This is a genomic window from Paraburkholderia sp. SEWSISQ10-3 4, from assembly GCF_030464785.1.
GTDB lineage: Bacteria > Pseudomonadota > Gammaproteobacteria > Burkholderiales > Burkholderiaceae > Paraburkholderia > Paraburkholderia aspalathi.
The window spans coordinates 114,451-172,121 of sequence record NZ_JALPRI010000010.1 but is presented as its reverse complement, the minus strand read 5'-3'; the positions used below and the strand labels follow the sequence as shown (position 1 = coordinate 172,121).

Genomic DNA, 57,671 nt, shown 5'->3' with positions numbered 1-57,671 from the left:
GCGAAGCGCGCGGCATCCTGCCGTCGACGGACTGGAAGCGCAAGGCGTACCGCAAGCCCGAGCAGCAGCGCTGGTATGAAGGCGAAACGATCAGTCTGGGCATCGGCCAAGGCTATAACTCGTTCACCATTCTCCAGCTCGCCCACGCCACGGCCACGCTCGCGAATAACGGCGTCGTGATGAAGCCGCACCTCGTGCGCGACATCGAAAATCCGATCACCAAAGATACGCGCCCGGTCGTTCGCGATCCGAGCGACAAGATCGCGGTGAAGCAATCGGACATCGACATCATCAAGCGCGCGATGGAAGGCGTCGTGACCAACGGTACGGCGTCGAAGCTGTTCATCGGCGCGCCCTATCTGGCCGCCGGCAAGACCGGTACGGCGCAGGTCTACTCGCTGCAAGGCGCGAACTATAAGGGCCATGCGATCGCCGAGCATCTGCGCGACCACGCGCTCTTCATCGCGTTCGCGCCGGCCGAGCAACCGAAGATCGCGCTCGCGCTGATCGTCGAAAACGGCGGCTGGGGCGCGGAAGCGGCCGGTCCGATCGCGCGGCGCGTGCTCGATTACTACCTGGTCGGCAAGAACAAGCCCGGCGCTGAAGCGGCGGCTGTCGCGGCAGCGGCCTCGGCGACGGAGGATGCGTCCGCGCCCGAAGTGGGTAGCGCACCGGCTCCGCAGGACGCGGCGCAGCCGGTGAAGGTTGCAGCGGGCTTCACGGCATTGCCGATGCCGGGTGCTGCTTCGGCTGCGGCGGCAGCTTCCGCGGCGGCGGCTGCATCGGCTTCGGCTGCTGCATCGGCGGCCACGGCTGCGACATCGCCGGCTGCTGCGGCTGCTTCGGCATCCGGCGCGTCGGCGGCCGTCGCGGCCTCCGCGTCCGCCTCCGCCAAGATTCCAACGCCGCGTAAATCCGGCGTCCCGCGCAAACCCCGCCCGAGCAGCAAGTCGGTACCGACTGCCGCCGCTCCGTCGCGGGATGACAGCATTCAGCCTACGTCGCCACGCCAGCCGGTTTCCGGCGGCATCGACGAGTAAGGAGAAAGGCATGCAATTCGACAAGCGCGCCTGGCTCGACCGCATCAAGCGGATGTTCGTGGGCTTCGACCGGCCGCTCGCCCTGATCGTGTTTCTGCTGCTGTGCGTCGGCATCATCACGCTTTACAGCGCGACGCTGGACATGCCGGGCCGAGTGGAAGACCAACTGCGCAACATCATGCTGACGTTCGTGCTGATGTGGGCGCTGGCCAATGTGCCACCCACCACGCTGATGCGCTTCGCGGTCCCGCTCTATACGTTCGGGATCGCGTTACTGGTGGCCGTAGCGCTGTTCGGCCTCACACGCAAGGGCGCGAAGCGCTGGATCAACGTCGGCGTGGTGATCCAGCCATCGGAAATCCTGAAGATCGCCACCCCGCTGATGCTCGCCTGGTACTACCAGCGCCGCGAAGGCGTGATGCGCTGGTACGACTTTCTGGTCGGCTTCCTGATCCTGATCGTGCCGGTCGGTTTGATCGCCAAGCAGCCTGACCTCGGCACCGCCGTACTGGTGTTCGCGGCCGGCCTCTTCGTGATTTACTTCGCGGGGCTGAGTTTCAAGCTGATCGTGCCGGTGCTGATTGCCGGCGTGATCGCGGTCGGCTCGATCGCGGCGTTCCAGGACAAGATCTGTCAGCCAGAAGTGCAGTGGCCGCTGATGCACGATTATCAGAAGCACCGTATCTGTACGCTGCTGGATCCGACTTCCGATCCGCTCGGCAAGGGTTTCCACACGATTCAGGCGGTGATTGCAATCGGCTCGGGTGGCCCGCTCGGCAAGGGCTGGCTGAAGGGTACCCAGGCGCACCTGGAGTTCATCCCCGAGAAGCACACTGACTTCATCTTCGCCGTGTTCTCCGAGGAGTTCGGGCTGGCGGGCGGGATCGTGCTGCTCACGCTTTATATGCTGCTGATCGCGCGCGGTTTGTATATCGCCGCCAATGGGGCGACGCTGTTTGGACGGCTACTGGCCGGATCGCTGACGATGGCGTTCTTCACCTATGCGTTCGTCAACATCGGTATGGTGAGCGGGATCTTGCCGGTGGTGGGCGTGCCCTTGCCGTTCATGAGCTACGGGGGCACTGCGCTGACTACGCTGGGGGTCGCGATCGGCCTCATCATGAGCGTCGCGCGGCAGAAGCGGCTGATGCAGAGTTAGAGTGGGGCTGGGCGTAGGTCTCAGACTGCGGAGCCGATTGCAGCAAAGTCGCAGCAGACCGTAGCAGGCCCGATAAAGAAAAGGGGCGCACCGTCAGGAGCGCCCCTTTTCATTTAATACGGTCTCGTCTACTGCGGCTTCACTTCCTTCTGATCCCGCAACTGCGCGCTGAGTTGCTGATACTTGAGCTTCGCCGCCGGATCGCCCTGTGCCGCCGCAGCAGCGTAGTACGCGCGCGCCACGTTCAGATTCTTGTCCACGCCGTCACCGCCACGTTCGTAGAACGAGCCGGTCACATACTGCGCAGTCATGTCGCCGCCTTGCGCGGCCTTCTTGTACCAGACGAACGCCTGCTGGTTGTCGCGAGTCGTGCCACGGCCATCGAGAAACTGGTTGGCCAACGCGAGCTCTGCCTGCACGTGCCCCTGCTGCGCGGCCTTCAGGAACCACCGGTGCGCTTCGACCGGATCACGCCCGACGAACTCGCCATCGTCGTACATCTTGCCGTACACATACTGCGCGTGCGACATGTTGGCGTCGGCGGCTTTGCGCAGCCACTTCTTGCCTTCATCGACATTGGCTGTGGTGCCTTCACCGTTGAGCAACATCATTGCGTAGTTGAACTCGGCCAGCCGGCTGCCGCGCTGCGCGGCTTTGCGGAACTCGGCGAGCGCCGCGCCCAGATTGCCGGCGTTGTAGTCGGCGACCGCGGTTTGAGTCTCCGGATCGTTCGACTTCGCGACGCGGTTGTCCTGCGCATACGCCGTCACATTCGCCATCAACGCCGCTGTAACCGCCAGACGCACCACGACGCACTGCACCATCCCCTTCATGTCCTCACCTCCTGCAACGCCTGGCGGGTTGCGCGCAACATCCACATGACGTCGGCGGCCAGGGCGATAAAACGAAAACCCGCATCGCGATGCTGCTTGGCGCTCGCGACATCCATAGCAAAAATTCCTGCGGCGATACCAGCCTTGTCGGCAGCGCTGACTATGCGCGCCATCGCCGCCTGCACGTCGGCATGCTTCGAATCGCCGAGGTGGCCGAGACTCGCGGCCAGATCGGCCGGTCCGACGAACAGGCAATCGACGCCTGGCGTCGCCGCAATCTTCTCCACCTCCTGCAAACCGCGCGCCGACTCAATCTGCACAATGGTCGCGATCTGCGCGTTGGCGGATTGCACGTAGTCGCGCCGCATGCCGTACGCGGCCGCACGCACCGCGCCGGCCACACCGCGCTGACCGTCGAGTGCATCGGCGGTCGGGTACTGCGTCAAACGCACGGCCTGTGCCGCCTCGTCCGCGGTTTCGATATTCGGGAACATCAGCGTACGGGCGCCGGCGTCGAGCACGCGCTTGACGAGCCACGCCTCGCTGGCAGGCACGCGTACGACCGGTTCGCTCGGCAAATGCGCAGCGGCGATCGCGCGCAATTGCGACGTGACGTCGCCGCTATCGTTCGGCGCATGCTCCATGTCGATCAGCAGCCAGTCGAAACCGGCGTGCGCGAGCGCCTCGGCTGCGGAATCGCTGCCGAGCGAAAGCCACAGGCCGAACAATGTATCGGCTTCTTTCAGACGTTGCTTGAGGGGATTTGTGAAGGTGCTCATTGCCGCGCTCCCTGGCGATGGAATACATCGCTTGAAACGCGGGTGAGGATGGCGCAGCCGAACAGGCCAACGCCCGGGCCGTGACGGCCTGAATGCCTGCTGCGACGCAATGCGGTGACCGGCATGTCTCGCTCCATGTGGTTATCGGAGCGATCATACCGTGACAATAACGCGGGGGTTGGGCCGCGGGCTCGAGTCGCGCGGCCCTGAACTTAATCGCGGACTACGTCGGCCCAGCAGTTCGGTGTCTCGAACAGACGCACCTTATGCAAACGCAGATTCACGCCGTAATGCGCGTCGTAGACGTTCGCGAGGATATCGAACGCGACGGCAGCGAGATTTTCAACGGTCGGGATGCGATCGAGCACGACCGTCTTGTGCCCCGCCATGGTTTCCAGAAAACCCCGCACCTGCGTGTCGCCTTCGTAGACGAGGAACGCATGGTCCCACTTGTCGACCAGATGCTCGACCGCGAGCGACTTCACGTCGGCGAAGTCCATCACCATGCCGCGATCCGGCGCGCCTTCGGTATCGACCAGGTCGCCTTGCAGCGTGATTTCGAGCACATAGCGATGGCCGTGCAGATTACGGCACTGGCTGCGGTGATCGGGGATGCGGTGGCCCGCGTCGAATTCGAGTTTTCGTGTAATCGTCAGCACGGCAAATCAGGGAATGTTCAGATACTTGTGGGTCTGCATCGACAGGCGCCATTGCGGATGGCGTTTGCACCAGTCGATCGCGAGCTTGGTGTTGAGATCGCGCGACGGGCCGTCCATCGGCTGGACGAGGAAATACTCGAAGTCGAGCTTCGCATACTCGGACAAACGCTGGTTGTCCTGCGGAATCACGACCTTCAGTTCGTTGCCCTTGGTGACGACGAGCGGCGCGTCGGCCTTCGGGCTCACGCAGATCCAGTCGATCGTCTCGAGCACCGGCAACGAGCCGTTGGTTTCAATGGCGATTTCGAAGCCGGCGGCATGCAGCGCGTCGACGAACGGCTGATCGATCTGCAACATCGGTTCACCGCCCGTGCAGACCACAAAGCGTTCGCCCTCGCCTTCCGGCCATTGCGACGCGATCATCTGCACCAACTCTTCGGCAGTACGGTACTTGCCGCCGTTCTCACCATCGGTCCCGACGAAGTCCGTATCGCAGAAACGGCAGACCGCATCCGCACGATCTTCTTCGCGGCCCGACCACAGATTGCAGCCGGCGAACCGGCAGAACACGGCCGGACGCCCGGCATTCGCGCCCTCGCCCTGCAATGTGTAGAAGATTTCCTTGACCGCGTAAGTCATGCTGCTTTCTGCCTTGTGTTCCTGAAAATAATTGCCTGCGCGGCGCCCGTTCGCACGGTGCGCCAGCGTAAAACTTCGGTGAGCGTCAGACCGGCTCGGTCACCTTCTCACCGGCCAGATACGCTTCGTAACCGCGCTTGCGCAAGCGGCACGCGGGGCATTCGCCGCAACCGAAACCCCATGCATGCAACTCGGCGCGCTCGCCGACATAGCAGGTATGCGTCTCGACGCGCACCAGTTCGACCAGTTCGTCGCCGCCCAACTCGTGAGCGAGACGCCACGTATCGGCCTTATCGAGCCACATCAGCGGCGTTTCGAGCAGGAAGCGCGTATCCATGCCGAGGTTCAGCGCGACCTGCAATGCCTTCATCGTGTCGTCGCGGCAATCGGGGTAGCCCGAGAAGTCCGTCTCGCACATGCCGCCGACCAGCACCTGCAAACCGCGCCGATACGCGATGGCCGCGGCGATCGTCATGAACATCAGATTGCGGCCCGGCACGAACGTATTCGGCAAACCGTTCGCCGTGGCGTGAATCTCGATCTCGCGCGTCATCGCGGTATCGCTGATCGAGCCGAGCACCGACAGATCGATCATGTGATCTTCGCCGAGGCGGTCGGCCCAAGCCGGAAATGCCCGCGTCACCGCGTTGCGAAAGCCTTCGCGGCATTCGAGTTCGACTCGGTGCCGCTGGCCATAATCGAAGCCCAGCGTCTCGACCGTTTCATAACGTTCGAGGGCCCAGGCGAGGCACGTGGCGGAATCCTGGCCGCCGGAAAACAGCACCAGAGCGCTACGTTTAGCGTCTTTGCGGATCACCGTGAAACTCCGTGAATGATGAGTGCCACGTCGCGCTGCGCGAGGTGCGCCATGCAAGCAACGCGGCGCGACGCGTGCCGGCACTGCTGCCGGCCCAAAGCAGTATAGGCCGCGCCTTCCGCATGCAGAGTCGCTGGGCGCTTATACCGTTAATCGTCGGGCGAAGGGTTCGGCACCTGTTGCGGCCTTGCCGTGTTGCGGCAGAGTGCGCAAAAAGCGCTGCTTCAGGATACGAAAAGACGCGTTTGGTGCGGTGGCGCGCAAGTGGAACGCCGACAGCACCCTCGCATGCAAGTCCTTGAACTGGCGCGATTTTATCACGCGGCGCCCAATGCCGCCGAGCACACCCGCTTGCGGGGCAAGCTGCCTATGCCGCCACACATGCCCATCAGAAAAGGAAAAGCCCCAGGAATCTTGCGATTTCCTGGGGCTGAATCCTGGTGGCCTGGGACGGAATCGAACCATCGACACGCGGATTTTCAATCCGCTGCTCTACCAACTGAGCTACCGGGCCAACGAAGAACGAAATGATATCAAAGGGTCAGCTGCTCGGCAAGCCCCCTCTCGAAAAAATCTACCGCGCCCGAGCCTGCACGCATTGCGCCGGCCGTTCACTCGCCTTTGTTCTTACCGAGATCGACACCGAGTTGCTTGAGCTTGCGATACAAGTGCGTGCGCTCGAGACCCGTCTTTTCCGCGACACGCGTCATGCTGCCATTCTCACGCGCGAGGTGATATTCGAAGTAAGCACGCTCGAACGCATCGCGCGCATCGCGCAACGGGATGTCGAACGAGATCGACGCCGTTTGCGCAGCCAACGCGCCGCTACCCATGCCATCCGACGACAGCATCGGCAACGCAGCCGCCGAAGCCACAGCCGAAGCGCTGACCGGCAACACCGGCTTGGCGACCGCGCCGCCCGGTGCTCCGACCGCATTGCCGCGGGCGAGGCCCTGCTCGACGGCCTTCAGCAGCTTCTGCAACGCAATCGGCTTCTCGAGGAAATTGAGTGCGCCGATCTTGGTCGCCTCAACCGCTGTATCGATCGTTGCGTGACCGGACATCATGATCACCGGCATGGTCAGTTGCCCCTGCGCGGCCCATTCTTTGAGCAAGGTCACGCCGTCCGTATCGGGCATCCAGATGTCGAGCAGCACCAGGTCCGGCGCCTGGCGCAAGCGGAATTCGCGCGCTTCCTGCGCGTTTTCCGCGGCCTCCACGACATGCCCCTCGTCGCTCAGGATCTCCGAGAGCAATTCCCGGATGCCCATTTCATCATCTACCACCAGGATGGTTGCCATTTACGCTGCCCTTGTCTGCACTGTTGCTTTAGTCGTTCCCTGCGGCGCATTGCCATGCGCCGGCCGCGACCCTGCTCCAGGTGCCGCGGCATCGTCTGCCAGTTGAAGGAAGAGGATCGATATCTGCGCGCCTTCGATCACATCGCCCGCTTTCATGCGGTTGCGAATGTCGATGCGCGCGCCGTGTTCGTCGACGATCTTCTTGACCATCGCAAGACCGAGGCCCGTACCTTTGGCCTTGGTCGTCACGTAAGGTTCGAATGCACGTGTCAGGATACGCGCGGGGAAGCCCGGTCCGTTATCCGACACTGTCAGACGCACCGCGACGTGTACTTTGCCTTCCGCGTCGGGGTCTCCGTATTCTACTGTCCTCGTCTCGAGCAACACACGCGGTTGTTCGACGTCGGCCACGGCATCCTGTGCATTCTGCAGCAGGTTGTGAATCACCTGTCGCAATTGTGTCGCGTCGCCGCGAATCGCCGGCAAATCCGCGAGCTCTACCTGAATCGCGCCTTTACCTTCTTCGATACCGTACAGCGTGAGCACTTCGCTGACCAGTTCGTTCAGTTGCAGATGCGCGAGCACCGCCGGCGGCGTACGCGCATAGTCGCGGAAATTGTCGACCATCTGCTTCATCGCCGCGACCTGATTCACGATGGTGGTCGCGCCGCGCTTCAGCACATCGGCATCCGATGGCGACAGCTTGTCCGCGAGTTTCATCTGCAAACGCTCGGCGGACAACTGGATCGGCGTGAGCGGGTTCTTGATCTCGTGCGCGAGACGCCGCGCGACTTCGCCCCACGCGATCGAACGCTGCGCGGAGATCACATCCGAAATATCGTCGAACACTACGACGTAGCCGGAAGTCTGCATGTCTTCTGCATCGCGGTCGGTGGCCGACACAAGGCGCGCGCCGCGCACGAGCAAGGTGAGCGGCTCGGTTTCGCCGGGCACCTGCACCGAGAACTGCTGCTGCCAGTGGCCACGGTCGTCGTGACCGTCGCCGCTTGCGGCCTCGCGATCGGCGAAGGCCTTGCGCACCATGCCGCCGAATTCGCTCAACACGCCAATCTGCTCGAGCGCCGAACCCAGCACCTCCTGGAACTGCTGACGGAAAATCCGTTCGGCGCCGCGGTTTGCGGTGGTGAGACGGAACTGGCGGTCGAACACGAACACGCCCGCGGTCAGGTTCGCGAGAATGCTTTCCAGATAGGCCTTCGAATGTTCGAGCGCGATCCGGTTGTTCTCGACCGCGGCACGCGCTTCGGAGAGCTGCCGCGTCATGGCATTGAACGACTGCGTGAGGAAGCCCAGTTCGTCGCGCGATTTGATTTCGCGCTTCGGCGTGTAGTCGCCCTCAGTCACTTCCTTGGTACCCTGCGCGAGCAGGAACAACGGCCTCGCAAGCTGATTGCCGAGCGCGAGCGCCAGCATCATCGCGATGAAGGTGGCGAGGAACAGCGCAAGCGTCAGCGTGCCGATGTACATCTTGCGCAAGCCGGTACGGCCCAGCGCCTTTTCCTGATATTCGCGATAGGCCCGCTGCACTGCATCGGCGTTTCGCGCGAGCGACGGCGACACCGGCTGCGTGAGCTGCAGGAAGCGTTCGGTCGGCTGCAACAGCGCCGCGTTCGAATCGGGAATGCGCTGCACGACGCGCAGCCGCAACGCGCCCTTGCTGCCATGCGCGCGCGGATCGCCGTCGACTTCCCCTTCGATCGCCGCATAGCCGCGGCCACGCGCCTGATCGATCATCAACGGCGTGGGCAAGTCGTTCGACACGAGCGTCGCGTAATTGCCGGATGCCTGCGCGACCACGTGCATATCCGGTGTCGCGCCCGACATGCTGCGCGTGGGTTCGACGATCGTCGCGTCCTGCACGCCGAACTGATCGCGCAAGCGCAGCAGCGTGAGCGTGGTGCCGGCGGCATCAGCGCTCGCCAGCTGTTCAGACATCAGGCGCCCCTTGGTCTGCAGATCGGATAGCGACGCGTCGAGCATGCCGCGGCCGAGATTCAGGCCCGAGGTCAACGCGGTTTCGACGTTCACGTCGAACCACGATTCGATACTGCGCGAGACGAACTGATACGAGACCACGTAAATGATGCCGCCCGGCACCACGCCGACCAGCGCCATGAAGAACGCGAGCTTCGCTAACAGCCGGGTGCCGAACTTACCTTTTCTAAGCCGCGCAATGATGATGATGACGAGCGTCGCCACCACCAGCAAAAAGATCATCGCGACCACGAGGTTGGCCGCGTACAGCCACTGGTAATAGCGGTCGAAAAATTCGGTATTCGCGCTCGCCGCTGCAAGCAGGACGAGCAGCAGCACGGCCGTCACGGCGACCGTGGACACCAGCACGCGCACGACGATGCTGCTGACGCTGGTGGCTCGGCGCACTCTATTTAGCACGTTCGGTCACCGTGAAGGTAAAGCGTTTCCACTCCGACGAAAGGCTCCAGTCGCGGTTGTTCACCGCGTCGATCTGGAACGGCTTGGGCATCAGCGCGATGTCGAGTTGCATGCGCACCGACGCGTTGTACGTCTCCCCGACATGCACCTGATTGCGGTCGATCACGTGCCACGACGTGATGTGCTTGATCACCGCGAGCGCATCTTTCAGCGTCGTGAAGCCGAGCTGCAAGCCACCCGACGACACGCTCGACACACGATACTCACGCGTGAGCGGCTGGAACGACAGGCGGATGCTCTGCGACACGCTCACCGGCTGCTCGTCGAACCAGTACCAGCGCGGCCGGCTCAGTTCGAAGTCCGTCGTGAAGTACAGCGGAATGCCTTTGTTGACGGCGTCTTCGAGATTGCTGTTCAGGTCGAAGTCGAAACGCGCGTCGATGCTCCAGCCGGTGTTGTCCGATTGCAGCGACGCGCGCTGCACCGCGATCGAATCGGCATACGCCGCGCCCGGTACGGCGAGCCACACGGCCAGCACGATCCAGAGCACGGCAGCGAGCCGAAGCGGGAAGAAGCGTTTGATGGTCACCGTTTCTGAAAGCGCGCGTAGAAAAATCCGTCGTGGTCTGAGTTCGAGCCGGCGCTATCCTCAGCGACATGTCCGGCATGGGACCCGGCCGATGTGCCGGCGGGCGCGCGGGCAACTGCGGGTAAAAGTTGCCCCGGCGCGTCCAATCGTACCGCATCCTGGTACTTGTTTCCAAACCACCGCGCCTGCAACTCGCCTTCTTCGGGAAAGATCGAACACGTAACGTAGAGCAACTCGCCGCCTGGCTTCACGAGTGGCCATAGCGCCTCGAGAATGCGGCGCTGCTCGGCAACCAGTACGGGAATATCCGACGCGCGACGCAGCCAGCGAATATCCGGATGACGCCGCACGATGCCGGACGCCGAACACGGCACGTCGGCCAGAATGCGGTCGAACGGCTGGTCGATGTCGTCGTGCCATTTTGCGGGCGCACCCGCGTCGCCGATACGCACTTCCGCTTCGAGCTTGAGCCGCTGCAAGTTTTCGCCGATGCGACGCGCGCGCGATGCGTCGCTTTCGAGCGCCACGAGTTGCAGGTTGGCGAGTTCGAGCAGATGGCCGGTTTTGCCGCCAGGCGCCGCGCACGCGTCGAGCACACGCATGCCGTCACGCACGCCGAGCAGTTGCGCAGCGAGTTGCGCGCCGGCGTCTTGCACCGACACCACGCCGTCGTTGAAGCCGGGGATCCGGTCGACGGACATCGCCGTGGCGAGCTTGACGGCGTATTCGCCGGACCTGCTCGCGGGAATGTGATGGGCCTGCAGTACCTGCAGATAGGCGTCGACTGTCGAGCGGCGCGCGTTGACGCGCAATGTCAGCGGACCTTGCGTGTTGCCGGAGGCGAGCACGGCCTGCCATGCGTCGGGCCATGCGCGCTTCACCGCATCGATCCACCACGCTGGGTAGTTCCAGCGCGCGACTTCGTCGGCTTGCGCTGCGCTCAGCAGCGCCTCACGCTCGCGCAGGAAATTGCGCAGCACGGCGTTGACGAGACCCTTTGCGAACGCGAATTCACGACGCGCGGCGATGGCGCTCACCGCCTGATCGACAACCGTGAACGGCGTGTAGGCGGCGTTCGCTTCATCGTCGACGAGCAAAGCGAGCGCGCAGGCGAGCACATGACCGACGTGCGGCGGCGGCGCCTTCTTCACCAACTTCGCGATCAGCCACTCGGCGGTCGCCAGACGCCGCATGGTGCGGTACGCGATGTCCTGCACCGCGCCTCGCGCAGCAGCGGCGCTGCCTTCAGGCGCGGAGACGAATACGGCTTGCAGCGCGGCCGGCAAGGCCGCGCCGAGGCGCACGGCGCCGACGGCCTGGCCCGCGCAGTCGAGCGCGAAACCGAGCGATTCGGGCGCGAGATGCAGCATCGTCAAACGGGATTCGCGCGGACGCGTCGATGGCGAAGCAGAACGCGAAGAAGGCTTTGGAGTCATGAAAAAGGCAAAGGCAGGCCGCGCGGTACGCGCGGCGCAATCAGCACACATTGTAGCGTGGCGAGGGGTGGAGACCGCCGAAGGCGGACTGGCGGTCGCGCTTGAACAAAAAAGGCGAGCCCGCAGACTCGCCTTTCGTCACGCCAGATCGACGGATCGGTGCGCCCGTTACTCGAAGCGCCCCGTGCGCGCCATTTCCATCAAACGCGCAATGCGTTCCTCGGTGGCGGGGTGCGTCGAGAACAGATTCGCGATGCCGCCGCCCGCCAGCGGATTCATGATCATCATCTGCGCGGTGGCCGGATGCTGCTCGGCGGTGGGGAACGGAATGCCGCTCGCGTAGCGATGGATCTTGTCGAGCGCCGAGGCGAGCGCCTGCGGATCGCCGGAAATCTGCGCGCCGCCACGGTCCGCTTCGAATTCACGCGCACGCGAAATCGCCATCTGAATCAGCGCACCGGCGATCGGCGCGAGCAACGCCACAGCGATGCCCGCAATCGGGTTCGTGGGACGGCCGTTTTCGTCACGGCTGCCGAAGAACATCGCGAAGTTCGCCAGTGCGGAAATGGCGCCGGCCATGGTCGCCGACACCGTGGAGATCAGGATGTCACGGTGCTTCACGTGCGCCAGTTCGTGCGCCATCACGCCACGCATTTCGCGCTCGGACAGCACACGCAAGATGCCAGTGGTGGCGGCAACCGCCGCGTGCTCCGGATTGCGGCCGGTGGCGAACGCGTTCGGTGCGTCTTCGTTGATCAGGTAGACGCGCGGCATGGGCAGGCCGGCACGCGTGGAAAGCTCGCGCACCATGCGATAGAACTGCGGCGCACTGTTTTCGTCGACTTCCTGCGCGTTGTACATGCGCAGAACCATCTTGTCCGAGAACCAGTACGAAAAGAAATTCATCCCAAGGGCGATCACGAGCGCGATTGTCATACCGCGCGATCCGCCGATCATCCCGCCGATCACGATGAAAAGGGCCGTGATCGCGGCCATCAACATCGCGGTTTTGACCCAATTGAACATGTCTGCTACTCCTTGCCCTAACGCGGGTTCATATCTGCGCCGCGTGATCGCGGCGGCTGATTGTAAGCGAAATGTTAGATATGGGCGCGCGAGGAAAATTCAATCATCTTGATGCAGTGGCGAGCTTGATACCCAAGCCGACGAATGCGCCGCCGACGCCGCGATCCAGCCACCGCTTCACCAGCGGCTGGCCGGAGAAGCGCTGGGTCACGCTGCCGGCAACCCACGCGACAAAACTGTTCCAGATCATGCTCATCACGACGAACACCCCGCCGAGCGTGAGGAACGCCAATGCCTTATGGTCGCTGCCGGTTGTGACGAATTGCGGAAAGAACGACACGAAGAACAGCACGACCTTGGGATTCAGCACATTGGTCCAGAAGCCTTGCAGGAACAACTGACGCAACGATTTCGGCGCGCCGGCCGCGCGCGCTTCGCCCGCCGCCTGATCCGCCGCCGGTTTGACGAAAATCAGGCGCACGCCGAGATACATCAGATAAATAGCACCGACGAACTTGATGACCGTGAATGCCGTGGCTGAAGCGGCCAGAAGCGCCGTCAAGCCGAACGCGCAGGCAAGCGAATGAACGCAGCAACCGGCGGAAATGCCGAGCGCGGACATCAGCCCTGCGCCACGCCCCTGAGCGACGCTACGCCCGACGATGTATGCCGTATCGGGACCGGGCGTCACATTCAGCAGAAAGACGGCGACGACGAAAAACTCGAAATGGGTGATGCCAAACATGAAGATCCTCTAAACGCGGGCTGTTGCATAGAGGATTCTAACGCGCTGGTGGCTTGCAGCGTGGCTGTTGAACATCGGCCGAACGGACGATGTTCAAGCTATGCGCAAGGCGGTTATTTTGCTTCGGGCAGCTGGAAACGCTGACCCGCGGCCAGCGTGGCGCCGGCCAGGAATTCGCGCACCGGCAAGCGCTTGCCGCCGGGTTTTTGCAATTGCGTGAGACGCAGGGCGCCTTCGCCGCAGGCAACCACGACACCTTCCGGAGAAACGTCGGCGATCGTGCCGGGCGCTGTGTTGCCTTGTGCCTCGACCGGGACGGCTGCCCAGATCTTGATCGACGTACCGTCTTCCAGCGTGCCCACGCCACCGGGGAACGGGTCGAACGCACGTACCTGACGCGCGAGGACCGCAGCCGGCTTACGCCAGTCGAGCGCAGCCTCGTGCTTGCCGATCTTTTCCGCGTAAGTCACGCCGTCCGCGGGTTGCGGCGTTGCCGCCAGCTTGCCGCTGCGCTCGAGTTCGATCAGCGCTTCGACGATCAGCTTCGCGCCGTCCTGTGCGAGACGATCGTGGAGGGTGGCCGTGGTGTCGTCGGCGGAGATCGGCGTGCGCGCTTCGGAAATCATCGCGCCGGTATCGAGACCAACGTCCATCTGCATCAGCGTGATGCCGGTTTCCGTGTCGCCCGCCTCGATCGCGCGGTGGATCGGCGCGGCGCCGCGCCAGCGCGGCAGCAACGACCCGTGAATGTTGATACAGCCCAGTGGTGGAATATCGAGCACTTCCTGCGGCAGGATCAGACCGTAAGCGGCCACCACCATTACGTCGTGTGGCGTGGCACGCAGTTGGTCGATCGCGGCGGCGGCTTCGGCCGGATATTTGCCGACGCGGCGCAGCGAAGGCGGCTGCGCCACGGCAAGCCCGTGTTCCTGCGCGTAGCGCTTGACCGGACTCGCCTGCAATTTCATCCCGCGCCCCGCGGGCCGGTCGGGCTGCGTCAGCACGAGCGGCACCGGAAAACCGGCGCTGTGAATCGCGGCCAGCGCGGCCGCGGCGAACTCCGGCGTACCGGCAAAGATGACGCGCAACGAATGACTCATGAAGGGGCAGTAGGCGAGGTGGACGCGCGTTACATCGCGTGGGCGAGCTTCTTCATCTTGCTCTTGATGCGCGTCTGCTTGAGCGACGACAGGTACTCGACGAACACGCGGCCCATCAGGTGATCCATTTCGTGTTGAATGCACACGGCCAGCAAGCCTTCGCAATCCAGCTCGAAGGTTTCGCCCTTCTCGTTCAGCGCCCGCACGCGCACTTTCTCGGCACGCTCGACGTTGTCGTAAATGCCCGGTACCGAGAGGCAGCCCTCTTCCGATAACTTCTTCTCGTCGCTCGACCAGATGATTTCCGGATTGATGAAGGCGAGCAGTTCGTCGTGCGTTTCCGACACGTCGATCACGATCACGCGTTCATGCACGTCCACCTGGGTCGCAGCGAGGCCGACGCCGGGCGCGGCGTACATCGTTTCGGACATGTCGGCGACGAGCCGGCGGATGCGGTCGTTGACGACTTCGACCGGCTTCGCAATCTTGTGCAGCCGCTTGTCCGGGTAATTGAGAATGTTCAGTAAAGCCATGATCTTGAGTGTGTTTTTTCGGCGCCGCTGCCGGTGGAAGGCTAGCGTTGGCCATTCGGCCAGGTTGTGGGCACATCGCGTTACGCAGAGGATAGAGGCTGTCGAACCGGTTCGATTCAACGCGCCACGTGCGCCAAACGACGAGCCCGCGCGGGTGGGCGCGGCGCTGCAGTTATTTCGGATGATGAAAATTTTAGCATGGCGCCCGCCTGCCCGCTGGCCCAGTAAGAGGATCGACCGTCAATGGATACCTTACCCGCAACCCATATTGAACTCGCCGCCTGGCTGCGGCTTTCGCTCGCGCCGGGGCTGAAGCCCGCTGCCCTGCGCCTACTGCTGGGTGCTTTCGGACTGCCGGAAGCGATCTTCAATCAATCGCCCGAGGCGCTTGCCGAGTTCGCAGGCGAGGCCGCGGCGCGCGCCGTGCTGGCGCCGTCCGGCCCGGATTTCGACGCGCAACTCGACGCGGTGATCGCATGGAGCGAGCTGCCCGGCAACCACGTGGTGACACTCGACGACCCCGCCTACCCGCCCGCGCTGCTGACCATGCCCGATCCGCCGCCACTACTATATATAAAGGGCCGGCTCGAGCTGTTGCATACGAAGGCGGTCGCGCTGGTGGGCAGCCGCAGCGCGACGCCGCAAGGCGCGGAGGACGCGGAGCGCTTTGCGCGTGAGCTTTCGCAGGCCGGTGTCACGATCGTTTCCGGGCTCGCGCTGGGCATCGACGGTGCCGCGCATCGAGGCGGCCTGGAAGGCGCCGGTAGTACGGTGGCCGTGATCGGCACCGGAGCTGACCTCGTGTATCCGGCCGCGCATCATGCACTGGCGCGGCAGATTGCAACACAAGGCGCGATCCTTTCGGAATGGCCGCTCGGCACGCCGGCGCGCGCCGCCAATTTTCCGCAACGCAACCGTTTGATCGCCGGCCTCGTCAGCGGGGTTGTGATCGTCGAGGCCGCCATGCGCTCGGGCTCGCTGATCACAGCTCGGCTTGCCAATGAAATGGGGCGCGATATCTTCGCCCTGCCCGGCTCGATCCATGCGCCCTTGTCGCGCGGTTGTCATCGAATCATCAAGCAGGGCGCCAAGCTGGTGGAAACGCCCGATGAGGTGCTGGAAGAATTGGGCATCGCGAAGCCCGTAGCAACTGCGCCGGCATCACCCACAGCCCCGCCGGCCATGAGCGCAGAGGCGTTGCAACTCCTCGACGCACTCGGCCACGCCCCCGCCACGCTTGAAATTCTTGCCACCCGTACCGAGATGGGGGACGCGGCATTGCAAAACACGCTGCTGCAGCTCGAACTCGCCGGCCAGGTGACCGCGCTGCCCGGCGGCCGCTTCACGCGAGCCACCCACGGCTGACCCCGCATGGACCATGGGTTGACCACCATTCGGGATCGGCCATGCTACATTCGCGCCAAAGCACCTGACAAAAGTACGCAAGGAACGACCATGCCCGCGCTGAATCTCGACACCGACCAAGACCGGATCGCCGAGCGCGTCAACGAACCCGACACGCTGTTCGTTGCCTGCCTGTGCGCGGAGTGGTGCGGGACGTGCCGTGAGTATCGGGATGCCTTCGACCGGCTGGCCGATAAGCATCCGGAGATCTGTTTCGCATGGATCGACATCGAAACGCATGCGGACCGCTTCGACGATCTGGATGTCGAGAATTTCCCGACCATCCTGATCGAAGACTCAGTAACGACACGTTTTTTTGGCACGGTTTTGCCGCAGGCGGCGATTGTGGAGCGGATGTTGTCCGATCTGACGGCCGTGCCCGGCGTCAGCGGCGCACCCAAACTGCGGCCCGCGCTCGCCGTCGCGTGACTGTGGCCGCCGGCCGCTGAACCTTGCGGCACGGGCGTTGCGAGCGACACACAGCGCGTTTTCCGCAGCTTGCCCAGTTACTGAGCGCGCAATTATCATGGCGCGCTTTTTATGGCACTTGACACGCCGCGTTGGCGCCGTGTGCTATAAAGCGGTCGTTATTGGGTCGCAAAGGTCGCAAACGAGGGTCGCGCTAATAAATGCGCACTCAAGGCCATCAACCCGGATCTACCAACCTCACATCGAGTCATGTCCAAAGCACTGATCATCGCCGAAAAGCCTTCCGTCGCGAACGACATCGCGCGGGCTTTGGGCGGCTTTACCAAGCATGACGAATACTACGAAAGCGACGACTACGTCCTTTCCTCGGCAGTCGGCCACTTGCTGGAAATTGCCGCGCCCGAAGACTATGAAGTCAAGCGCGGCAAGTGGAGTTTCGCCAACCTGCCCGTCATTCCGCCGCATTTCGATCTGAATCCGATCGCCAAGAGCGAGTCGCGCCTGAAGGTGCTGACCAAGCTGCTCAAGCGTAAAGACGTCGATCGCCTTATTAACGCATGTGACGCGGGGCGCGAGGGCGAGCTGATTTTCCGCCTGATCGCGCAACACGCGAAAGCCAAGCAACCGGTACAGCGCCTGTGGCTTCAGTCGATGACAGCCGGCTCGATTCGCGACGGCTTTGCCCGTCTGCGCAGCGACGAAGAAATGCAGCCACTCGCCGATGCGGCGCGCTGCCGCTCGGAAGCGGACTGGCTGGTCGGCATCAACGGCACGCGCGCCATGACCGCGTTCAACAGCAAGGGCGGCGGCTTCTTCCTGACCACGGTCGGGCGAGTGCAGACGCCGACGCTGTCGATCGTCGTCGAACGCGAAGAAAAGATTCGCCGCTTCGTGCCGCGCGATTACTGGGAAGTGAAGGCGGAGTTCGTCTGCGCGGCCGGTTTCTACGAAGGCCGCTGGTTCGATCCGCAATTCAAGCGCGACGAGTTCGATCCTGAAAAACGCGATTCGCGCCTGTGGGCACTGCCCGCGGCCGAAACGATCGTCGCCGCCTGCCGCGGCCAGATCGGCAAGGTAACCGAAGAATCGAAGCCGTCCACGCAACTGTCGCCGGCGCTGTTCGACCTGACCAGTTTGCAGCGTGAAGCCAACGGCCGTTTCGGCTTCTCGGCGAAGAACACGTTGGGCCTCGCTCAGGCGCTGTACGAAAAGCACAAGGTGCTGACCTATCCCCGGACCGACGCGCGCGCGTTGCCGGAAGACTATATGGATACGGTCAAGGAAACGCTGGGCATGCTCAAGGAGAGCAACAACTATCTCCCGTATGCCAAGCAGGTGCTCGACAAGGGCTGGGTGAAACCGAACAAGCGCATCTTCGATAACTCGAAGATCAGCGACCACTTCGCAATCATCCCGACGGCGCAGGCGCCGAAGAATCTGTCCGAACCGGAACAGAAGCTCTACGACCTGGTCGTGAAGCGCTTCCTGTCGGTGTTCTTCCCGGCCGCTGAGTACCGGGTGACGACGCGGATCACGGAAGTGGTCGGTCATCACTTCAAGACTGAAGGCAAGGTGCTGGTCGAACCGGGCTGGTTGCAGGTCTACGGCCGCGAAATCAGCGGGGAAGACGCGAACCTCGTGCCGGTGCAGAAGGACGAGAAGGTCAAGACGGACAAGATCGCCGCCCAGCAACTGGTGACGAAACCGCCCGCACGCTACAACGAAGCGACCTTGCTGTCGGCCATGGAAGGCGCGGGCAAACTGGTCGAAGACGACGAGTTGCGCGAAGCCATGGCGGCCAAGGGGCTCGGCACGCCAGCCACGCGCGCTGCCATCATCGAAGGGCTGCTTGGCGAAAAGTATCTGATCCGCGAAGGCCGCGATCTGATTCCGACCGCCAAGGCATTCCAGCTGATGACACTGCTGCGCGGCCTCGGCGTGAAGGAACTGACCGCGCCGGAATTGACCGGCGAGTGGGAATACAAGCTCTCGCAAATGGAGCGTGGCAACCTGCCGCGCGACGCGTTCATGCAGGAAATCGCCCGCATGACGCAAACCATCGTCAAGCGCGCGAAGGAATACGATTCCGACACGATCCCGGGCGATTACGCGACGTTGCAAACGCCGTGTCCGAATTGCGGCGGTCAGGTGAAGGAAAACTACCGGCGCTTTGCGTGCTCGAAGTGCGAGTTTTCGATCTCGAAGATTCCGGGCGGCCGTCAGTTCGAAATCCCGGAAGTTGAAGAGCTGCTGCAGAACAAGACCATCGGACCGCTGTCGGGTTTCCGCAGCAAGATGGGCCGTCCGTTCTCGGCGATCCTCAAGCTCTCGCTCGATGACGAGATCAAGAACTACAAGCTCGAATTCGACTTCGGCCAGGACTCCGGCGGCGAAGACGGCGAACCGCCTGACTTCTCCGATCAGGAGGCAGTCGGCTCATGCCCGAAGTGCAAGGGTCGCGTGTTCGAACATGGCATGAGCTATGTCTGCGAGAACTCGGTTGCCAATCCGAAGACTTGCGACTTCCGCTCGGGCAAGGTGATTCTGCAGCAGGAAATCGCGCGTGAGCAGATGTCGAAGTTGCTCGAGGAAGGACGCACCGACCTGCTGACGAACTTCAAGTCGTCGCGCACCGGCCGCAACTTTAAGGCGTTCCTCGTCAAGCAGAACGACGGCAAGATCGGCTTCGAATTCGAGAAGAAAGAGCCTTCGGCCAAGACCGCAGCGAAAACCGCGGCGGCGAAGACGGCAGCGAAGGCTGCGCCGGAGTCTGATGACGAAGACGCACCGGTCGCAGTAAAGGCGGCGCCCGCGAAGAAGGCCGCGGCGAAGAAAGCACCGGCCGCGAAGACTGCGGCAGCGAAAACCGCCGCAGCCAAGAAGGCGCCGGCCAAGAAAGCGGTAGCGCGCAAGACGGGATCGTAATTCGGGCGGAAGCCGGAGGAGGGTATTCAGCTTCCGGCCAACTCCGAACTTGCCGATAAAAAAGGCGCAGTCACTTACGTGACTGCGCCTTTTTATTTGTCGGCCCGACTGCGCTTATCTCAAGCGCTACCGGCACCTTCGCCCGAATCGTTACAGCGGCGACAGAGCGGTAGGCCGCGGACGATTCGTCGTCTTCGTCAAAGTCTTCGGCAGCGGCGATAACTCGCTATCCAGCAGCCGTGACAGCGGCTCAGCGCCATCGAATGCTTCCGGCGGCATGGGATCCGCTGAATCGAGCGCGGCGGACGTGGCGGGCCTGCCAAGCCCGTCCTTGATCCACTGCTCACCGAGCAGACTGTTCGGCGTCTGGCTGAAATGCTCGACCAGATGATCGATGAACGTACGCACCTTGGCCGGCAAGTGACGGCGGCTCGGATACGCGATATTGATCTCGACCTGCGGCAAACGGAAATCGCCGAGCAAACGCACGAGCCTGCCGCGCGTCATGTCGCGGCCAATCAGGTAGCTCGGCAGAATCGCGATACCCATGCCGAGCAGCGCGAACTGCCGCAGCATCTCCGTGTTGTTCGCCACGATAACGTTGACCGGCCGCACGCGCACTTCGCCTTCCGAACCCGTGAACACGCGCTCGTCACCCCAATACTCGGACGGCAAGCTCAGGCACGGGTGCTCGAGCAGATGCTCGGGACGCGTGGGCGTGCCGTGCTTTTCCAGATACGCAGGCGTCGCGCACACTGTCATGCAACCGGTGGTCAAACGCCGCGTGACAATGCTCGCGCTGCGCATCTGCCGTGTGACCACCACGCCAACGTCGAAACCTTCTTCGACCAGATCAACCTGACGGTCGACCAGCGTGACATCGGGAATGACTTTCGGATAGCGCTCTGCGTAGGTTTGCAGCACAGGCGCAAGGTTATGCAACCCGAACACGACCGGCGCAACTATTCGCAACGTGCCGACGGGTTCGTGATTGCGTGCGACCACCATCTGCTCGACGTCTTCCAGTTCGTCGAGAATCTGGCGCGCGCGCTCTAGATAAACCTGACCGGATTCGGTCAGAGACAAGCTGCGGGTTGTGCGATTGAGCAGCCGCGTACCAAGACGGCCTTCGAGATCGGCAACGTGACGGGTGGCAACTGCGTTGGAAATATCCATCGCGCTCGCAGCGCGGGCAAAACTGCCGAGATCCGCCACTTTGACGAAAACTCGCATCGACTGCAAATGATCCATAAGACAACTCCTGCCGTGTTACAGCTTCCTGACAATTAGTGAAAACCAGTGAAGCGAACTTGGAATTCTCCTACGACTCGCGAAATCGTGCAGAAGTTGCCCGCGAAAGACGAAATATTGTCGAAATTTGTGCGACTGTGTTCCCCAGTGCGGGGCACGACCTTCGATTGTTCCGACAAGAGCAACAATCTGCTGCAGCGCAGCTTGCACTGCCTTTTTTGTTCGAACAGATGCAACGGTCGTCCGGCATTATGAAATGCGAAAAAGTCGTAATGCGGGGCCGGATCGGAAAAGAAAAACCGCCCGAAGGCGGCTTCCGTGCGAAGTGACCACTCACCTAATCAGGCAGCGAGCTTTCCTTCGAGCGCGAGCTTGGTCTCTGTCAAAGCCGGCGGCAGACCTTGCTGCAATGTGTCAAATAGCTCGGTATGGAGCGCGAGTTCGGCGCGCCAGGCTGCGTCGTCGACCGAGATCACCTGCTGGAATTGTTCGCGGCTGAAATCCAGGCCGCTCCAGTCGAGGTCTTCATAGTGCGGCGACACGCCGAACGCGTGTTCTTCACCTTGCGCCTTGCCTTCGATACGCCCGACCATCCAGCTCAACACGCGCATGTTCTCGCCGAAGCCCGGCCAGACGAACTTGCCGTCCGCGCCCTTGCGGAACCAGTTGACGCAGAAAATCTTCGGCAGCTTCGCGTTCAGTCTCTCGAGACGCTCGCCGGTGTTCAGCCAGTGCCCGAAGTAGTCGCTCATGTTGTAGCCGCAGAACGGCAGCATCGCGAACGGGTCGCGGCGCACCACGCCCTGCTGCCCCGCCGCCGCTGCGGTCGTTTCCGAGCCCATGGTGGCCGCCATGTAGACGCCTTCAACCCAGTTGCGCGCTTCGGTGACGAGCGGCACGGTGGTCGAACGGCGGCCGCCGAAAATGAACGCGTCGATCGCGACGCCCGCCGGGTTCTCCCAGTCGGCATCGATCGACGGACATTGAGAAGCCGGCGCCGTGAAGCGTGCGTTCGGGTGCGCGGCCTTGCGCCCGCTCTCCTTCGCGCTCGCCGGCGTCCAGTCCTTGCCCTGCCAGTCGATCAGGTGCGCGGGCGGCTCGTCGGTCATGCCTTCCCACCAGACATCGCCGTCGTCGGTCAGCGCGACGTTCGTGAAGATGACGTTTTCCTTCAACGTAGCCATCGCGTTGAAGTTGGTCTTTTCGCTCGTGCCCGGCGCGACGCCGAAATAGCCCGCCTCAGGGTTGATCGCGTACAGACGGCCGTCCTTACCCGGCTTGATCCATGCAATATCGTCGCCGATCGTGGAAATTTTCCAGCCGTTCAGACCTTCCGGCGGAATCAGCATCGCGAAGTTGGTCTTGCCGCACGCCGACGGAAACGCCGCCGCGACGTGATGCTTCTGTCCTTGCGGCGACGTCACGCCGAGAATCAGCATGTGCTCTGCGAGCCAGCCTTCAGCACGGCCCATCGTCGACGCGATACGCAGCGCGAAGCACTTCTTGCCGAGCAACGCGTTGCCGCCATAGCCCGAGCCGTAACTCCAGATTTCGCGCGATTCAGGGAAATGGACGATGTATTTGGTGTCGTTGCACGGCCACGGCACGTCTTTCTCGCCCGCCGCGAGCGGTGCGCCGACCGAGTGCACGCACGGCACGAACTCGCCGTCTTCGCCCAGCACCTCGTACACCTTGCGCCCCATACGCGTCATGATGCGCATGTTGGTGACCACGTACGGGCTGTCGCTCAACTCGACGCCGATGTGCGCGATCGGCGAACCGAGCGGCCCCATCGAGAACGGCACCACGTACATGGTGCGGCCGCGCATGGCGCCGTCGAAGAGGCCGTTGAGCGTTGCGCGCATCTCAGCCGGTTCGATCCAGTTATTAGTTGGCCCGGCATCTTCACGACGCTGCGAGCAGATGTAAGTGCGATCTTCGACACGCGCCACGTCCGACGGATCGGACCATGCGAGATAGGAATTGGGACGTTTGGCGGGATTGAGCTTCTTGAGGGTGCCGGCTTCGACCATCTGGGCACACAGGCGGTCGTACTCTTCCTGTGAACCGTCGCACCAGACGATTCGATCGGGCTGGGTCACGGCGGCAACGCGCTGGACCCATTCGATCAGTTTTCGGTGCTTGACCCACTCGGGTGCCCCTGCGGACGCCTCGATAGTGGGCTGTCCTTCGAATGAGGGATGATTCATCGACCTGTCTCCGTTTTGAAAGCAATAGAAAAACGGTACAAGCCCAGTGACGCTGCATGCGAGAGGCGTTCAATTCATCGCGACGACATTCCTGCAAGCCGACGCGTAATTTGTGCAGGTCATCATGGGCTACACAGCCCGTTGCGCGGAGGTTCCAGCCGACGGTCGTCTGCAACCGTCTGTAAAGCGACTTGCCTCAACACGCAACAAACTGTTAAAAACGATGTCAATCGGCCTTGCCGTGGCGCTGCCGTTCTACGCGGCAGCTTCTACAGTAAGGCATTCAGCCAGACCGGCATGTGACCTGGGTCACATGGTGGGACAGTCAGCATAACACTCGGTTCCGCACCGCTATGGTGCACCGCAAGACACATACCATGAAGATTGCCATCCTCGACGATTACCAGGACGCCGTCCGCAAGCTCGACTGCTTTCAACTGCTGGCCGACCATGAGGTCAAGGTTTTCAACAACACCGTCCGCGGTCTCGGCCAGTTGGCGAGCCGTCTTTCCGAAGTCGACGCACTCGTCCTGATTCGCGAACGTACCCGCATCAACTCGCAACTACTCGATAAATTGCCGCGTTTGCGCATGATCAGCCAAACCGGCAAAGTCTCCAGCCATATCGATCTGGCAGCCTGTACCGAGCGCGGCATTGCCGTGCTGGAAGGCAGCGGCTCACCGATCGCACCGGCCGAACTGACTTGGGCCCTCATCATGGCCGCTCAACGACGGATTCCGCAATACGTAGCAAACCTTAAGCAAGGAGCCTGGCAGCAGTCCGGTTTGAAGACATCGGCGCTGCCGCCGAACTTCGGTTTGGGCCAGGTGCTGCGCGGTCAAACGCTGGGGATTTGGGGTTACGGCAAGATCGGCCGCCTGCTTGCCGGGTACGGCAAGGCATTCGGCATGAACGTGCTGATCTGGGGCCGCGAGCATTCGCGTGAAGCGGCTCGCGCGGACGGCTTTGGCGTGGCCGAGAGCCGCGAGGCCTTGTTCGAGCAAAGCGATGTGCTGTCGTTGCATCTGCGACTGCATGACGACACGCGCGGCATCGTCAAGCAGGAAGACCTGATGCGGATGAAGCCGACCGCGTTGCTCGTGAACACGAGCCGGGCCGAATTGCTCGACGACAACGCCCTCGTCAATGCGTTGTCGCACAACCGTCCGGGGATGGTCGCGATCGACGTCTACGAAAGCGAGCCGATTCTGCAGGGCTACAGCCTGCTGCGCATGGAGAACGTGATCTGCACGCCGCACATCGGCTACGTGGAACGCGAGAGCTACGAACTGTATTTCACCGCTGCATTCCAGAACATTCTGGCTTTCGACGCCGGCGATACGTCCAGCGTGGCGAATCCGGAAGCGTTGCAGGGCGGGCGTCGGCGTTAATTTTCGGCGTTAGTCTCGCGCCTGCCGTTGCTCACCTCAGTTCACCTCAGCGCACTTCGTGCGCACCGGCTTCCAGCAGATCGGGCATGCGTTCCAGAAAGGTCTCGCCGTCGGCGCGGCCGAGGTTGTACGCGTGCACCATCTGCGAGGGGCTCGTGTAGTCCCAACTCGAAATGGGCACCTTGCGCGACGGCTGCACGTAGAGCCGTTGCTGCACGCCGTGCGGCACGACGAACATCTGCGGCCGCGGATAAAGACGCGTGACCATCACCAGCACGTTGCCGGGCGCATCGGCGTCGAGCGCGCCGACCGGCACGTTGTCGACCATCCCGCCGTCGAGCACCGGCCGGCCATTGCGCCGTAAAACCGGCGTGAACGGCGGCGTACTCGACGATTGCAGGATCAGATCGGCGAGGTCCTCGACGCTCGCGCAATCCTGCGCTCGCACGAATTCCGGATGAAAGCCGAGCGTCTGACCCAAGGTCGGATGCAGCGTTTTGCGTACGTATTTCTCGATGTTGTACGCGATCAGGCCTGCGGCAACGGCACTGCGCGCGCCAAGCCAGCGCGGCAGGTGCGACACGCCGATGCGGATTTCGGGCGCGTCGGCGAGCGTGGAAAATTTGTCGCGATAGATATCGAGCAGCGCCTGCCGGTAGATCCGGTAGTGCGGAAACACCGATTCGCCACGCAGCAGATTGCCCCAGTAGGCATTGTGGGTGTTGTGGCGCAGCGCGTCTTCGTAATAGCGCATGACCCAGTCGGAATCGCGCGTGTAGAGCATGCACGCAGTGGCGGCGCCGGCCGAAATGCCGGCGATGACGCGCGGACGGATATCCAGCTCCGGCTGCACCACGTCCCAGAATCCCGCCTGCCACCAGCAGCGATTGCCGCCGCCGGCGAATACGACCTGATCGAACATCTTGGCTTTTTCCTCTAATACAGCTTGCTGGCCCGTTTCAGGCGTCAGTCGAGCAGCGCGTAGGTGGTGGTGGCGTGGACGGCCATGTTGCCGGCTTCGTCGAATAACTCGACTTCGCCGAACACGAGATTGCGGCCCATGCGCAGCACGCGCGCGGTGATCAGCACGTCGCCGTTGCGGACCGCGCGCATGAAACTGATGTTGAGCGAGACGGTGCTCATCGGCTTGAAACCGCCGAGCGCGGCCGAAATCGCGACGATCATTGCCGTGTCGGCGGCCGCCATGAATACCTGGCCGCAGATCACGCCGCCGGAGTGGCGCAGTCCGCCGGAAAACGGCAGGCGCAAGGTCGCACTTTCTTCGTCGACCTTGACCGGAGTCAGCGTAAGCGCGCGGACCCAGGGTGCGAGGATGCGGTCGAGCAGCTCGTTAATCTCTTTATCATCCATGGCGGTCCCCGGTCGAAAGCCGCGCGACGCTTCGCGCGGCAGGTATCCGCGACATGATACCGGCACGGAGAACCGCGCGCCTTCCCGCTGCCTCAAGGCTGGCAGCTCGAGTGCCGGGTCGCCGCCCTTCCAGATTTTTTAAGAAATCTGCTAAAGGGGCTTGGCAATCTCGGAAAGTTTCGGCATAATTTCGCTTCTGTTGGGGGCGTTAGCTCAGTTGGTAGAGCAGCGGACTCTTAATCCGTAGGTCGAGTGTTCGAGTCACTCACGCCCCACCAAAGCATTCAACAAAAAGCCCGGTCCTTGCGACTGGGCTTTTTGCTTTTCAGCGCCGGTGCGGTGCGAAAATACCGGCTCCGCATTCCCCCGACATGCCATCGGGAACCCACGATCCAAAACGCCGGAATCGCACTATGTCCAAGTCAAAATTACGCCCCGGGGATCTGGGTGCCCCGCTCTCCGAAAAAGAGTTCGAAGAACTAGATGACTTTCTGACTTCCGACCAAACGTCGGACGAGACCCTAACAATCATGGGCCTGGACGGCTATCTGACCGCCTTGGCCATCGGCCCCACTACCGTACCGCCAAGTTACTGGCTGCCACGAGTCTGGGGCCCGAACGAGGATGACGCTCCCAAATTCGAGACAACGGATCAGGCGCAGCATATTCTCGGACTGATCTTGCGGGACATGAACGGCATCATCACCAGCCTCGAAGACGACCCGGACGATTTCGAACCAGTGCTTGCCTTTAGGCGGATAGGCGACCGCGAATACCTCGACGGCGAAGCGTGGGCTTTGGGCTTCATGGAAGGCCTCATGCTGGTTCGGGCAGATTGGCAAGCGCTGTTCGATAACGAGCAGGGCCGGGAATGGCTGAATCCGCTGTATCTGATGGGCTCGGACGAGATTCTGCCGGAAGAGCAGCAGTTGATCGCCACGGCAGAACAGCGGGAAGTCCTCACCAAACAGATTCCCGCCAGCATCGCCGCGATCTATCGTTTCTGGCTGCCTCACCGTCAGGCAGTCCATGAGCAGAAGCTCGCCGCCGCGACGCAACGCACCGAACCCAAAGTCGGCCGCAACGATCCCTGTCCTTGCGGCAGCGGCAAGAAATTCAAGAAATGCTGCGGCGCTGCGGACACGCTTCACTGAAAGTCATTTCCTTCAATACACCCCACCCTGCTGCCCGATACCGTTGAGCGTCGCAAATCCTGCGCACTCACGTATCGAGGCATCAGATGACCGTCTTACTCTCCATGGCCGCGTTCGCGTTGGCCTCGTCGATTTCTCCCGGGCCTGTCAATGTCGTCGCGCTTAGCGCCGGCGCGCAACATGGATTCTCCGCGAGCATGCGGCACGTGACCGGTGCGACCGTCGGGTTCACGCTGCTGTTGTTGCTCATCGGTCTCGGTCTGCACGAGTTGCTCGCGCATTTCCCCAATCTGATCGACATCGCCAAATGGGCCGGCGTCGGGTTCCTGCTTTACATGGCCTACAAACTCGCCGTCGATGACGGCAAGCTCGGCGCGGACAAACCCAGCCGCGGACCCTCCTTCGCCTACGGCGCGGCAATGCAATGGCTCAATCCGAAAGCGTGGCTCGCATCACTAGCCGGCATGGGCGCCTACGCGGCCGACGGCGATGGCCGGCTCGTCTGGCAATTCACCGTCGTGTACTTCGTGATTTGCTATCTGTCGATTGCCAGCTGGGCGTATGCCGGCACGTTCCTGCGTCGATACTTGCAGGAGCCGAAGCGCGTGAGGTTTTTCAATCGTGTGATGGCGGCTTTGCTCGCGGCTAGCGCGTTGTATCTGCTGATAGCGTGACGCGAAACACGCGCCCGCAATTCAACTGCGATACTGCCCCGGCGTTGCCGCGACCAGCCGCTTGAACGTCCGCTGCAAATGCGCCTGATCGGCGAAGCCGGCATCGAGGGCAACATCCGCGATCGGGTGGCCGCGCCGGAGTTGCGCGCGGCTGAACTGGATGCGTCGGTTGATCAGATACGCGTGCGGCGTCATGCCGTAACGCTGTTTGAATGCGCGGATCAGGTGCGAAGCGGATAGCTCAGCCGCCTCGCACACATCCTCGAGCTTCAGCGGACGGGTGCAATTCTCGGCGATGAATTCCGCGGCGCGCGCGAGTTGGCCGCTCGCATCGTGATCCGGCAAGGGCGCCGGATTCAACTTTTGCTGGACTTCCGAGAAGAACGAGAGCGCTGCGCTTTCCTTGCGCATGGGCTCGCTGTCATCGTCGACGAGAATCGCGTAGAGACGGTTCAAACCGTCGAACAACGCCGGGTCCGTCGTCATGGTCTGCGAGAAAGCGCGAAACGCGTGGTTGTCGCTGAAACCCAGGTCGTGTTGCAGACCCGTGAGCCAATCAACGTCCACATGCAGCATCCGATACGACCAGCGCTCGTCGGCAACCGGGTTGCACGCGTGCACGTCGTCCGGATTCATCATCACGACCGCACCGGCGCCGATCCATTCACTCGCGTGACGATTCAAATACACGCTACGGCCGCCGGTGACGGCGCCGATCGAGAACGTCTCGTGCGAGTGCTTGGCATAGCAGACCTCGCGGCCGTCTTCGATGGAACGCGCCTCGATGAACGGCAACGCGTCATCGCGCCAGAATTTCGGCGCCGCCATCACCGCTGAATCACTCCGGTCATTCGTCCCGCTCATCTCGTGCTCCTCGGTCAGGCGCTTTATTCCGTCGCAACTTCGTCGCCGCGGCACAGTCGGCGCGAACCACATCGTAACGGTCCAAACCGCCTCGGACCAGCGTCGAACGCATCTTATCCCCAGGAAATCCCGGAATTCCACGCTTGCCAATCTCAAAACACATAGTTATATTATGACTAGATCAACAAAGACTAGCCTGCAGCCACCTTGACTATGGTCCGCCACTCTCCGCTCGCCCTCGCCGTCCTCGCCATGCTTACCGAAGCGCCGATGCATCCGTACCGGATGCAGCAGCTCATCAAGGCACGCGGCAAGGACGAGGTCATCAACGTTGGCCAGCGCAACAGCCTGTACCAGACCATCGATCGCCTGGTGCGCGGCGATCTGATCGCCATCCGCGAGACGGAGCGCGACGGCGCGTTCCCCGAACGCACGGTCTATGAAATCACCGAAGCCGGCCGTGACACCGGGCGTCTTTGGCTGCGCGAACAGCTTGCGCAGCGCACCCGCGATTTCCCGGCCTTTCCGGCCGCGCTCTCGCTTCTGCCGCTGCTCTCGCCCGAAGACGTGTGCCGTCAGCTCGATACCCGCATCGGCGCGCTTGAGCGGGAATTGGCCCGGCTCGATGAAGCCACCGCACAAGCCACCCAGATGGAAGTACCGCGGCTGTTCCTGCTCGAAGTTGAACTCGTGCGCGCGCAACTCGTTGTCGAGCTGGAATGGGTTCGCAGCGTGGTGACCGATCTGAAAGCTGGCACGCTCACCTGGAGCCAGGAATGGATAGAAGAAATCGCTCAACGTTTCACGCTGCCGGCCGGTGAATACAAGTACCGGCTTGTCCAACCTGCCGCAAAGAAGGAGGCGAAGTCATGAGTCGTGAACCCATGGAGGTGATCGTGATCGGGGCCGGCACGGGCGGTCTCTGTCTGGCGCACGGCTTGAAGCGCGCCGGCATCAACGTGAATGTCTACGAACGCGACCGCACGCGCGCGGACGGTTTGCAGGGCTATCGCGTCGGCATCAATCCGCACGGGCTCGCGTCGCTGGAAGCGTGTCTTCCGCCCGAACTCTATGCGACTTTTCTCGCGACCTGCGCGCGTACACCCGGCCGCTTCAACATCCTGACCGAGCGCATGACCGAATTGCTCACGGTGCCGCTTGAAGACGAATCGATGAGCGGCGGCAAATCGGTCAGCCGGATGACGCTCAGGCAAGTCCTGCTGACAGGTCTCGAAGCGCAAGTGCACTTCGACAAGACATTCACGTCGTACGAGCAGAACGACGACGGTAGCGTCACCGCGCATTTCGCGGATGGCACGCACGTGAGCGCCGATCTGCTCGTCGGTGCGGACGGCGCGCGTTCGAAGGTGCGCCGCCAACTTCTGCCGCACGCGAAGCTTGAAAACACCGGCATCGTCAGCATCGGCGCGAAGGTGCCGATGGACGAAACATCACGCGCGCTGCTGCCGCCCAAGGTGCTCGACGGCATGACGTTAATCAATGCACCGAAGGGCTATGGCGGGATCATCCATGTGATGGAATTTCCGTGGCGCGCGGACGGCGGCGGAATGAAGGAAGGCATCGGCAGCAACGACGCCGAGTTGCTCTCGCGCTGGCCCGGATTGCTCTACGACAACACGCGCGACTATCTGATGTGGGGTGTCTGGGGCGCACTGCACAACTTGCCGGCCGATCCCAAATCGCTCGGACCGGCCGCGTTACTCGCACTCGCGACGCAGATCACCGATGGCTGGCATCCCAATCTGCGCGCCCTGATTCGCGCATCGGATCCTTCCACCACTTTCAGCGTCGATGTGCGCACGTCGGTGCCTGTCGATGCATGGCCGACCACCAACGTCACGGTTCTGGGTGACGCCGTGCATCTGATGACGCCGGGCCGCGGCGTCGGTGCGAACACCGCGTTGCGCGATGCCGCACTACTCGCTGCGCGTCTAGCCGACGCACAACAGGGCAAGCTGTCGGGCTACGACGCCGTCGCGGGTTACGAGGAGGAGATGCGCCGCTACGGTTTTCATGCGGTCGCGGAATCGCGCAAGCAGTTCGACGCGCGCAGCGCGTTGCATCGGCCGGTGGTCGGAAGAATGGCGTTGAGCGCCATGCGCACGAGCTTGCGCGTAGTCAACAACGTGCCGATGCTCAAGCGCCGCATGATCGACGCCGAAAACGAATTTCGCGGCGTCGATCGCAATGCGGCACCCGCCGCGCACGGTCAGCAATACGGTCAATAAGTTACTTCGGCGTGATGTCGATATTGCCGAGATACTTCGCCGCCAGCGTCTTCACCGTGCCGTCGGCCTGAACCTTCGCGATCGCCGCGTTCAGTTGATCACGCAACGCGGTGTCGCCCTTGCGGATCCCGTAGGCGATGCCGCTGCCAAGAATCTTGTCATCGCGCACCGGCTGCCCGACGAACGCGTAGTCCTTGCCGGTAGGCTTCGACAGAAATCCCGTCTGACCGGCCGGCGCGAGAACGAGCGTCGCATCGAGTCGGCCCGCCAGCAGATCCGTATAGACCTGGTTCTGATCCTGATACGGCACGACGGTGACACCCGCCGGTTCCCAATGCGCCTTCGCGAAGGTTTCCTGAATCGACGCCTGCAACACGCCGACGCGTTTGCCCTTCAACGATTCCGGCGTCGGCAGCAAACCGCTGTCGCGCTTCGCGATCAGTTGCGTCGGCACGCGATACACAACGGTTGTGAAATCGATCGCCTGACGGCGCTGCTCGGTGGCATTCATCGCCGAATTGATCGCGTCGAACTTGCGGCCTTGCAGCGCGGGAATCAAGCCGTCGAACGAGGTTTCGACCCATTTGCACGTCATGTGCGCAGCGACGCACACGGCATTGCCGACGTCGATGTCGAGACCTTGCAACTCACCGTTCGGCCCTTTCGATTCGAACGGCGGATACTGCGCCTCGAGTCCGAAACGCAGCGTCGAGGTGTCGGCGGCGATCGCGGCTGACGACGCAGCAATCGACGCGAATGCGCAGGCCAGCGCCAGTAGAGGCTTGAGCAATTTCATAACGGGTCCCTTTTCCTTCGATATTGTTGTAACGCAGCATGCTGCGCGCTGATGCGTAACGACGTGATCGCGCGACGATCATACTGCTGTCAAATTAGATTTCGCACAGACGTCGCGCGCCTTCGATCAAGGTCGCGTCGTCTTTCGAGAAGCTCAGGCGGATCAAACCTGAATCCGTGCCGTCGGTATAAAACGCCGACAGCGGAATCGTCGCGACACGCGCATCGCGAATCAGGCGCAGCACGAAGTCGCTATCGCTTTCCTCGGAGAAACCGCGGAAACGCGCGAGCATGAAGAAGCTGCCTTCGCTCGGCAGCAATTCGAAGCGCGACTCGCGCAACGCATGGGCGAGCAGATCGCGCTTCTTCTGATAGAACGCGGACAGGCCGAGGTAGCTCTCGCGATTGGCCAGCGCATCGACAAACGCGTACTGCATCGGCGTATCAGCAGAAAACACCATGAACTGATGGACTTTGCGAATCTCGTCCATGAGCGCAGCGGGCGCGAGGCAATAGCCGACGCGCCAACCGGTCACGTGATACGACTTGCCGAATGACGACACGATCACGCTACGTTCAGCGAGTTCGGAATCGCAGGCCATGCTTTGATGTTTGGCGCCGTCGAACACCACGTGTTCGTAGACTTCGTCGGCGAGAATCACGATGTCGGTGTTGCGCGTCACGGCCTTCAGACGCGCGATGTCGGCCTCGCTGAACACGGTCGCGGTCGGGTTGTGCGGCGTGTTGATGATGATCATGCGCGTCTTCGGCGTGATCGCGGCGGCGACCTCGTCCCAATCGACGCGGAAATCGGTGAGCGACAGTTTGATCGCGATCGGCGTTGCGCCTTGCAGCCGAACGATCGGGCCGTAGCTATCGAATGACGGCTCGAAGTAAATCACTTCATCGCCCGGATGCACCAAGGCGCTGATCGTCGAATACAGGCCTTCGCTGGCGCTGGCAATCACCGTGACTTCGCTCGACGGGTCGTAGCGCACGCCGTACAGCGTCTCGACCTTGTCGGCGAGCGCTTCGCGCAGGGCGCCGATGCCGGCCATCGGCGCGTACTGGTTATGGCCGGCGCGCATGGCTTGCGCGACACCGTCGATCAGCTTCGCGTCGGGCGCGAAATTCGGCGCACCTTGCGACAGGTTCAGCGCATCGTATTGCGCAGCCAGTTGGCCGATCACGGTAAAAATCGTCGTGCCTACATCAGGCAGTTTCGAGCGGGCTTGCATGGCGCTCTGCATAAGGCTTTCTCCCTTTCTCCATCCGGCAGCGGATTCGCGGACTGCCCACAGCACGGCGGTCCCATCCGGTTCGATGATTAGGCATCAGCCAAAGAACCGTCACAATCGAAACTTTGTCATGCGCGGCATGCGTTTACGTCATGGCTCGCGCAATGCCGTGCTGGAGCAGGCTATGGCAATGAAATCGGGGGTTTGGCGGGAGAAATGCAGGCGCATGGAGCGCACGGAAAACAGCAGAGGTATGACGTAATGTGATGCGGAGCGGTAATGCGATGGGGCGATTTGCTGCTGATTGCTGCTATTTGCAACGACGGCGCGCAGTGGCGCTGCAGAACAATCCGGCTGCGACCAGGCGGTCGCAGCCGTCAAAAGCAAACTAATCGACGATCAGGCGTCGTCCATCATGCGAACTTTGACCTTCTTGCCCTTCACCTTGCCCCCGCTGAGCTTGCGCAGTGCCTCGCGCGCGACGCTGCGCTCCACGGCCACGTATGTGGACATTTCAGTCACGTTGATCTTGCCGATCTGCGAACCGGCGAAACCTGCTTCGCCAGTGAGCGCGCCGAGTACGTCACCCGGACGGATCTTTTCCTTGCGGCCGCCGAGAATCTGCAGCGTTTCCATCGGCGGCAGCAGACGCTCGTTGCTCGCCGGCTTGAGATCGGCCAGCTTGTGCCATTCAACCTCACGCTTTTGCGCCTGTTCGAGACTGCCCACGCGGCCCATCTCGTTCATGCTGGCGAGACTCAGCGCCCAGCCTTCCTGATCGGCGCGACCCGTGCGGCCGATGCGGTGCACGTGCACTTCCGGGTCCGGCGTCACGTCGACGTTGATCACCGCTTCCAACTCTGCGATGTCGAGACCGCGCGAGGCAACGTCCGTCGCAACCAGCACCGAGCAACTCCGGTTTGCGAACTGGATCAGCACCTGATCGCGTTCACGCTGATCGAGTTCGCCATGCAACGCGAGCGCATGAAAGCCCTGCGCGCGCAGCACGTCGAGCAGATCGCGGCACTGCTGCTTGGTATTGCAGAACGCCAGCGTGCTCACCGGACGATAGTGGTTCAGCAACAAACCGACGGCATGCAGACGCTGGTCCTCGGTCACTTCATAGAAGCGCTGGCGAATCTTCGTGTTGTCGTGCCGCTCGGCGAGCTTCACTTCCTTCGGATTACGCAGGAATTGCTGGCTGAGTTTGACGATGCCTTCGGGGTACGTCGCGGAGAACAGCAGCGTTTGCCGCTCTTTCGGGCATTGCTTCACGACGGTCGCGATGTCGTCGAAGAAACCCATGTCGAGCATGCGGTCGGCTTCGTCGAGCACCAGCGTGTTGAGCGACTGCAACGGCAGGCTGCCGCGCTCGAGGTGATCCATGATCCGGCCCGGCGTACCGACCACGATATGCGCACCGTGTTCGAGGCTGGCCGTTTGCGGACGCATCGGCGTGCCGCCGCACAGCGTCAGCACTTTGATGTTTTCTTCGGCGCGCGCCAGACGGCGGATTTCCTGCGTGACCTGGTCGGCGAGTTCACGCGTCGGGCACAGCACCATCGCCTGCACGGCGAAGTTGCGCACATCGAGGCGGTTGAGCAACGCCAGCGAAAACGCCGCGGTCTTGCCGCTGCCGGTTTTCGCCTGGGCGATCAGATCGTTACCCGCCAGCGCGATCGGCAGGCTCGCGGCCTGAATCGGCGTCATCTCGACATAGCCGAGTTGCGCCAGGTTGGCGAGCGTGGCGGGCGGTAGCGGTAGCTGGCTAAACGGCGCGCCGGCTTGAGTGGGAGTGTTCATAGGGTGAGGGCTCGCTATCGACGGAAGAGGCTGAAGAGACTGAAGGCCAGGGACTACTCGGCCATGGGGCCGGTGGCGGGACGGCCTTCGATCTGCTCGTACAGCACCGAGCCATCTTCCCCGTCGAAACGTTCGACGTAATTGCGCGCGCCGCACATCGGGCAACGGAACAGGAGCCCCTGCCCTTCATTCTTGATGACGACGTCCGACATTTCCCACTGCTCGCCGCAGGGCTGGTTTCTACAGGTAAACACGTTGATTCTCCAACTGGATTCGATTGTTTATTGGGTGAGCCGGATAAGTGGCCCAGCCGGGAATGCTGTCACTGCCGTGGTCGGCGGCGCCGGCCGCATGGGCAGAGCGCTTTAACCCAGATGCGTATGCCGCGCGCGCGTGGCGCCCACGTCCATTTCGGTGAGGCCCTGGACGATGCCGCAGTCTTCAACGGCCTGCTCGCCGTGGCATTGCTCGCGCAGCGTGGTCAGTTGCGCTTTCAGTTGCTTCAATTCGTCGATACGCGTGTCGACGTGCGCAATGTGCTCGTCGATCAGGGTATTGATGCCGCCGCAGCCGTCTGCCGGTGCGTCTGTTAGACGCAGCAACGCACGGATTTCGTCGTGGGTCATGTCGAGCGCGCGGCAGTTGCGGATGAAGCGCAGCCGTTCGACGTGTCGGGCCGAATAACTGCGGTAATTGGCTTCGGTGCGCTCCGCTTCGGGCAACAGGCCCTCTTTTTCGTAGAAACGGATGGTTTCGGTCGTGCAGTGGGCGATTTTCGCCAGTTCGCCAATTTTCATGGTCCCTCCGGAATGCGGCCTTGACCTTGTAGTGGCTTCAAGGTGTTTACTAGACCACAAATCGAACCAGGAAGCCACCCATGCCTCACGCCAACCTCGCCGAAGCGGATCGCCCGGAACGGGCCAAAGCCAGTGCCCACGGGCATGACGGGCATGTCCGCGACCATTCCGATGAGAAAGCGGATGGCCACGGTCATCCCGAATCCTGCGGTCACGGACATGAGGCGGGTGCTCGTGAAGACGCTCACGAGCACGGCGAAAGCTGCGGTCACGGCCGCGAAGCACATGACCCCGACCAGGCGCATGACCACGAAGCACAGGCTCACGAGCACGGTGAAAGCTGCAGCCATGGCGGCGCAGCGAACGAGCTCAATCACGACCACGCACACGCCCGCAGCCACGCCGAGGCGTCCTGCTGCGGAACCGCGCACGCTGCGGCCCCGCCGGTCAAGCTCCCGCAATCGGAAGCCGTCGGCAGCGATCTGCGCACCGCGATCCGCATCATGCAGATGGACTGCCCGACCGAAGAAGCGCTGATCCGCAAGAAATTCAGCCGCATGCCGTCCGTGCGCAGCATGGACTTCAACCTGATGCAGCGCGTGTTGACCGTCGTGCACGCGCCGGACGCCCTCGAAACGATCCTCGCCGCAATCCGTTCGCTCGACTTCACGCCTGAACTGGCAGACGCGAATCCGGACACGGCAGCCGCCGCGCCTCAAGCGCCGTCGAAGCCGTGGTGGCCGCTGGCGCTCGCAGGTATCGCTGCGGTGGGCTCAGAGGCTGCGGGCTGGCTTGGTGCCCCCGTCTGGCTGGCAGCGTGTCTGGCGCTCCTCGCGATCGCCTCCTGCGGCCTCACGACGTACAAGAAGGGCTGGGTCGCGATCCGCAACGGCAACCTCAACATCAATGCGCTGATGAGCATTGCGGTAACCGGCGCGCTGATCCTGCAACAGTGGCCGGAGGCCGCGATGGTGATGGTGCTCTTCACGATCGCCGAACTGATCGAAGCGAAGTCGCTCGACCGCGCCCGCAATGCTATCCAAGGCTTGATGCAGTTGACGCCCGAACAGGCGAGCGTGCAGCAAGCGGACGGCAGCTGGCGTCTCTTGGACCTCAAGGCGATCGCACTCGGCGCGGTGGTGCGTGTGAAGCCAGGTGAGCGGATCGCGCTCGACGGAGAAATCGTCGTGGGCCGCTCGAGCGTCGATCAGGCGCCGATCACCGGTGAAAGCCTGCCCGTCGACAAGACCGTTGGCGACGCGGTCTTCGCCGGCACGATCAATCAGGCCGGTTCGTTCGACTACCGCGTCACGGCCGCGGCCAGCAACACCACGCTCGCGCGCATCATCCACGCGGTCGAGGAAGCACAAGGTACCAAAGCGCCGACGCAGCGTTTCGTTGATCAGTTCGCGCGCGTCTACACGCCGATCGTGTTCGCCGCCGCGCTCGCCGTGGCGGTGCTGCCGCCCTTGCTGTTCGGCGGACAGTGGCACGAATGGGTCTACAAGGCGCTGGTGATGCTCGTGATCGCCTGCCCGTGCGCACTGGTGATTTCGACGCCGGTGACGATCGTGAGCGGCCTTGCTGCGGCCGCTCGCAAAGGCATCTTGATCAAAGGCGGCGCCTATCTCGAACAGGGCCGCAAGCTGAGCCGGCTCGCGCTCGACAAAACCGGCACGATCACGCACGGCAAGCCGGTGCAAACCGAGTTCGAGATACTGGCCGACGTCGACGTCGTTCGTTGCAGGACGCTTGCGGCGAGTCTTGCGGGCCGCTCGGATCATCCGGTGTCGATGGCGATCGCGGCAGCGGCGAAAAGCGACAGCATCGCTAGCACCAGCGCCACGGTCGAGGCGTTCGAGGCACTGGCGGGTCGTGGTGTGCGCGGCGACATCGACGGCTTGCCGTATTGGCTCGGCAATCATCGGCTGGTCGAAGAGCTCGGGCGCTGCTCGGCGTCGCTCGAAGCGCGGCTGGATACGCTCGAGGGACAAGGCAAAACCGTCGTGATGTTGGTGGATGCCGAACGCGTGCTCGCACTGTTCGCCGTCGCCGATACGGTGAAGGACACGAGCCGCGCCGCCATCGCAGATTTGCAGCGCCTCGGCGTGCGCGCCGCCATGCTCACCGGCGACAACCCACACACGGCCGCCGCGATCGCGCAGCAGGTCGGTATCGACGAAGCGCGCGGCAATCAGTTGCCGGAAGACAAGCTGAACGCGGTGGCGCAGTGGTCGCAGGAAGGCGCGACGGTGGGCATGGTCGGTGACGGCATCAACGACGCCCCGGCACTAGCGCGCGCCGACATCGGCTTTGCGATGGGCGCGATGGGCACCGACACCGCGATCGAAACCGCCGACGTCGCCTTGATGGACGACGATCTGCGCAAGATTCCGCAGTTCATCCGTTTGTCGAAGGCAACGCATTCGGTGCTGGTGCAGAACATCACACTGGCGCTCGGCATCAAGAGCGTCTTCCTCGTGCTGACGATGATGGGTCTGGGCACGATGTGGATGGCCGTATTCGCCGATGTGGGCGCGAGCCTGCTGGTGGTGGCGAATGGCTTGCGGCTGTTGCGCAGTTAAGTGTGCGGCAGCAGGCCCGTTTCAATTGCTGGAAAAGGGAGGTTGACATGGGATTCTGGGAAAAGATGTTGAGCGGGCATCGCGGCGGCGGTCACCACGGCGGTGGGTATCGGAGCAGCGGACATGGCGACTGGGGACGCGGAGACGGCAACGGCTCGCGGGACGATGGTAATGGCGGCAGGCCGCCGCCCGCATCGACGTTGACGACCGGCGTAACCTGTTCGGGTTGTCGGGCCGTCAACACGACAAGCGCCCGCTTTTGTCAGCAATGCGGCGCGTCACTGGCGTCGGCCGCATGCAAAGAGTGCCAAGCCTTGCTGCCGGCCGGCGCACGTTTCTGCCAGCAATGCGGCGCGGCGGCGCAGCGCTAATGAGAGAACGAACGGCGACCCGTTGCCTGGTGAGCGCCAAAGGCGGCCTTTAAGGTATCGGAAGGCCGCATGCCGAACAGCTTCCGGTAGTCGGTCGCAAACTGGCTCAGATGCCAGAAGCCCCACGCCGCTGCGATATCCTGAACTGAACGCGAATCACGTGACGCGTTGCACAGATCTCGTCGCGCACCGTTCAGGCGGATCGTGCGTAAATACGTGGCGGGCGCCATACCCAACACATCCTGAAAGCAGTATTGCAAAGTGCGGCGGCTCACATGCAGTCGCTCGCACAACTCCGGCACGTTGATCGCGCGCTCGCGATTGGCCAGAACATACTCACGCGCTTCCGACACGATCGACTGACGCCGCCCACGCGTGGGCATTTCAATCTGCCCATTGGCCGGTAACGCACCGACGTCGAACAACGAGGCCAGCACCGACGCCTGCAAATTATTGCGTGCGAACGTGGACAGCGGCGCACCATTCGCCGCACCGTCGTCCAGAAGCTGACGCAGCGATGCGCACAAGCGCTCCTTGCGAGCCGTGCCGATCGGCACGACTTCCGTGTTCGGCAGATGGTCGGCCAGACCGACCCGCTCCACTTCCGCCGCGTAGCGGCGCAGCACTTCACTCTTCACCACCACACCGAAAATCTCGTAGCCCGCCGAAGTCAGCAATTCAAATTCGATCCCGCCCGGACGAAACGCGAGCGCATCGCTCGAGATCACCTGCGTATCGATACGACCGGAGCCCGCGGGGCAAGTCGGAATGCCGAACCAGTAGGCGTCCTCCTGCACCTCGCAGGTCTGCCGCAGCGTGTGGCTGGTGGTTTCGACGAACACCTGCATGTGGTCGAGGCACAACTCCGTCAAACCGCCGACGAAGCGGCCCGCGGTCAACTGGTCGTAGGTCTGGCTCCAGCCATGGAGGTTGCGCGCCTGCTCGTCGGCGTCGTAGGCGACGCAGGTCTGCACGCAAAAGCTCGGCTGTTGCGCGTGCGTCGATGCTGTCAGGCTGTCGGTTCGGAATTCAATCGTCATACCGGATCTACGAAATCGAAGTATTGAGGAGATCTGGAAGGCAATTCCCATGCCGAACGGATTCGCTCCTTACATTGCTTTGACCTCGGCCGCACATGCTCCCGGCCTGTTCAATCCATGAACAGGGCTGCGCACACTGATCAGAAACGAGACGTTCATCGTTTGACAAGGTGAACAGGTCTGCGCGCCATGCCTGCGGGCGTGCCTGCTGCACGTGCACAGCTCACCAGCGCGGTGCATTGGCACAGTTCTGGCTCTAGTCTGTCGCGGCTAGCGAAATATCGCGCCGAATATAGCCCATTCAAACATGTGAGGAGCACACAGATGAATCACGCAGAGATGCAGTTTCTGACTACCGAATTCCCGTACAAAAAGCAGTATGGAAATTTTATCGGCGGCGAATGGGTAAAGCCGGTGGGCGGCGAGTACTTCGACAACGTGTCACCGATCACCGGTGAGCCGTTCACGTCGATCCCGCGCTCACGCGAAGCCGATATCGAACTCGCCCTCGACGCCGCGCATCGTGCGAAGGCAGCGTGGGGCAAGACCTCGACCACCGAACGCGCGAACATCCTGAACCGCATCGCCGATCGGATGGAAGCGAATCTGCAGCGCATCGCCGTGGCTGAAACAATCGACAACGGCAAGCCGCTACGCGAAACGATGGCCGCGGATATCCCGCTAGCCATCGACCACTTCCGCTATTTCGCCGGCGCCGTGCGTGCGCAGGAAGGCTCGCTCTCCCAGATCGACGACGACACCGTCGCGTATCACTTCCACGAGCCGCTCGGCGTGGTCGGCCAGATCATTCCGTGGAATTTCCCGATCCTGATGGCGGTGTGGAAGCTCGCGCCTGCATTGGCCGCCGGCAATTGCATCGTGCTGAAGCCGGCCGAGCAAACGCCTGCGTCGATTCTCGTGCTGCTCGAACTGATCCACGATCTGTTGCCGCCGGGCGTGCTGAACGTGGTGAACGGTTTCGGCCTCGAAGCCGGCAAGCCGCTCGCATCGAGCAAGCGCATCGCGAAGATCGCGTTCACGGGCGAGACGACGACCGGCCGCCTGATCATGCAGTACGCGAGCCAGAACATCATTCCGGTGACGCTCGAACTCGGCGGCAAGAGCCCGAACATTTTCTTCGCCGACGTGATGAATGCGGACGACAGCTATTTCGACAAGGCGCTCGAAGGCTTCACGATGTTCGCGCTGAATCAGGGCGAAGTGTGTACGTGTCCGTCGCGTGTGCTGATCGACGAAAAGATTTACGACCGCTTCATGGAGCGCGCGTTGAAGCGTGTGGCTGCGATCACGCAAGGCCATCCGCTCGACACGAAGACGATGATCGGTGCACAAGCCTCGCAGGAACAGCTGGAAAAAATCCTCTCGTATGTCGACCTTGGCAAGCAGGAAGGCGCTGAATGTCTCATCGGCGGTGAGCGCAATACGCTCGGCGGCGAACTGAGCAAGGGTTACTACGTGAAGCCGACCGTATTCCGCGGCCACAACAAGATGCGCATCTTCCAGGAAGAAATCTTCGGGCCGGTCGTTTCGGTGACGACGTTCAAGAACGAAGACGAAGCGCTCGAGATCGCCAACGATACGCTCTACGGTCTGGGCGCCGGTGTATGGACACGCGACGGTACGCGCGCCTATCGCTTCGGCCGGCAAATCCAGGCGGGCCGCGTGTGGACCAACTGCTATCACGCGTATCCGGCGCATGCTGCGTTCGGTGGATACAAGCAATCGGGCATCGGCCGCGAAAATCACAAGATGATGCTCGATCACTATCAGCAGACCAAGAACCTGCTCGTCAGCTATAGCGACAAGCCGCTCGGTTTCTTCTGAGCGTAAAAAGCCTGTACGAGCGGGCCGCATTGCGCGGCTCGCTCTTTTTCAACGAGGGCATGTGATGGCTGATGAGAAGGAAGTAGCCCGCGTGATCGCCACGCCTGCTGCGGTCGATTTGATCGATAAGCTATGCGCGGAACACGGGGCCGTGCTGTTTCACCAATCCGGTGGATGCTGCGACGGCAGCGCGCCGATGATGTTCCCTCAGAGCGAGTTCATGGTCGGCTCGTCCGATGTCAAACTCGGCACGATTGCCGGCGTGCCGTTCTATATGAGCGAATCGCAGTTCGAATACTGGCAGCACACGCAGTTGATCATCGATGTGGTGCCGGGGAATGGCGGGATGTTTTCTCTGGAGCGGCCGAGCGGGTTGCGATTTTTGACGCGCTCGCGGCTCTTCGAGGATGAAGAGAACGCTTGGTTGGAGACCCATCCGGTGGAACGGGCGGATGCTTAGCGTTTCTGTGTCGTGCCTAGTTCGAGTCGTCGCCGACCGCGGGTGTTGTCGGCGTACTCGCGAGCAGTGAATCGCTGTCGTCTTTCAAACCAACGCCCGTGAGACCCAGGCGTCTTGCGTGCGTCAGCAGATAGTGCAACTTGTGTGCGGCTGACTCGTAATTCAGACCTTCCGGACGTACGTTAGAAATGCAGTTACGTTGCGCATCGCTGCAGCCTACTTTCGGCGCGTAAGTCAGGTAGATACCGAGACTATCGGGCGAACTCAAACCCGGACGCTCGCCGATCAACATCACAACCAGTTTGGCGCCAAGCAGTTCGCCGATTTCGTCACCGAGTGCGACGCGTGACTGACGTGCGACGACTACGGGACCGATCTTCCAGTCCGTGAGTTTTGCGCAAACGGCTTGCAGCAGCGGAATCGATTGTTTCGACGCAGCGAACGCGGAGAGACCATCTGCGATGACAAAGACCACTTCGGGTGAATCCACCTTGAGTTGTCCAAGCGCTGCGCGGCTCTCATCGCTCAAGCGCCTGCCGAGATCCGGACGCCGCAAATAATGCTCGCGATCGGGCGCGGCGCTATGTACATCCAGTGTGGTGAAACTTTGCGCACGCAACTGTTCGTGCAGCACGTCCGTATCGAGTGGATGATGCACCGCGTCGCGCGCCTGCGCATGCGACAGGTTGAACGCCAGCAACGGTGCAGTCGGCAAACTGTTGCCCGCGCGGCCTAACGCGATGCGCGCATTGGTGAATTGCCGCAACGCGTTCCATGGATTCTTTTCGAGGAAGTCGCTCATGCGATGCCCATCCAGTCATTCGCGCCTTGCAGCAGCGGTTGCTGTGACGATGCGCTGAGCAACGTGCCGCGCGCGTCGGTGATCTGCATGGACTCCAACCATTCTTCGAATTCCGGTGCTCGGCGCAGACCGAGCACGTCGCGCACATACAATGCATCGTGGAATGACGTGCTTTGATAGTTGAGCATCACATCGTCCGCGCCTGGAATGCCCATGATGAAGTTGATACCCGCCACGCCGAGTAGCGTGAGCAGGTTGTCCATGTCGTCCTGATCGGCTTCGGCGTGATTCGTATAGCAGATGTCGCAACCCATCGGCACGCCGAGCAGCTTGCCGCAGAAGTGGTCTTCAAGACCCGCCCGCGTGATCTGCTTGCCGTCGTACAGATACTCCGGTCCGATGAAGCCGACCACCGTGTTCACCAGAAACGGATTGAATTTGCGCGCGACCGCATAGGCGCGCACTTCGCATGTCTGTTGATCGACACCAAAATGCGCATCGGCCGACAAGGCGCTGCCCTGCCCGGTTTCGAAATACATCAGGTTATTGCCGACAGTGCCGCGATTCAGCGACAACCCCGCTTCATACGCTTCCTGCAACAGCGCAAGCGAAATACCGAAACCCGAGTTCGCTTTCTCTGTCCCGGCAATCGACTGAAACACCAGATCGACAGGTGCACCTTTTTCAATCGCGGCAATCGTGTTCGTGACGTGAGTCAGCACGCACGATTGCGTGGGCACCTGATAGCGTTGGCGGAAGTCGTCGATCATCAGCAATAGCTTGGTGATCGCGGCAAGATTGTCGCTGGCCGGATTGATGCCGATCATCGCGTCACCACAGCCGTACATCAGGCCATCAAGCATCGACGCGGCGATACCTTTGACATCGTCGGTTGGATGATTCGGTTGCAGACGCACCGACATGTGACCGGGCAAGCCGATCGTATTGCGAAAGCGCGTAATCACCGGACGCTTGCGCGCCGCCGCGATCAGATCCTGATTGCGCATCAGCTTCGAGACTGCAGCAACCATTTCCGGCGTGAGGCCGGCGGTGATGCGCGTGAGCGCGTCGGCATCGGTCGTGCTGCTCAACAGCCAGTTCCGGAAATCGCCGACCGTCAGATGCGAGATCTCAGCGAACGCTTGCGTCGAGTGATCGTCGATCACGAGGCGCGTGACTTCGTCGCTTTCGTACGGGATCAATGCTTCGTTGAGAAACGTGCGCAGCGGCACCTGCGCGAGCGCCATCTTGGCCGCGACGCGCTCCTCTTCGCTCGCCGCCGCGACGCCCGCGAGTTGATCGCCGGAACGCTGCGGACTGGCCTTTGCCATCAAGGTCTTCAGGTCGGCAAAGCGATACGTGCGGCTGCCGATTGTCTCGGTGTAGCTCATCTTTACGACTCCATCGCCGCTGCTTGCGCAGCGGCTCGATTCGTCACTCTTCGAGCAAAGCGTCCGACGGCGCTGCTTCGCGTTGATGGCGCGTCAACAGGAAGTAGACGTAGCCGAGCGCGAGGAAGATCGCGAACACGACGGCCACCAGGAAATTGAAGTAGACCATCGTAGCCAGACAAATCACCGCGGCCACCAGCGCGAACGCCGGAAAGAACGGAAACAGCGGCGCGCGGAACGGGCGTTCCATGTTCGGCTCCGAGCGGCGCAGCTTGAACAGCGACAACATGCTGATGATATACATCACGATAGCGCCAAATACGGACATCGTCACGATGTTCGCCGTCAGCGTCTGGCCGCCGAACTGGATCAGCTCGTCGCTATAGATCGCGGCGATGCCGACCACGCCACCCGCGATGATCGCGCGATGCGGCGTCTTGAAGCGGGGATGCACCTTGGAAAGCCACTCCGGCAGATAACCGGCGCGAGCCAGCGCGAAGATCTGACGTGAGTAGCCGAGGATGATGCCGTGAAACGACGCGACGAGCCCGAACAGGCCGAGCCACACCAGCATATGCATCCAGCCGCTATGTTCACCGACGATGAATTTCATGGCCTGCGGCAGCGGATCGTTGATGTTCGACAGCTTGGTCCAGTCTCCGGCGGCGCCTGCGAACACCATCACGCCGATGGCGAGCACAACCAAGGTCAGAATACCGGCGACGTAAGCAATCGGAATCGAACGCTTGGGATTCTTGGCTTCTTCAGCAGCCATCGCCACGCCTTCAATCGCGAGGAAGAACCAGATCGCGAAGGGAATTGCCGCGAACATGCCGTGGAACGAGCCCATGCTGAAGGTGTCCGCGCCAGACCAGCCGCCCTTCGTGAAATTCGCCCACTGGAACCCCGGCGACACGACGCCCATGAACACCAGCAATTCGAAGATCGCGAGCAGCGTCACGCACAACTCGAAGGCCGCGGCGATCTGCACACCGACGATATTCAGCGCCATGAAGACGAGATACGCGCCCATTGCCGCGTGTTTCGGTTCGAGCCCCGGAAACTGCACGTGCAGATAGGCGCCGATCGCGAGTGCAATCGCCGGTGGTGCGAACACGAATTCGACTAACGTCGCCGCGCCCGCCAGATAACCACCGGTCGGGCCAAAAGCGTGGCGCGCGTAGGCGAACGGGCCGCCTGCATGCGGAATCGACGTGGTGAGTTCGGTGAAACTGAAAATGAAGGTGGTGTACATCGCGGCAATAAAAACCGCCGTGATGACGAAGCCAAGCGTGCCGGCGCTCGCCCAGCCGTAGCTCCAGCCGAAATACTCGCCGGAAATGACCAGACCGACCGCGATCCCCCACAGTTGCCACGTGCCGAGCGTCTGCTTCAACTCGTGATGCGTGACTTTACCGACGTGCTGACTTTTTGACTCTGATTTCATCGGGTGCTCCTGATGTTTTCGCTTGCTCGACGCCGCAAGGCTTTGCGGTGCATGGGCGGACAGGCTTCAGCCGATGGTAGTAAGCCATTATTCAACGTGTTATCGAAATTCGGCAAAGTTCGGGCGCGATTGTGTTAGTGGGCGCTTAATTCTGTTCACGGTTGCTTTGGCGAAGTTCGCAGGATTTGGTAAATGGGGACGTGGTACTTTGATTCGCATCCCTTCGGCAATCTTCTCTTTGTTGGCCACTTAGTCATGAACCAATCGGACAATCGGGCGCGCTACGAAACGCGGCTGGGCCGCGTGCTGGACCATATTTACGATCATCTCGACGAACCGCTGGATATCGATCGTCTCGCGCAAATCGCCTGCATGTCGCCGTATCACTGGCATCGCATCTTTCAGGCGATGTATGGCGAGACGGTGGCGACGACCGTGCGTCGCTTGCGCTTGCATCGCGCGGCGGGATATCTGGCGAATGGCTCGATGCCGATCGCTGAGATTGCCGAGCGCTCGGGCTATAGCAGTTTGCAGTCTTTCACTCGCACCTTCCGCGCGGTTTTTGGAATTCCGCCGGCGCAGTATCGCAAGCAGGGTACGCATAGCCGGTTTCGTCCGGCACTTTCAGGAGACGATCAAATGACAATGCGTGAAGTGGTGATTCGAAGCGTGGAGCCGATGGAGGTTTTGTCGGTGGATCACGTTGGGCCGTATATGCAGATCGGGAAGGCGTTCGATGGGCTGTTCGGCTGGTTGGCGAAACATAATTTGCTGGCGGGACAGATGCGCATGATCGGGATTTACTACGACGATCCTGGTGTTGTTGCGGAGGATGAGTTGCGGTCGAAGGCTGGGGTTTTGTTGCCGCATCCGGTGCAGGCTTCGGTGACGGTCAGTCCGCCGGTCTCGGTGGCGCATGTGAAAGGTGGGGAGTACGCGGTGTTGCGGCATAAGGGACCGTATAGCGATATGCGGGCGGCTTATGAGTGGTTGTATGGGACGTGGCTTGTGCAGTCGGGGCGTGAGGCTGCGGATGCGCCGGTGTTTGAGGAGTATTTGAATAGTCCGAAGGACACTGCGCCTTCGGAGCTGCTGACGGAGATTTGTTTGCCGTTGGTTTGAGGGAATCGGTTCTGGTTTGGTTGTTGTGCTTGCGTTGTGCATGTTTACGCAGCGGGGTTTGGGGATGCTTCTCTGGTTTTTATAGTCTTTGTATATGTATACGTAGTAATAGTTAACAAGCACCTCGCGTTTCTGTGGATAACTTGGATCTTCGTTTACGGATCAAGGGGATGCGGAATCGATAACCCTGCGGGGGGTTGGCGAACAGGACGGGGGAGCCAGGGAAAACTTTTGACTGACCTGGCGAGGTCGTTGGTTTATCAAGGTTTCGCCCACAACGTGTCAGGTGGTTTGTACAAAAGTTGTCCAGAGGGGGTTGTGGATAAGTGCGGCGGTGCGAAGATCGAACTCGATCGTCGTAAAAATGGACGACCTTTGTGGGCCAGACGGCTTTTACGTAAAACTTTGTCGCGAAAGATTGATTCGTACTGCCAATGCGTTGACAACAGTTAGGCGCGTCGCTTATCTTCGGCTCGCGGGTCGGCTGGTCAAGCTTGCCAAGGTACGGGCAGTATTCGTCCCGGGCACTACGGGGTTACCCCGTGGATCAGAATGGCCTCCGCAGTTCGTCGCATGAGCGTGACTTGCGCGTTGCGCAAACGAGCACACGCAGCACAAGACGCGTTGACTGGCTGGCCCGCCCCTACCTCTGCTCTATGCCGCAATCCTCCCTGCAATTTGTCACCTATGCGATCGCCGATGCCATGCTGGCCGGGCCGCCCGAGGCCGCCTCGATGGTCGAGCGGATGACGCTTGTGTTGGGCGAACGCGCGGATTGGATGAATGGATTGGCGCGCGGGATTGTGAGGCGATTTGGCGCGCGGTGGGACAGTGTCGACAGTGAAGAGTTGTCGAAGGTTGTTGCTGAGAACACGGGGTTTGTCGCGGCCTGGAGAGGTGGGAATCAGCCGAGGGTTGTCCGTGTATTGCCTCGGCCGCCTGTTCAGCGGCCGCCTCCGCCCTGGTTGCACGGCGTCGTGTTGTCGCAGTTGCCGACGCTTGGTGATCTGGCTGCATGGCTGGAAGTTGAGCCGGACGAACTGGACTGGTTTGCCGATCGCTGGCGTGTGCCGGCGCAGAGTGCGGCGACACCGCTTCATCATTATTCTTACAAGGCGATCGAAAAGCGCGACGGTCGGTGTCGGATTATCGAAGTGCCTAAATCGCGTTTGCGGGCCTTGCAGAGGAAAGTGCTTCACGGTTTGCTCGATCGGGTTCCTGCTCACGATGCGGTGCATGGTTTTCGACGTGGGCGGAATACGGTGACGTTCGCGGCGCCTCATGCGGGTAAAGCGGTTGTGATTCGCTTTGATTTGATGGATTTCTTTGCGTCTGTGCATGCGGGGCGCGTTTACTCCGTGATACGTGCTTTGGGTTATCCGTTGAATGTTGCGCGGGCGTTGACTGGGCTGTGTACCAATCGTGTGCCGAGTGGTTGGCTGGTGGCGCCGGATGTGCGCGACAGGATCGATTGGCAGGAACGGCAGCGGTATCAGAATCGGCATTTGCCGCAGGGGGCGCCGACTTCGCCGGCGTTGGCAAATTTGTGTGCGTTTCGGTTGGATCTGAGGTTGGCTGGGTTGGCGCGGTCTTTAGGGGCGACGTATACGCGGTATGCCGATGATCTGGCGTTTTCTGGTGGGGAGGATCTCGCGCGGATGGCGCGGCGGCTTGAAATTCGTGTGGCGGCGATTGCTATTGAGGAAGGGTTCGCGGTCAATCCAAGGAAGACGCGGGTGATGCGGCGAGGTGGGAGGCAGCAGTTGGCGGGGGTTGTGGTGAACAGTCATCCGAATCTTGCTCGGACGGAGTTTGATGCGCTGAAGGCGGTGCTGAAGAATTGTGTGAGGTCGGACCCGGCTTTGCAGAATCGAGACGGACATTCAGACTTTCGGGCGCATCTTGCCGGCCGCGTCGCGCATGCTGTGATGTTGAATCCGGCAAGAGGTGCGAAGTTAAAGGCGATCTTTGATCGGATCGTGTGGAACGAGAGCATTGAGATTAAGACGGGATCGGGCAAGTGATGACACGACTCCGCCAGCGTTATGCTCTCCGCATGCAGCCTATGCACAATTAGAACATCGGTGGAAGGCCAGGCGGGACATTTTGCGCCGCTTCACGAAGCGCAGCGGCAGTCTTCTTTCCTGCGTCGGATAGGATATCTTTCCCTTTCTCCATCGTCCGACTGACTGCGCCACGATCGTCAATGGTTCGCAGTTGCATGAAAACACCGTCACCGAGAGAAACGTTATTCAGACGCGTGATGGTGTTATGAACAAAGTTATCGAAGAAGGCGATAACTTCCGGCGACAATTTCGCGGGCTTGACCCAAGCAGTAGCCAGTTCCCGGACTGTAGGATCGTTAATATCGCCCACCGTCCGGGAAATTGTCCATGGTGAATTGACCGCGGGGGCACCCTGCGAAATGCGTTCATAGTAGGCTTCTCGCGTTTCGTAGTTAGGTGTTTCACCATTAAAGATTGCGTTGTACACGTTCGCATCGATTGTGTTGACGAACAGATAGTCGCCTTGGCTCACTCCATGTGTTCGGTCATGCACGTAGCGCGCCCATGAAACGAATAACTTCTGATGCGCCAACAGGTGGTTTTCGAGGGTCGATGTTCCGCCCCCCAGATGCGCGGTGTAAGCGCCGAACAAATCGTTGACGGTCAGAGATTTCCCGTTCACGGCAATCGTCTTTTTGAATTCGAACTCCCCCACGATCGTGAAGAGCCCATTTGCCTTCAGGTCGGCGATCTGTCGAAACGGTACCCCATATGACCAGCCTTGATCCAACATGTTTCGGCCTGAAACGCGTGCCAATTCGGCCGACTTTTCATCCTCGCCTTCTTTGAACCCACCGCCAACATCCGATTGACTGCCCGGGTAGACAACTTCCGTCAGATTCGACACGTCCTTTGATCCGCGCGGCGAATCGAGATTTTTGTAGAAACGCAATTCTGTTGCCGCCACGTAGTGCAGCACTTTCTTGAACTCCGGGGAGGTATCGAATTGGCCGAGCGACTGCTTCGCCAAACCAATCACAACGCCCAGCGCCTTAGCGGTTGCTTTTGCTATCCAGCCCTCCCCGGGCACGAAAGTCAAAACGGGCGAGAGCACCTTTGTGAAAATTGAGTCCGCATAGGCACTCGACACACAGTCAAAGAGCCCCATGAAGTCGAACTGCACATCGACCCCTTCGTAAGTTACTTTGCCGCTCTCCTGTTTGCACGTTTTGCCGATCAGGTCATTGGTGAACTTGCGCGCGGTTACCCCACCCCGATCGTAGCCAAAGACCGACACGCGAATGGTCTTCAGCGTACGTGGGTCCGCCTTCGCCCGTGCGATCACGGTCTTAAAATCGTTGAGCGCCTGTTCCACGCGTGCGTTAAAGCCCGTTCCCATGTATCCGGCTGCTATCTCACTGTCACGGATCAAAGGCACCGAATCCGCTACTACGGAGATTCCCGATGACACGATCAGCGGGATAGCGGTAGCGGGCTTTTTAAGCTCCTCCCAGATTTTTTTCGGGCTGAACGCGTCAAGCATCGACGACTTGACCTTCTTCCCGACTTCAGGATTTGGCCAGTCCTTCCAAGCCTGCTTCGCGGTCTCCGTGGCAGCCTTCTTCGAGGGATCCGTAATTAACTTGCTTTCGGCAACGCCGGTAACGTTGGCGGCTCCATTTTTTGCTAGTGCGACGCCGATGCCGGTGGTTTCGGTTGAGAGCTTTCGTCCCATGCCCTCGTAATAGAGCTTGTAGACACCCTTCCCCAGATCGGTAAGCGCATGCGCTGCATAGAGCTTCCCGATGTTGGACAACTGATCGCCATCCTGCAGCGTCTGCGCAAATCCATCAAAGAAGAAGCTGATGTAAATTTCCTGCTGACAGCGATAACACCCGTCCGGCGGCGTCGCGGGGAATGACTCACTGACACTGCCCGCTCTGCGCACTCGCGCATCAGCGGCCTGGTCGACAGCGCTCGCGGAAGCATCGACTGCCGTGCTAGCTTTACTCGACACGATCAACCTCCCAAAGGCGTGGTGTTGGGGATATCAGGTTTAGTGGGGAAATCAACCCACTTTGCCTCTACACGCTGCTTTGGCAGAAAATGGAATTCGATGTATCCATCGTGCTTGTTCGGTAGCGGCGGTACCGGTATGTCCGTTTCGAATGTGTCGTGGGGAAGATTTTTCTCATACTGTTCCTTCGTCAACTCATATACGACCTTGATATGCAGGTCCTTTGTCCGCCGGGGAATTTCCATGCAGCAAACAATGCCGCCACCGCCGCCGGGCTCATGAGCATCGGAACTACCACCACCAAAGCCGTTAACCACAAAACTAAAAATGTGCCGATCCGTATAGTTATAGCCAATCACGTGGTAAGGGCCGTAGCTACCTTCTTCGGAGGAGCAAGCTGCTGCCCACAAGACACCGAAGGAAAGAAAAAGCACACCGAAAATCCGCAGCATCCAGTTTCGATGCTGACGTCGCAATGATGTGCCTACGATACCGCGTCCTCTTTTGATCACGTTTTCCTCTGTCCTGCTATCTGAATGGTTCCGGAATGTGCCAAAGCGGTCGATCTATTTTTCCGCGCTCCCCATCGCCGTCGTTGCAACCGATACCTTCAATGCTTGCGACAGCGCCAGCTTCTTCTGAGTTTGGAAGCACTATATAAGGCATTTAAACATTCACCACGTAGCGGATGACGGCATCTCGACCGAGTCGGTAGGCAGAATGTCCATTCTGCTCAATGGCGGGGACAACGGATACAACGATCGCCAGCAATATGCTGGCCTTCATTTTCCGGTATCGCTCCAACACGACTGCCGCCGACGCGACAGGTGCGGTGACTGTCACGCGACAGCGTATCGTGCACCAAACGCCGACCTGAAGCCCGGCCACCACGAGTACTCACGTGCTAGTCGACTACACTCCTCAACGTTCTTGATCCCCAGCAAAAAATCCGGACATCTCGTGAATTGTCGAAACCTTATAGCAACGTCTCTGACTGTTGTGCTCACTTCGCTCGCCTCTGCCGCCCACGCCGAGGGCATGAACGCATCAATACCGGCGCTGAATCAACACACTGCGCCGCTGGACGCATCATTACGATCGTTGCGCGCCGGTATTCTTAAGGACGCGAACGAATGTGCAGACAACGCGAGCGGCATGGACGCAACGGCGCAATACCACGCCGATATAAAGAAGACGGTTGAGACGCCGAGCATCGTTGGATTCGAAGTGACCGGAAGTTCGCAGTGCGACGGCGCGCATCCTAACGCGTACCAGTACGGCATTTCATATCACATCAAAGATGGCAAGCGATTCGACCTGAACGAGGTGTATGCAGTAGGACATCGCGATAGCGGTGGCCTGTTTCTGACTAAGGAGTCGGTTGTCCCCGTCATGGCTGAGTTCAAGCGGATCAATGCTGGGAAACCTGATTGCCTCGATGCGTCGACGTTTAATGACGAGTATCTGATGTCGAAGGCGTTTACGTTAGCCGTACGGACAGACGGGAGTCTGCAGTTTTACTTCGATACGGCCTATGTGGAAGCAGCGTGTTTTGCGCCAATCCGGTTGGGTGCTCAAGCGGTTAGTGCGTTCAAGGATGGAAAGAAGGCCGCGCAGTATGGATTGCCTTGATCCGGCTCGCGCGCGCTCATCCGACGACAATTACCCATAAAGGAACGTTCGACATCGGCGTCTAGATCGTTGGCAGTCGAGGTGGATTTTCCACCTTCACTTTCCTTGACGCTCGGCGAAAGCCCTTAGTCCCAAAAGACGCATGCGGTATTGCCTTGCATAGAACTCCCCGTTCCACTAATCGGCCACCAACACAGGCTTGCGATGCTCTCTCTCCAGCTTTCTAGGTAGGCTGACCATCACGAGATAGATACGGACGAGCAGGCCAACAAACCAAAGCGACACTGGCATACCCAACACCGCCAGGGCGAACAACACACCGTTCGCCCCGAAGTTTGACGACAGTAGCCGACCCAGTATCAGATAGAACGGCGCGATACCGAAGATGACATAAGAATAGATTTTTGGAAACGGCGAGCGCTCTTTATTGAGCCGCTCGAACAGTGCCATTCCGGCTTGGTTTCGATAACGAAAGTCAGATGCGTTCTCTTCAAAGGCACGTTTGACGAAAGAGGTTTTCGTGATCGTATGCGTCACCGTTTGCCTCGACATGATCATCCAGTACAGCGTCAACGCGATCCCACCCAGTAGCCCCGGCCAACGCAGAACGGATGACATCGGTGCAAACACGAAATAGTAGAAGTAGGCAAATATGCCGAAGAAGAAATACGTGGCAAATGTCGCAATCGATAGTATCAGTCCGCATACCCACAGCAGGTTCGAACGGCGGTACATCATCGAGATGCCGAATGGCACGAAGAGGCAAACCAGCGTAACCAGTAGTCCGATTTTCCATGGCCAACCGGATACCGCGAGATCATCCGCATATGCCGCATATGACACGCCGGCGCCCAGTATGGGAAACAACAAGTTCACCGGTGCGGCTTTCTTCGTCATCTCCCAAACCGCGTCTTTCGGTTCGGTCGCGGGCTTCGTCATCGATTGCGCTCGTGGCATCTGGGCTTGCTTTCCGGTGGATGCCGTATCACGGCATATACATCATGGGGTATTGATCATAATCTTTGGGCATGGACTTTTCCAAGTATTCGGCCGCGTGCTTCATCGACTCCCCGATCGAGCGAAACCACGACGTGACATGCTCGGTGGCATGGGTTTTCTTGTCGAGCCAGTCAAGTCCGTAGCCTACTGCAATCGCCACGACAATGGTCCCCACGACGATGGCCGCCACCGGCAGCGCAACGGATCCCGCGAATAGAGCCACGGCCGCGCCGACCGCAACCGATGCAATCGCGGCACTCAAGCCCGCCTTCGCAAGGTCGATCCCAATCTTGCCCAGCAGGTCGGCGAAGTCCTTTTTTCTCTTTCCGTCCGGACCGATCTCCTCGTAATCGTGCAGCCATTCAGCCGTATCGAGCGTGACGGTAAAAATCAACGCGATCAAACCGGCTTTCTTGAATGCTCCCTTGGACCCCTCCCAAGCGGCCGCTGCGCCCGACTCAGCCGTACCGGCCCCTCCGGCAATCGTCAGCACCTTTTCGTTCTTCACACCGTACCGCGCGGCCGTCACTAACTTGCGCAATCTCGGGTTGCCGGTGAAAACGACATACATCCTTTCTCCGACGTTCTTGTGAACGACTTTCGTCAGCCTGAATTTCTCTCCCCAAAGCTCCTGAATCCACTGCTTGTTGTCGTTCAGAAACGCCGTCGCACCAGCCAGTTGCCCAATGAGCCAGTTACGTGTCGCAATCTTGTTGGTGTCGATGGCCGTTTCCTCGGAGCCGCCAGCGGCCAGCGCATCCACGACTTCCTTGGGAACCGAGTTCTTATCGACTTCGAAGATATGCGCTTCCTGCATCGGCTCGAACGTGGTGCCAGGCGCCAACTTGATCGGCAACGGACACGACCAGAGCTGATCCGCGCGCAGCGGATCGAACGGCGGCGCAGGGCGCAGATACTCGGGAACGGGCGCTTGCGGGTACGTGATCAGTGGGGATACGTTCGTCGGCTTCGGCGGCGTTGAAGCGCTAGGCGGATGCGAGGCGCGGTTCGTACCGATCGCAATGATGATCGGCTCTGGCTTGGCTTTCGGTGACGGGTCGGCATTCGCCAAACCGAACATCCGCATCGAATAGTTCTGATACACCTTGCCGTTCTGCTTGAGTGTCAGATGCCCCTTGAAATCCCTGCTGATCCAAATGTGGTAACGCTGCCCGTCCTGGAACTGTCCCTGCTTGACGCGCTTCTTCTTGGCCACGTCGTAGATCCAGTCCTCGGATGCTTCAACGGTGTAGGTTGAACCTTTCTTCACCTGGATATCGAATATCACGTCGCGGTGCTTGCGGAGCAGAACCGTGATATCAGTCTCGGCCCAGCATTCGACCGGCTCACCCGGTAAATCGATGCATACGGTATGTTGGATCAGGGGACGGTCGCCCATTATTATTCTCCGCTTCGCTTGACTTGGTCTGCAACGAATTTGCCGAAATCGATACCCTTCAATTCGCCCTTGCCCTCGCCATCGAGAACGACGTTATGCAACGCGCCATCCTCCGACGCGAGCTTGATCGGCTCACCTTCGGGTACATTACCCTCCGCGTCCATGTAGCGGATTCGCATGTCGGCCTTCTTGCCTTCCGTGTTGTAGGTCCGATCGAGGCTCGTTGGACCGGCAAAGGAGTGTTGGCTGCCTTTGATGTCGATCTTTCCCGGCGCATGAATCTCTATGTTGCCGCCGGAAATGCGCACGTACGCGCCCCCCGCCGTGAGAAGAATTTCCTGCTTGGCAGCCGCATCGATCCTCTCAGTCGCAGCGAGCAACTTCAACGTCTTCTGAGCGGTAATCTCAAGGTTATCGCTTTGCGCCTGGATTTCGACTTTTCCTTTCGCCGCGAAGAGCTTCATACCCGCGTTCTGCACGAACAGGCTGATTTTCTCGCCAACGCTTGCAAGTAGCGACTTGCCGGTCACGATGTGCGTGCTCTGCCCGCTGACCAGATTGACATGCTCGTTTACCGCGATATGAGCCGACTTCTGCGTTGACATTGCAATGCCGGCCGGTGTCGCAAACAGCATGATCGGTTCCTTGAAGGCGTTCGCACTACCGGTGCCGCCGCCCGCGGTGTTGCCTCCGCTGCCTGTCGCGCCAGAAATGCTGTTCTGCGTTGCGTCGGTAAAGGTTTTGAGCGAGTCGTGACCGTCTTTCAGGCTTTCTGCCTGATGGATTTCACTCGCCTGTGAGAGCGCTTCGATGACGCCTTCCGAATTGACAAGTTGATTATTTGCATCGCGTACGTCGAGAGGCTGGCTTGATGTCCCGGTCGTTGGATGCGTCGATACATACAGACCTTGCCCCGCTCTGAGCGCACCATATGCATCCGATTTCAGATCAAAGCCGCTACCGAGATAGGCACCGCGCGAGTTGCCAGTTTGCGCAATCAGATAGCCGAGATGAAGCTGCGAGTTCGCGCTCGTACTGTAGAGCTGCGCACGGTTCTGGCCGGTCGCGTCGTCCATCACCATCTGGTTGTAGCCACTGCCCTGATATTCCTTCGACTTGTAGCCGGACAGGATGCCGTTCGAATGCCAGTCCGGCGTCTTCGCACCGTTGTAGACGCGTCCGGTGACGACAGGCTTGTCGCAGTCGCCATCGAGGAAAGACACGATCACTTCTTCACCGATACGCGGCACGTGTACACCGCCGTGGCCACCTCCGGCATGCGATTGCGCGACGCGCAGCCAGCACGATGCGTTTTCGTCTCCAGGATTTTGGCGATCCCAATGCATCTGCACCTTGACGCGGTTCAGCGGGTCTGTGAAGACTTCCTCGTTCGCGGGGCCGACCACGGTTGCGGTCTGCATGTGCATCTCGGGTTTGTGATGCTCAAGCGGACTGCGGAACGGAATGGCTTTGCGTTGCGCTTCGACGGTGGCCATGAAGAAGCCTTCGCTGCCGTCGCTGGACTTGATCACCAGCGACGCGTCCGCGCCGTGCGCGGCGCGAGCGGTCGCTATCGTTCCGTTCAGGCTATGCGGAAAATCGGTCGTGCCGCCTGAGACTGGCAGATTGTTTTCGATCACCCACTCAACGCCTATCACCGCGAATTGCCGCTCCTGCTGACTGCCCGTGCTGTGAGCCGGATGGTCCTGAAGTTCGAACCAGCGGCCGGCGTCGATGCGGCGTACTGCGCCTATGCCGTGGAAGCGCTTCGCGCGTGACTCCCACTCCTCCATCCGCACTTTCGACAGGTGATCGCCACGGTCCTGCTTGCCGTACGTGTAGGCACCTGTGTACTCGTACACCTCGGCCTGCTGCGGCAAATCGCCCTGCGTGGTCAAGGTCGGGATCGTCGTGCCCTTCGGATCCGCGGTGGAGGACGGCGCCTTGTAATCGAACGTACGGGTGGTAAGCGTGGTGCTTTGTAGCGTGCGCGTGCCGCTCCACTGTACGAACGCGTCGGTTTCGCTGTTGGCGCCCGAGCGGTAGAAGTCAACGGTTTGCGGCGACAGCGGTTGCAGGCTGGCGATATCGTCCGTGATGACCAGCGTGTGCGATTTGCCGTCGGCTGCCTGTTCGAAATAGCCAAACAGGCCTTCCGTTTCCATCAAGCGCTGACAGAAATTCCAGTCGTCCTCGTATTGCACGCAAAACGAACGCTGTGGCAACGGATTCCCTATTGCAAAGCGGAATGCGCCCTTTGCCTGCGGATGCATATTGAATACATCCGTAAGAATTTCGTCGACGGTCTTATCCTGCCAGATCCGTGCATCTTTTCTGAACCGGAGAAAATGCACCCATGAAACAAAACCGATCTGGTAGCTGGTTATTGCGCTGTCAGAGCCTAGACGGCGGGCGGTGTGAACATAACCGTGATGCGGGGCGTACGACTGGTCGGTCTGCTGCACCCAAAGCGTTACCGGCTGGGCGATCAGCGTTTTGAGCTCGATATTGTCATTGGTGGAAACCGCGTCGAGCTTGAATTCATAATCACGGCCGAGGCGGGAATGCCCCACCAGCCTTTGTGGCAACAGGACATTGGCACCGAGTGGCGTGTCGAGTTTCAGCAGGCGATCGCTTTGCAACAAGCCACCTTTTATCGCCGCGATTATGTCCTGAGCACCCATACCGCCTCTTATTTATACAATTTGCGCCCCCGCGCTATCGCGCGATATTACAAAGGATTGGACGTTTAACGCAATCAGGTATTGAGAAACAAATGTTAAATCGGAATTAATTGCCTCTCACTTCCATGCTGTCTGGATAGAGGTAAAAATAGCTCCCCTTCCAAATATGGTCACGGGCTACCGGCTCGCGTATTTCAAGCAAGCAGCACAAGCTGCCATCAAGCGAACCACGATGAGTCCACCCG

50 protein-coding genes and 2 tRNA genes (1 of these 52 running past the window's edge) are annotated in these 57,671 nt (G+C 60.8%); 19 read left to right on the top strand and 33 right to left on the bottom strand.

All coding sequences use genetic code 11. The features are described 5' to 3' along the window. A protein-coding gene (gene mrdA, locus M0D68_RS20310) for a penicillin-binding protein 2 (protein WP_266225133.1) crosses the window boundary here: on the top strand, nucleotides 1–1,040 show its final stretch. The gene continues 1,297 nt to the left of window position 1, outside the view; 1,040 of the gene's 2,337 nt are visible here — the last part of the coding sequence; its start codon lies beyond the left edge, outside the window; the stop codon is at nucleotides 1,038–1,040. Nucleotides 1,041–1,050: 10 nt separating this feature from the next. Then, nucleotides 1,051–2,199: a rod shape-determining protein RodA gene (gene rodA, locus M0D68_RS20305; RefSeq protein ID WP_054037121.1), complete on the top strand. Its 1,149-nt coding sequence runs from the start codon at nucleotides 1,051–1,053 to the stop codon at nucleotides 2,197–2,199. 128 nt (nucleotides 2,200–2,327) lie between these two features. On the opposite strand, the gene M0D68_RS20300 is transcribed toward rodA, so the two are convergent. The 14 genes from M0D68_RS20300 to def form a co-directional block, all read right to left on the bottom strand. Next, entirely contained in the window at nucleotides 2,328–2,978 is a 651-nt protein-coding gene (locus M0D68_RS20300) for a tetratricopeptide repeat protein (RefSeq protein ID WP_234487927.1), read from the bottom strand. Nucleotides 2,979–3,028: 50 nt separating this feature from the next. Beyond that, nucleotides 3,029–3,811: an HpcH/HpaI aldolase/citrate lyase family protein gene (locus M0D68_RS20295; protein ID WP_054037117.1), complete on the bottom strand. Its 783-nt coding sequence runs from the start codon at nucleotides 3,809–3,811 to the stop codon at nucleotides 3,029–3,031. 212 nt (nucleotides 3,812–4,023) lie between these two features. Further along, nucleotides 4,024–4,467 (bottom strand): 6-carboxytetrahydropterin synthase QueD, encoded by a 444-nt coding sequence (gene queD / locus M0D68_RS20290; protein WP_093634683.1) that lies wholly within the window; start codon nucleotides 4,465–4,467, stop codon nucleotides 4,024–4,026. Nucleotides 4,468–4,476: 9 nt separating this feature from the next. Continuing rightward, on the bottom strand, nucleotides 4,477–5,109 hold the full coding sequence (gene queE / locus M0D68_RS20285; RefSeq protein WP_054037112.1) for a 7-carboxy-7-deazaguanine synthase: 633 nt from the start codon (nucleotides 5,107–5,109) through the stop codon (nucleotides 4,477–4,479). A gap of 85 nt (nucleotides 5,110–5,194) precedes the next feature. Further along, on the bottom strand, nucleotides 5,195–5,926 hold the full coding sequence (gene queC / locus M0D68_RS20280) for a 7-cyano-7-deazaguanine synthase QueC (RefSeq protein ID WP_063494462.1): 732 nt from the start codon (nucleotides 5,924–5,926) through the stop codon (nucleotides 5,195–5,197). Nucleotides 5,927–6,364: 438 nt separating this feature from the next. Further along, nucleotides 6,365–6,440: transfer RNA gene (locus tag M0D68_RS20275), tRNA-Phe, on the bottom strand. 97 nt (nucleotides 6,441–6,537) lie between these two features. Beyond that, complete coding sequence (esaR, locus tag M0D68_RS20270) at nucleotides 6,538–7,227, bottom strand: response regulator transcription factor EsaR (RefSeq protein ID WP_093634629.1); 690 nt, start codon at nucleotides 7,225–7,227, stop codon at nucleotides 6,538–6,540. Further along, nucleotides 7,228–9,642, bottom strand: a complete 2,415-nt coding sequence (locus M0D68_RS20265; protein WP_211607419.1) for a PAS domain-containing sensor histidine kinase — start codon at nucleotides 9,640–9,642, stop codon at nucleotides 7,228–7,230. It abuts the gene before it with no gap. Beyond that, nucleotides 9,632–10,231 (bottom strand): DUF4390 domain-containing protein, encoded by a 600-nt coding sequence (locus M0D68_RS20260; protein WP_054037187.1) that lies wholly within the window; start codon nucleotides 10,229–10,231, stop codon nucleotides 9,632–9,634. Before M0D68_RS20260 ends, M0D68_RS20265 begins: the two co-directional genes overlap by 11 nt. Then, nucleotides 10,228–11,667 (bottom strand): 16S rRNA (cytosine(967)-C(5))-methyltransferase RsmB, encoded by a 1,440-nt coding sequence (rsmB, locus tag M0D68_RS20255; RefSeq protein WP_211703195.1) that lies wholly within the window; start codon nucleotides 11,665–11,667, stop codon nucleotides 10,228–10,230. Before rsmB ends, M0D68_RS20260 begins: the two co-directional genes overlap by 4 nt. Nucleotides 11,668–11,835: 168 nt before the next feature. Then, entirely contained in the window at nucleotides 11,836–12,693 is an 858-nt protein-coding gene (gene htpX, locus M0D68_RS20250; protein WP_093634626.1) for a zinc metalloprotease HtpX, read from the bottom strand. Between the two features lie 103 nt (nucleotides 12,694–12,796). After that, entirely contained in the window at nucleotides 12,797–13,438 is a 642-nt protein-coding gene (locus M0D68_RS20245; protein WP_093634625.1) for a LysE family translocator, read from the bottom strand. Nucleotides 13,439–13,551: 113 nt separating this feature from the next. Continuing rightward, nucleotides 13,552–14,538, bottom strand: a complete 987-nt coding sequence (fmt, locus tag M0D68_RS20240; RefSeq protein WP_093634624.1) for a methionyl-tRNA formyltransferase — start codon at nucleotides 14,536–14,538, stop codon at nucleotides 13,552–13,554. A 29-nt stretch (nucleotides 14,539–14,567) separates the two neighbouring features. After that, nucleotides 14,568–15,071 carry a peptide deformylase gene (gene def, locus M0D68_RS20235; RefSeq protein WP_054037103.1) on the bottom strand — a complete coding sequence of 168 codons (504 nt, stop codon included), beginning with the start codon at nucleotides 15,069–15,071 and terminating at the stop codon, nucleotides 14,568–14,570. Between the two features lie 243 nt (nucleotides 15,072–15,314). Between def and dprA the strand changes: the two genes are divergently transcribed. The 3 genes from dprA (at nucleotide 15,315) to M0D68_RS20220 (ending at nucleotide 19,829) form a co-directional block, all read left to right on the top strand. After that, entirely contained in the window at nucleotides 15,315–16,436 is a 1,122-nt protein-coding gene (gene dprA, locus M0D68_RS20230; protein ID WP_093634623.1) for a DNA-processing protein DprA, read from the top strand. 90 nt (nucleotides 16,437–16,526) lie between these two features. Further along, on the top strand, nucleotides 16,527–16,904 hold the full coding sequence (locus M0D68_RS20225; protein WP_097390883.1) for a thioredoxin family protein: 378 nt from the start codon (nucleotides 16,527–16,529) through the stop codon (nucleotides 16,902–16,904). 249 nt (nucleotides 16,905–17,153) lie between these two features. Continuing rightward, nucleotides 17,154–19,829 carry a DNA topoisomerase III gene (locus tag M0D68_RS20220; protein ID WP_211703194.1) on the top strand — a complete coding sequence of 892 codons (2,676 nt, stop codon included), beginning with the start codon at nucleotides 17,154–17,156 and terminating at the stop codon, nucleotides 19,827–19,829. Between the two features lie 150 nt (nucleotides 19,830–19,979). Here the strand turns inward: M0D68_RS20220 and M0D68_RS20215 are convergent, their stop codons facing one another. Next, nucleotides 19,980–21,080 (bottom strand): LysR family transcriptional regulator, encoded by a 1,101-nt coding sequence (locus M0D68_RS20215; protein WP_211703193.1) that lies wholly within the window; start codon nucleotides 21,078–21,080, stop codon nucleotides 19,980–19,982. Between the two features lie 38 nt (nucleotides 21,081–21,118). Between M0D68_RS20215 and M0D68_RS20210 the strand changes: the two genes are divergently transcribed. After that, nucleotides 21,119–21,409: a hypothetical protein gene (locus tag M0D68_RS20210; protein ID WP_211703192.1), complete on the top strand. Its 291-nt coding sequence runs from the start codon at nucleotides 21,119–21,121 to the stop codon at nucleotides 21,407–21,409. Between the two features lie 12 nt (nucleotides 21,410–21,421). Here the strand turns inward: M0D68_RS20210 and M0D68_RS20205 are convergent, their stop codons facing one another. Then, complete coding sequence (locus M0D68_RS20205) at nucleotides 21,422–23,290, bottom strand: phosphoenolpyruvate carboxykinase (GTP) (protein WP_266225132.1); 1,869 nt, start codon at nucleotides 23,288–23,290, stop codon at nucleotides 21,422–21,424. Between the two features lie 377 nt (nucleotides 23,291–23,667). Here M0D68_RS20205 and M0D68_RS20200 point away from each other — a divergent pair, with 377 nt between their 5' ends. Next, complete coding sequence (locus M0D68_RS20200; protein ID WP_054037183.1) at nucleotides 23,668–24,681, top strand: D-2-hydroxyacid dehydrogenase family protein; 1,014 nt, start codon at nucleotides 23,668–23,670, stop codon at nucleotides 24,679–24,681. A 46-nt stretch (nucleotides 24,682–24,727) separates the two neighbouring features. Here M0D68_RS20200 and M0D68_RS20195 read toward each other — a convergent pair whose 3' ends face one another. Together M0D68_RS20195 and M0D68_RS20190 are read right to left on the bottom strand one after the other, a co-directional pair. Beyond that, nucleotides 24,728–25,603 (bottom strand): patatin-like phospholipase family protein, encoded by an 876-nt coding sequence (locus M0D68_RS20195; protein WP_266225131.1) that lies wholly within the window; start codon nucleotides 25,601–25,603, stop codon nucleotides 24,728–24,730. Between the two features lie 44 nt (nucleotides 25,604–25,647). Further along, the gene (locus tag M0D68_RS20190; RefSeq protein ID WP_028197697.1) at nucleotides 25,648–26,052 is read right to left on the bottom strand and encodes a PaaI family thioesterase; all 405 of its coding nucleotides are present in this window, start codon (nucleotides 26,050–26,052) and stop codon (nucleotides 25,648–25,650) included. A 202-nt stretch (nucleotides 26,053–26,254) separates the two neighbouring features. Between M0D68_RS20190 and M0D68_RS20185 the strand changes: the two genes are divergently transcribed. The 3 genes from M0D68_RS20185 (at nucleotide 26,255) to M0D68_RS20175 (ending at nucleotide 27,880) form a co-directional block, all read left to right on the top strand. Beyond that, nucleotides 26,255–26,330 (top strand) — tRNA-Lys (locus M0D68_RS20185). A 135-nt stretch (nucleotides 26,331–26,465) separates the two neighbouring features. Then, nucleotides 26,466–27,206: a UPF0149 family protein gene (locus M0D68_RS20180; RefSeq protein ID WP_244869812.1), complete on the top strand. Its 741-nt coding sequence runs from the start codon at nucleotides 26,466–26,468 to the stop codon at nucleotides 27,204–27,206. 86 nt (nucleotides 27,207–27,292) lie between these two features. Continuing rightward, nucleotides 27,293–27,880, top strand: a complete 588-nt coding sequence (locus M0D68_RS20175) for a LysE family translocator (RefSeq protein ID WP_266225130.1) — start codon at nucleotides 27,293–27,295, stop codon at nucleotides 27,878–27,880. 21 nt (nucleotides 27,881–27,901) lie between these two features. On the opposite strand, the gene M0D68_RS20170 is transcribed toward M0D68_RS20175, so the two are convergent. After that, a complete protein-coding gene (locus M0D68_RS20170; protein ID WP_093634615.1) occupies nucleotides 27,902–28,744 on the bottom strand; it encodes an AraC family transcriptional regulator in 843 nt (280 codons plus the stop codon). 213 nt (nucleotides 28,745–28,957) lie between these two features. On the opposite strand from M0D68_RS20170, the gene M0D68_RS20165 reads away from it, so the two are divergent. Together M0D68_RS20165 and M0D68_RS20160 are read left to right on the top strand one after the other, a co-directional pair. After that, nucleotides 28,958–29,617, top strand: a complete 660-nt coding sequence (locus tag M0D68_RS20165) for a PadR family transcriptional regulator (protein WP_093634614.1) — start codon at nucleotides 28,958–28,960, stop codon at nucleotides 29,615–29,617. Continuing rightward, entirely contained in the window at nucleotides 29,614–30,993 is a 1,380-nt protein-coding gene (locus M0D68_RS20160) for an NAD(P)/FAD-dependent oxidoreductase (RefSeq protein WP_266225129.1), read from the top strand. The genes M0D68_RS20165 and M0D68_RS20160 overlap by 4 nt, the downstream gene beginning before the upstream one ends. 1 nt (nucleotide 30,994) lies before the next feature. Here the strand turns inward: M0D68_RS20160 and M0D68_RS20155 are convergent, their stop codons facing one another. From M0D68_RS20155 to cadR, 5 genes are all read right to left on the bottom strand, one after another. After that, nucleotides 30,995–31,789 (bottom strand): ABC transporter substrate-binding protein, encoded by a 795-nt coding sequence (locus M0D68_RS20155; RefSeq protein ID WP_093634612.1) that lies wholly within the window; start codon nucleotides 31,787–31,789, stop codon nucleotides 30,995–30,997. 94 nt (nucleotides 31,790–31,883) lie between these two features. Continuing rightward, complete coding sequence (locus tag M0D68_RS20150; RefSeq protein WP_266211307.1) at nucleotides 31,884–33,038, bottom strand: pyridoxal phosphate-dependent aminotransferase; 1,155 nt, start codon at nucleotides 33,036–33,038, stop codon at nucleotides 31,884–31,886. Between the two features lie 387 nt (nucleotides 33,039–33,425). Continuing rightward, nucleotides 33,426–34,829, bottom strand: a complete 1,404-nt coding sequence (gene dbpA, locus M0D68_RS20145; protein WP_266211309.1) for an ATP-dependent RNA helicase DbpA — start codon at nucleotides 34,827–34,829, stop codon at nucleotides 33,426–33,428. 53 nt (nucleotides 34,830–34,882) lie between these two features. After that, entirely contained in the window at nucleotides 34,883–35,083 is a 201-nt protein-coding gene (locus M0D68_RS20140; RefSeq protein ID WP_028197690.1) for a hypothetical protein, read from the bottom strand. Nucleotides 35,084–35,194: 111 nt separating this feature from the next. Beyond that, a complete protein-coding gene (gene cadR, locus M0D68_RS20135) occupies nucleotides 35,195–35,626 on the bottom strand; it encodes a Cd(II)/Pb(II)-responsive transcriptional regulator (RefSeq protein WP_093634609.1) in 432 nt (143 codons plus the stop codon). 80 nt (nucleotides 35,627–35,706) lie between these two features. Between cadR and M0D68_RS20130 the strand changes: the two genes are divergently transcribed. Next, nucleotides 35,707–38,211 (top strand): heavy metal translocating P-type ATPase, encoded by a 2,505-nt coding sequence (locus tag M0D68_RS20130; protein ID WP_266225128.1) that lies wholly within the window; start codon nucleotides 35,707–35,709, stop codon nucleotides 38,209–38,211. 47 nt (nucleotides 38,212–38,258) lie between these two features. Then, nucleotides 38,259–38,582, top strand: coding sequence for a zinc ribbon domain-containing protein (locus tag M0D68_RS20125; protein WP_093634608.1), 324 nt, complete (start codon nucleotides 38,259–38,261; stop codon nucleotides 38,580–38,582). On the opposite strand, the gene M0D68_RS20120 is transcribed toward M0D68_RS20125, so the two are convergent. Further along, complete coding sequence (locus M0D68_RS20120) at nucleotides 38,579–39,622, bottom strand: helix-turn-helix domain-containing protein (RefSeq protein ID WP_266225127.1); 1,044 nt, start codon at nucleotides 39,620–39,622, stop codon at nucleotides 38,579–38,581. The two genes, M0D68_RS20125 and M0D68_RS20120, sit on opposite strands and share 4 nt — an antisense overlap. Nucleotides 39,623–39,946: 324 nt before the next feature. Between M0D68_RS20120 and adh the strand changes: the two genes are divergently transcribed. Beyond that, nucleotides 39,947–41,467 (top strand): aldehyde dehydrogenase, encoded by a 1,521-nt coding sequence (adh, locus tag M0D68_RS20115; protein ID WP_266225126.1) that lies wholly within the window; start codon nucleotides 39,947–39,949, stop codon nucleotides 41,465–41,467. A gap of 64 nt (nucleotides 41,468–41,531) precedes the next feature. Then, the gene (locus M0D68_RS20110; protein WP_171925241.1) at nucleotides 41,532–41,927 is read left to right on the top strand and encodes a DUF779 domain-containing protein; all 396 of its coding nucleotides are present in this window, start codon (nucleotides 41,532–41,534) and stop codon (nucleotides 41,925–41,927) included. A 16-nt stretch (nucleotides 41,928–41,943) separates the two neighbouring features. Here the strand turns inward: M0D68_RS20110 and eutC are convergent, their stop codons facing one another. From eutC to eat, 3 genes are read right to left on the bottom strand one after another with little or no spacing between them, the layout of a single operon-like run. After that, complete coding sequence (gene eutC / locus M0D68_RS20105) at nucleotides 41,944–42,729, bottom strand: ethanolamine ammonia-lyase subunit EutC (protein WP_266225125.1); 786 nt, start codon at nucleotides 42,727–42,729, stop codon at nucleotides 41,944–41,946. Continuing rightward, complete coding sequence (locus M0D68_RS20100; protein ID WP_266225124.1) at nucleotides 42,726–44,120, bottom strand: ethanolamine ammonia-lyase subunit EutB; 1,395 nt, start codon at nucleotides 44,118–44,120, stop codon at nucleotides 42,726–42,728. The genes eutC and M0D68_RS20100 overlap by 4 nt, the downstream gene beginning before the upstream one ends. 43 nt (nucleotides 44,121–44,163) lie before the next feature. Further along, a complete protein-coding gene (gene eat / locus M0D68_RS20095) occupies nucleotides 44,164–45,567 on the bottom strand; it encodes an ethanolamine permease (RefSeq protein ID WP_054037086.1) in 1,404 nt (467 codons plus the stop codon). A gap of 255 nt (nucleotides 45,568–45,822) precedes the next feature. Here eat and M0D68_RS20090 point away from each other — a divergent pair, with 255 nt between their 5' ends. Together M0D68_RS20090 and M0D68_RS20085 are read left to right on the top strand one after the other, a co-directional pair. Beyond that, nucleotides 45,823–46,689: a GyrI-like domain-containing protein gene (locus M0D68_RS20090; RefSeq protein ID WP_266225123.1), complete on the top strand. Its 867-nt coding sequence runs from the start codon at nucleotides 45,823–45,825 to the stop codon at nucleotides 46,687–46,689. A 656-nt stretch (nucleotides 46,690–47,345) separates the two neighbouring features. Further along, nucleotides 47,346–48,713 (top strand): reverse transcriptase family protein, encoded by a 1,368-nt coding sequence (locus tag M0D68_RS20085; protein WP_266225166.1) that lies wholly within the window; start codon nucleotides 47,346–47,348, stop codon nucleotides 48,711–48,713. 49 nt (nucleotides 48,714–48,762) lie between these two features. Here M0D68_RS20085 and M0D68_RS20080 read toward each other — a convergent pair whose 3' ends face one another. Beyond that, nucleotides 48,763–50,712 (bottom strand): DUF2235 domain-containing protein, encoded by a 1,950-nt coding sequence (locus M0D68_RS20080; protein WP_266225121.1) that lies wholly within the window; start codon nucleotides 50,710–50,712, stop codon nucleotides 48,763–48,765. A 2-nt stretch (nucleotides 50,713–50,714) separates the two neighbouring features. Beyond that, nucleotides 50,715–51,224 (bottom strand): DUF3304 domain-containing protein, encoded by a 510-nt coding sequence (locus M0D68_RS20075; RefSeq protein WP_266225119.1) that lies wholly within the window; start codon nucleotides 51,222–51,224, stop codon nucleotides 50,715–50,717. A 208-nt stretch (nucleotides 51,225–51,432) separates the two neighbouring features. On the opposite strand from M0D68_RS20075, the gene M0D68_RS20070 reads away from it, so the two are divergent. After that, nucleotides 51,433–52,344, top strand: coding sequence for a hypothetical protein (locus M0D68_RS20070; RefSeq protein ID WP_266225117.1), 912 nt, complete (start codon nucleotides 51,433–51,435; stop codon nucleotides 52,342–52,344). 177 nt (nucleotides 52,345–52,521) lie between these two features. On the opposite strand, the gene M0D68_RS20065 is transcribed toward M0D68_RS20070, so the two are convergent. From M0D68_RS20065 to M0D68_RS20055, 3 genes are read right to left on the bottom strand one after another with little or no spacing between them, the layout of a single operon-like run. Further along, nucleotides 52,522–53,283, bottom strand: coding sequence for a hypothetical protein (locus tag M0D68_RS20065; RefSeq protein WP_266225115.1), 762 nt, complete (start codon nucleotides 53,281–53,283; stop codon nucleotides 52,522–52,524). 46 nt (nucleotides 53,284–53,329) lie between these two features. Next, entirely contained in the window at nucleotides 53,330–54,742 is a 1,413-nt protein-coding gene (locus tag M0D68_RS20060; protein WP_266225114.1) for a hypothetical protein, read from the bottom strand. A gap of 2 nt (nucleotides 54,743–54,744) precedes the next feature. Further along, nucleotides 54,745–57,426, bottom strand: coding sequence for a type VI secretion system Vgr family protein (locus M0D68_RS20055; protein ID WP_266225113.1), 2,682 nt, complete (start codon nucleotides 57,424–57,426; stop codon nucleotides 54,745–54,747). Nucleotides 57,427–57,671: the final 245 nt, after the last annotated feature.

Excerpts from the sequence above, each read along its gene's own strand:
- fmt (WP_093634624.1), bottom strand. The coding sequence starts at position 14,538 with ATGAGTCATTCGTTGCGCGTCATCTTTGCCGGTACGCCGGAGTTCGCC.
- def (WP_054037103.1), bottom strand. The coding sequence starts at position 15,071 with ATGGCTTTACTGAACATTCTCAATTACCCGGACAAGCGGCTGCACAAG.
- htpX (WP_093634626.1), bottom strand. The coding sequence starts at position 12,693 with ATGTTCAATTGGGTCAAAACCGCGATGTTGATGGCCGCGATCACGGCC.
- dprA (WP_093634623.1), top strand. The coding sequence starts at position 15,315 with ATGGATACCTTACCCGCAACCCATATTGAACTCGCCGCCTGGCTGCGG.
- M0D68_RS20170 (WP_093634615.1), bottom strand. The coding sequence starts at position 28,744 with ATGAGCGGGACGAATGACCGGAGTGATTCAGCGGTGATGGCGGCGCCG.
- eat (WP_054037086.1), bottom strand. The coding sequence starts at position 45,567 with ATGAAATCAGAGTCAAAAAGTCAGCACGTCGGTAAAGTCACGCATCAC.
- M0D68_RS20205 (WP_266225132.1), bottom strand. The coding sequence starts at position 23,290 with ATGAATCATCCCTCATTCGAAGGACAGCCCACTATCGAGGCGTCCGCA.
- M0D68_RS20120 (WP_266225127.1), bottom strand. The coding sequence starts at position 39,622 with ATGACGATTGAATTCCGAACCGACAGCCTGACAGCATCGACGCACGCG.
- M0D68_RS20150 (WP_266211307.1), bottom strand. The coding sequence starts at position 33,038 with ATGCAGAGCGCCATGCAAGCCCGCTCGAAACTGCCTGATGTAGGCACG.
- dbpA (WP_266211309.1), bottom strand. The coding sequence starts at position 34,829 with ATGAACACTCCCACTCAAGCCGGCGCGCCGTTTAGCCAGCTACCGCTA.
- M0D68_RS20110 (WP_171925241.1), top strand. The coding sequence starts at position 41,532 with ATGGCTGATGAGAAGGAAGTAGCCCGCGTGATCGCCACGCCTGCTGCG.
- M0D68_RS20200 (WP_054037183.1), top strand. The coding sequence starts at position 23,668 with ATGAAGATTGCCATCCTCGACGATTACCAGGACGCCGTCCGCAAGCTC.
- M0D68_RS20195 (WP_266225131.1), bottom strand. The coding sequence starts at position 25,603 with ATGTTCGATCAGGTCGTATTCGCCGGCGGCGGCAATCGCTGCTGGTGG.
- M0D68_RS20100 (WP_266225124.1), bottom strand. The coding sequence starts at position 44,120 with ATGAGCTACACCGAGACAATCGGCAGCCGCACGTATCGCTTTGCCGAC.
- rsmB (WP_211703195.1), bottom strand. The coding sequence starts at position 11,667 with ATGACTCCAAAGCCTTCTTCGCGTTCTGCTTCGCCATCGACGCGTCCG.
- M0D68_RS20175 (WP_266225130.1), top strand. The coding sequence starts at position 27,293 with ATGACCGTCTTACTCTCCATGGCCGCGTTCGCGTTGGCCTCGTCGATT.
- M0D68_RS20125 (WP_093634608.1), top strand. The coding sequence starts at position 38,259 with ATGGGATTCTGGGAAAAGATGTTGAGCGGGCATCGCGGCGGCGGTCAC.
- adh (WP_266225126.1), top strand. The coding sequence starts at position 39,947 with ATGAATCACGCAGAGATGCAGTTTCTGACTACCGAATTCCCGTACAAA.
- M0D68_RS20180 (WP_244869812.1), top strand. The coding sequence starts at position 26,466 with ATGTCCAAGTCAAAATTACGCCCCGGGGATCTGGGTGCCCCGCTCTCC.
- M0D68_RS20060 (WP_266225114.1), bottom strand. The coding sequence starts at position 54,742 with ATGGGCGACCGTCCCCTGATCCAACATACCGTATGCATCGATTTACCG.
- M0D68_RS20295 (WP_054037117.1), bottom strand. The coding sequence starts at position 3,811 with ATGAGCACCTTCACAAATCCCCTCAAGCAACGTCTGAAAGAAGCCGAT.
- esaR (WP_093634629.1), bottom strand. The coding sequence starts at position 7,227 with ATGGCAACCATCCTGGTGGTAGATGATGAAATGGGCATCCGGGAATTG.
- queE (WP_054037112.1), bottom strand. The coding sequence starts at position 5,109 with ATGACTTACGCGGTCAAGGAAATCTTCTACACATTGCAGGGCGAGGGC.
- M0D68_RS20300 (WP_234487927.1), bottom strand. The coding sequence starts at position 2,978 with ATGGCGAATGTGACGGCGTATGCGCAGGACAACCGCGTCGCGAAGTCG.
- M0D68_RS20220 (WP_211703194.1), top strand. The coding sequence starts at position 17,154 with ATGTCCAAAGCACTGATCATCGCCGAAAAGCCTTCCGTCGCGAACGAC.
- M0D68_RS20070 (WP_266225117.1), top strand. The coding sequence starts at position 51,433 with ATGTCCATTCTGCTCAATGGCGGGGACAACGGATACAACGATCGCCAG.
- M0D68_RS20215 (WP_211703193.1), bottom strand. The coding sequence starts at position 21,080 with ATGGATCATTTGCAGTCGATGCGAGTTTTCGTCAAAGTGGCGGATCTC.
- M0D68_RS20065 (WP_266225115.1), bottom strand. The coding sequence starts at position 53,283 with ATGACGAAGCCCGCGACCGAACCGAAAGACGCGGTTTGGGAGATGACG.
- M0D68_RS20225 (WP_097390883.1), top strand. The coding sequence starts at position 16,527 with ATGCCCGCGCTGAATCTCGACACCGACCAAGACCGGATCGCCGAGCGC.
- M0D68_RS20160 (WP_266225129.1), top strand. The coding sequence starts at position 29,614 with ATGAGTCGTGAACCCATGGAGGTGATCGTGATCGGGGCCGGCACGGGC.
- rodA (WP_054037121.1), top strand. The coding sequence starts at position 1,051 with ATGCAATTCGACAAGCGCGCCTGGCTCGACCGCATCAAGCGGATGTTC.
- M0D68_RS20130 (WP_266225128.1), top strand. The coding sequence starts at position 35,707 with ATGCCTCACGCCAACCTCGCCGAAGCGGATCGCCCGGAACGGGCCAAA.
- M0D68_RS20245 (WP_093634625.1), bottom strand. The coding sequence starts at position 13,438 with ATGTTTGGCATCACCCATTTCGAGTTTTTCGTCGTCGCCGTCTTTCTG.
- eutC (WP_266225125.1), bottom strand. The coding sequence starts at position 42,729 with ATGAGCGACTTCCTCGAAAAGAATCCATGGAACGCGTTGCGGCAATTC.
- M0D68_RS20085 (WP_266225166.1), top strand. The coding sequence starts at position 47,346 with ATGCCGCAATCCTCCCTGCAATTTGTCACCTATGCGATCGCCGATGCC.
- M0D68_RS20190 (WP_028197697.1), bottom strand. The coding sequence starts at position 26,052 with ATGGATGATAAAGAGATTAACGAGCTGCTCGACCGCATCCTCGCACCC.
- M0D68_RS20155 (WP_093634612.1), bottom strand. The coding sequence starts at position 31,789 with ATGAAATTGCTCAAGCCTCTACTGGCGCTGGCCTGCGCATTCGCGTCG.
- M0D68_RS20090 (WP_266225123.1), top strand. The coding sequence starts at position 45,823 with ATGAACCAATCGGACAATCGGGCGCGCTACGAAACGCGGCTGGGCCGC.
- cadR (WP_093634609.1), bottom strand. The coding sequence starts at position 35,626 with ATGAAAATTGGCGAACTGGCGAAAATCGCCCACTGCACGACCGAAACC.
- M0D68_RS20055 (WP_266225113.1), bottom strand. The coding sequence starts at position 57,426 with ATGGGTGCTCAGGACATAATCGCGGCGATAAAAGGTGGCTTGTTGCAA.
- M0D68_RS20165 (WP_093634614.1), top strand. The coding sequence starts at position 28,958 with ATGGTCCGCCACTCTCCGCTCGCCCTCGCCGTCCTCGCCATGCTTACC.